The 52,183-nt window shown below is 39.3% G+C and carries 56 protein-coding genes (1 of these 56 running past the window's edge); 23 read left to right on the top strand and 33 right to left on the bottom strand.

The features are described 5' to 3' along the window. On the bottom strand, positions 1-1,423 hold a 1,423-nt coding region (locus BLQ18_RS16345), incomplete at its 3' end, for a hypothetical protein (RefSeq protein WP_139150417.1). A 213-nt stretch (positions 1,424-1,636) separates the two neighbouring features. Here BLQ18_RS16345 and BLQ18_RS16340 point away from each other — a divergent pair. From BLQ18_RS16340 to BLQ18_RS16315, 6 genes are all read left to right on the top strand, one after another. After that, a complete protein-coding gene (locus BLQ18_RS16340; protein WP_090299353.1) occupies positions 1,637-2,377 on the top strand; it encodes a carboxypeptidase-like regulatory domain-containing protein in 741 nt (246 codons plus the stop codon). After that, a complete protein-coding gene (locus BLQ18_RS16335) occupies positions 2,377-3,168 on the top strand; it encodes a hypothetical protein (RefSeq protein ID WP_090299348.1) in 792 nt (263 codons plus the stop codon). Before BLQ18_RS16340 ends, BLQ18_RS16335 begins: the two co-directional genes overlap by 1 nt. A 175-nt stretch (positions 3,169-3,343) precedes the next feature. Beyond that, a complete protein-coding gene (locus BLQ18_RS16330; protein ID WP_090299341.1) occupies positions 3,344-3,862 on the top strand; it encodes a DUF6702 family protein in 519 nt (172 codons plus the stop codon). 62 nt (positions 3,863-3,924) lie between these two features. After that, positions 3,925-6,237, top strand: a complete 2,313-nt coding sequence (locus BLQ18_RS16325) for a M1 family metallopeptidase (protein ID WP_090299336.1) — start codon at positions 3,925-3,927, stop codon at positions 6,235-6,237. Between the two features lie 81 nt (positions 6,238-6,318). Further along, positions 6,319-6,591 carry a Sec-independent protein translocase subunit TatA/TatB gene (locus tag BLQ18_RS16320; protein WP_090299333.1) on the top strand — a complete coding sequence of 91 codons (273 nt, stop codon included), beginning with the start codon at positions 6,319-6,321 and terminating at the stop codon, positions 6,589-6,591. Positions 6,592-6,596: 5 nt separating this feature from the next. Continuing rightward, complete coding sequence (locus BLQ18_RS16315; RefSeq protein WP_090299329.1) at positions 6,597-7,169, top strand: phosphatase PAP2 family protein; 573 nt, start codon at positions 6,597-6,599, stop codon at positions 7,167-7,169. On the opposite strand, the gene BLQ18_RS16310 is transcribed toward BLQ18_RS16315, so the two are convergent. Beyond that, the gene (locus BLQ18_RS16310) at positions 7,135-7,776 is read right to left on the bottom strand and encodes an O-methyltransferase (protein WP_090299326.1); all 642 of its coding nucleotides are present in this window, start codon (positions 7,774-7,776) and stop codon (positions 7,135-7,137) included. The genes BLQ18_RS16315 and BLQ18_RS16310 overlap by 35 nt on opposite strands. Positions 7,777-7,841: 65 nt before the next feature. Here BLQ18_RS16310 and BLQ18_RS16305 point away from each other — a divergent pair, with 65 nt between their 5' ends. Genes BLQ18_RS16305 through BLQ18_RS16295 form a run of 3 tightly spaced genes read left to right on the top strand, consistent with a single transcriptional unit; the run spans position 7,842 to position 10,796 of the window. Next, positions 7,842-8,306: a GNAT family N-acetyltransferase gene (locus BLQ18_RS16305; RefSeq protein WP_090299321.1), complete on the top strand. Its 465-nt coding sequence runs from the start codon at positions 7,842-7,844 to the stop codon at positions 8,304-8,306. 55 nt (positions 8,307-8,361) lie between these two features. Continuing rightward, the gene (gene kynU, locus BLQ18_RS16300; RefSeq protein ID WP_090299318.1) at positions 8,362-9,630 is read left to right on the top strand and encodes a kynureninase; all 1,269 of its coding nucleotides are present in this window, start codon (positions 8,362-8,364) and stop codon (positions 9,628-9,630) included. A 17-nt stretch (positions 9,631-9,647) separates the two neighbouring features. Next, on the top strand, positions 9,648-10,796 hold the full coding sequence (locus tag BLQ18_RS16295) for an MFS transporter (protein ID WP_090299314.1): 1,149 nt from the start codon (positions 9,648-9,650) through the stop codon (positions 10,794-10,796). Between the two features lies 1 nt (position 10,797). On the opposite strand, the gene BLQ18_RS16290 is transcribed toward BLQ18_RS16295, so the two are convergent. The 7 genes from BLQ18_RS16290 to BLQ18_RS16260 all read right to left on the bottom strand — a co-directional run bounded on the left by BLQ18_RS16290 (position 10,798) and on the right by BLQ18_RS16260 (position 16,070). Further along, on the bottom strand, positions 10,798-11,163 hold the full coding sequence (locus BLQ18_RS16290) for a DUF2200 domain-containing protein (RefSeq protein WP_090299311.1): 366 nt from the start codon (positions 11,161-11,163) through the stop codon (positions 10,798-10,800). A gap of 19 nt (positions 11,164-11,182) precedes the next feature. After that, complete coding sequence (locus BLQ18_RS16285) at positions 11,183-11,575, bottom strand: hypothetical protein (protein WP_090299307.1); 393 nt, start codon at positions 11,573-11,575, stop codon at positions 11,183-11,185. 12 nt (positions 11,576-11,587) lie between these two features. Beyond that, positions 11,588-12,433 carry an alpha/beta hydrolase gene (locus BLQ18_RS16280; RefSeq protein WP_090299304.1) on the bottom strand — a complete coding sequence of 282 codons (846 nt, stop codon included), beginning with the start codon at positions 12,431-12,433 and terminating at the stop codon, positions 11,588-11,590. Positions 12,434-12,515: 82 nt separating this feature from the next. Beyond that, a complete protein-coding gene (gene madM / locus BLQ18_RS16275; RefSeq protein WP_090299300.1) occupies positions 12,516-13,262 on the bottom strand; it encodes a malonate transporter subunit MadM in 747 nt (248 codons plus the stop codon). Between the two features lie 3 nt (positions 13,263-13,265). After that, positions 13,266-13,646, bottom strand: a complete 381-nt coding sequence (gene madL, locus BLQ18_RS16270) for a malonate transporter subunit MadL (RefSeq protein ID WP_090299297.1) — start codon at positions 13,644-13,646, stop codon at positions 13,266-13,268. Beyond that, entirely contained in the window at positions 13,646-15,139 is a 1,494-nt protein-coding gene (locus BLQ18_RS16265; protein WP_090299293.1) for an acyl-CoA synthetase, read from the bottom strand. Before BLQ18_RS16265 ends, madL begins: the two co-directional genes overlap by 1 nt. Positions 15,140-15,389: 250 nt before the next feature. Continuing rightward, positions 15,390-16,070: a hypothetical protein gene (locus BLQ18_RS16260; RefSeq protein ID WP_090299289.1), complete on the bottom strand. Its 681-nt coding sequence runs from the start codon at positions 16,068-16,070 to the stop codon at positions 15,390-15,392. Between the two features lie 142 nt (positions 16,071-16,212). Here BLQ18_RS16260 and BLQ18_RS16255 point away from each other — a divergent pair, with 142 nt between their 5' ends. The 4 genes from BLQ18_RS16255 (at position 16,213) to BLQ18_RS16240 (ending at position 18,460) form a co-directional block, all read left to right on the top strand. Further along, a complete protein-coding gene (locus BLQ18_RS16255; RefSeq protein WP_245668173.1) occupies positions 16,213-16,785 on the top strand; it encodes an RNA polymerase sigma factor in 573 nt (190 codons plus the stop codon). Beyond that, positions 16,786-16,974, top strand: coding sequence for a hypothetical protein (locus BLQ18_RS16250; protein ID WP_090299282.1), 189 nt, complete (start codon positions 16,786-16,788; stop codon positions 16,972-16,974). Between the two features lie 33 nt (positions 16,975-17,007). Beyond that, positions 17,008-17,844 carry a mechanosensitive ion channel family protein gene (locus BLQ18_RS16245; protein WP_090299279.1) on the top strand — a complete coding sequence of 279 codons (837 nt, stop codon included), beginning with the start codon at positions 17,008-17,010 and terminating at the stop codon, positions 17,842-17,844. Positions 17,845-17,911: 67 nt separating this feature from the next. Then, positions 17,912-18,460 carry a ClpP family protease gene (locus tag BLQ18_RS16240; RefSeq protein WP_090299276.1) on the top strand — a complete coding sequence of 183 codons (549 nt, stop codon included), beginning with the start codon at positions 17,912-17,914 and terminating at the stop codon, positions 18,458-18,460. 135 nt (positions 18,461-18,595) lie between these two features. Here BLQ18_RS16240 and BLQ18_RS16235 read toward each other — a convergent pair whose 3' ends face one another. Genes BLQ18_RS16235 through BLQ18_RS16225 form a run of 3 tightly spaced genes read right to left on the bottom strand, consistent with a single transcriptional unit; the run spans position 18,596 to position 21,570 of the window. Further along, positions 18,596-20,128 (bottom strand): cryptochrome/photolyase family protein, encoded by a 1,533-nt coding sequence (locus tag BLQ18_RS16235; protein ID WP_090299272.1) that lies wholly within the window; start codon positions 20,126-20,128, stop codon positions 18,596-18,598. A 4-nt stretch (positions 20,129-20,132) separates the two neighbouring features. Further along, positions 20,133-21,431 carry a DASH family cryptochrome gene (locus tag BLQ18_RS16230; RefSeq protein WP_090299268.1) on the bottom strand — a complete coding sequence of 433 codons (1,299 nt, stop codon included), beginning with the start codon at positions 21,429-21,431 and terminating at the stop codon, positions 20,133-20,135. A 4-nt stretch (positions 21,432-21,435) separates the two neighbouring features. Next, positions 21,436-21,570, bottom strand: a complete 135-nt coding sequence (locus BLQ18_RS16225) for a DUF2256 domain-containing protein (RefSeq protein ID WP_090299264.1) — start codon at positions 21,568-21,570, stop codon at positions 21,436-21,438. A gap of 125 nt (positions 21,571-21,695) precedes the next feature. On the opposite strand from BLQ18_RS16225, the gene BLQ18_RS16220 reads away from it, so the two are divergent. Beyond that, positions 21,696-23,045, top strand: coding sequence for an FAD-dependent oxidoreductase (locus tag BLQ18_RS16220; protein ID WP_090299259.1), 1,350 nt, complete (start codon positions 21,696-21,698; stop codon positions 23,043-23,045). Between the two features lie 284 nt (positions 23,046-23,329). On the opposite strand, the gene BLQ18_RS16215 is transcribed toward BLQ18_RS16220, so the two are convergent. After that, positions 23,330-24,109, bottom strand: a complete 780-nt coding sequence (locus BLQ18_RS16215) for a zinc ribbon domain-containing protein (protein WP_090299254.1) — start codon at positions 24,107-24,109, stop codon at positions 23,330-23,332. 5 nt (positions 24,110-24,114) lie between these two features. After that, positions 24,115-25,209: a Nif3-like dinuclear metal center hexameric protein gene (locus BLQ18_RS16210; protein ID WP_090299250.1), complete on the bottom strand. Its 1,095-nt coding sequence runs from the start codon at positions 25,207-25,209 to the stop codon at positions 24,115-24,117. A 48-nt stretch (positions 25,210-25,257) separates the two neighbouring features. Here BLQ18_RS16210 and lpxK point away from each other — a divergent pair, with 48 nt between their 5' ends. Then, complete coding sequence (gene lpxK, locus BLQ18_RS16205; protein WP_090299247.1) at positions 25,258-26,253, top strand: tetraacyldisaccharide 4'-kinase; 996 nt, start codon at positions 25,258-25,260, stop codon at positions 26,251-26,253. On the opposite strand, the gene BLQ18_RS16200 is transcribed toward lpxK, so the two are convergent. From BLQ18_RS16200 to BLQ18_RS16160, 9 genes are all read right to left on the bottom strand, one after another. Continuing rightward, positions 26,250-28,421, bottom strand: coding sequence for a tetratricopeptide repeat-containing hybrid sensor histidine kinase/response regulator (locus tag BLQ18_RS16200; RefSeq protein ID WP_245668172.1), 2,172 nt, complete (start codon positions 28,419-28,421; stop codon positions 26,250-26,252). The genes lpxK and BLQ18_RS16200 overlap by 4 nt on opposite strands. 47 nt (positions 28,422-28,468) lie before the next feature. Continuing rightward, on the bottom strand, positions 28,469-29,479 hold the full coding sequence (gap, locus tag BLQ18_RS16195) for a type I glyceraldehyde-3-phosphate dehydrogenase (RefSeq protein ID WP_090299243.1): 1,011 nt from the start codon (positions 29,477-29,479) through the stop codon (positions 28,469-28,471). A gap of 27 nt (positions 29,480-29,506) precedes the next feature. Beyond that, positions 29,507-30,382, bottom strand: a complete 876-nt coding sequence (gene lipA / locus BLQ18_RS16190) for a lipoyl synthase (protein WP_090299239.1) — start codon at positions 30,380-30,382, stop codon at positions 29,507-29,509. Between the two features lie 63 nt (positions 30,383-30,445). Next, on the bottom strand, positions 30,446-31,006 hold the full coding sequence (locus tag BLQ18_RS16185; RefSeq protein ID WP_090299234.1) for an RNA polymerase sigma factor: 561 nt from the start codon (positions 31,004-31,006) through the stop codon (positions 30,446-30,448). Between the two features lie 31 nt (positions 31,007-31,037). Then, entirely contained in the window at positions 31,038-31,241 is a 204-nt protein-coding gene (locus BLQ18_RS16180; protein WP_090299229.1) for a membrane or secreted protein, read from the bottom strand. Positions 31,242-31,315: 74 nt separating this feature from the next. Continuing rightward, a complete protein-coding gene (locus BLQ18_RS16175; protein WP_090299226.1) occupies positions 31,316-32,074 on the bottom strand; it encodes an anti-sigma factor in 759 nt (252 codons plus the stop codon). Beyond that, positions 32,071-32,637 carry an RNA polymerase sigma factor gene (locus BLQ18_RS16170; RefSeq protein ID WP_090299221.1) on the bottom strand — a complete coding sequence of 189 codons (567 nt, stop codon included), beginning with the start codon at positions 32,635-32,637 and terminating at the stop codon, positions 32,071-32,073. The genes BLQ18_RS16175 and BLQ18_RS16170 overlap by 4 nt, the downstream gene beginning before the upstream one ends. A 205-nt stretch (positions 32,638-32,842) precedes the next feature. Further along, positions 32,843-33,859, bottom strand: a complete 1,017-nt coding sequence (gene murB / locus BLQ18_RS16165) for a UDP-N-acetylmuramate dehydrogenase (protein WP_090299217.1) — start codon at positions 33,857-33,859, stop codon at positions 32,843-32,845. After that, positions 33,859-35,049: a pyridoxal phosphate-dependent aminotransferase gene (locus BLQ18_RS16160; RefSeq protein WP_090299367.1), complete on the bottom strand. Its 1,191-nt coding sequence runs from the start codon at positions 35,047-35,049 to the stop codon at positions 33,859-33,861. Before BLQ18_RS16160 ends, murB begins: the two co-directional genes overlap by 1 nt. Positions 35,050-35,234: 185 nt before the next feature. Between BLQ18_RS16160 and BLQ18_RS16155 the strand changes: the two genes are divergently transcribed. Beyond that, complete coding sequence (locus BLQ18_RS16155) at positions 35,235-36,536, top strand: aspartyl protease family protein (protein ID WP_245668171.1); 1,302 nt, start codon at positions 35,235-35,237, stop codon at positions 36,534-36,536. Between the two features lie 53 nt (positions 36,537-36,589). Here the strand turns inward: BLQ18_RS16155 and BLQ18_RS16150 are convergent, their stop codons facing one another. Continuing rightward, a complete protein-coding gene (locus BLQ18_RS16150) occupies positions 36,590-36,976 on the bottom strand; it encodes a DUF1573 domain-containing protein (RefSeq protein WP_090299365.1) in 387 nt (128 codons plus the stop codon). 199 nt (positions 36,977-37,175) lie between these two features. On the opposite strand from BLQ18_RS16150, the gene BLQ18_RS16145 reads away from it, so the two are divergent. The 5 genes from BLQ18_RS16145 to BLQ18_RS16125 are packed head-to-tail and all read left to right on the top strand — an operon-like array spanning position 37,176 to position 44,447. After that, complete coding sequence (locus BLQ18_RS16145; RefSeq protein WP_090299207.1) at positions 37,176-39,800, top strand: valine--tRNA ligase; 2,625 nt, start codon at positions 37,176-37,178, stop codon at positions 39,798-39,800. A 46-nt stretch (positions 39,801-39,846) separates the two neighbouring features. Then, positions 39,847-41,235, top strand: coding sequence for a Gfo/Idh/MocA family protein (locus tag BLQ18_RS16140; protein ID WP_090299203.1), 1,389 nt, complete (start codon positions 39,847-39,849; stop codon positions 41,233-41,235). Position 41,236: 1 nt separating this feature from the next. Continuing rightward, positions 41,237-42,289: a mevalonate kinase family protein gene (locus tag BLQ18_RS16135; protein WP_090299197.1), complete on the top strand. Its 1,053-nt coding sequence runs from the start codon at positions 41,237-41,239 to the stop codon at positions 42,287-42,289. Positions 42,290-42,292: 3 nt separating this feature from the next. Beyond that, positions 42,293-43,126 (top strand): sugar phosphate nucleotidyltransferase, encoded by an 834-nt coding sequence (locus tag BLQ18_RS16130; RefSeq protein WP_090299193.1) that lies wholly within the window; start codon positions 42,293-42,295, stop codon positions 43,124-43,126. 52 nt (positions 43,127-43,178) lie between these two features. After that, the gene (locus BLQ18_RS16125) at positions 43,179-44,447 is read left to right on the top strand and encodes a sterol desaturase family protein (RefSeq protein ID WP_090299190.1); all 1,269 of its coding nucleotides are present in this window, start codon (positions 43,179-43,181) and stop codon (positions 44,445-44,447) included. Here the strand turns inward: BLQ18_RS16125 and BLQ18_RS16120 are convergent. From BLQ18_RS16120 to rsfS, 6 genes are all read right to left on the bottom strand, one after another. Then, positions 44,444-44,707 (bottom strand): acyl-CoA-binding protein, encoded by a 264-nt coding sequence (locus BLQ18_RS16120; protein ID WP_090299187.1) that lies wholly within the window; start codon positions 44,705-44,707, stop codon positions 44,444-44,446. The two genes, BLQ18_RS16125 and BLQ18_RS16120, sit on opposite strands and share 4 nt — an antisense overlap. Next, complete coding sequence (locus BLQ18_RS16115; RefSeq protein ID WP_090299184.1) at positions 44,697-45,365, bottom strand: phosphatidylserine decarboxylase family protein; 669 nt, start codon at positions 45,363-45,365, stop codon at positions 44,697-44,699. The genes BLQ18_RS16120 and BLQ18_RS16115 overlap by 11 nt, the downstream gene beginning before the upstream one ends. Next, a complete protein-coding gene (locus BLQ18_RS16110) occupies positions 45,355-46,158 on the bottom strand; it encodes a phosphatidate cytidylyltransferase (RefSeq protein WP_090299181.1) in 804 nt (267 codons plus the stop codon). The genes BLQ18_RS16115 and BLQ18_RS16110 overlap by 11 nt, the downstream gene beginning before the upstream one ends. A 4-nt stretch (positions 46,159-46,162) precedes the next feature. Continuing rightward, positions 46,163-46,771 (bottom strand): LUD domain-containing protein, encoded by a 609-nt coding sequence (locus BLQ18_RS16105; protein WP_090299178.1) that lies wholly within the window; start codon positions 46,769-46,771, stop codon positions 46,163-46,165. Between the two features lie 64 nt (positions 46,772-46,835). Further along, positions 46,836-48,791 (bottom strand): ATP-dependent zinc metalloprotease FtsH, encoded by a 1,956-nt coding sequence (gene ftsH, locus BLQ18_RS16100; RefSeq protein ID WP_090299177.1) that lies wholly within the window; start codon positions 48,789-48,791, stop codon positions 46,836-46,838. Positions 48,792-48,797: 6 nt separating this feature from the next. Next, the gene (gene rsfS / locus BLQ18_RS16095; RefSeq protein WP_090299174.1) at positions 48,798-49,175 is read right to left on the bottom strand and encodes a ribosome silencing factor; all 378 of its coding nucleotides are present in this window, start codon (positions 49,173-49,175) and stop codon (positions 48,798-48,800) included. A gap of 82 nt (positions 49,176-49,257) precedes the next feature. Here rsfS and BLQ18_RS16090 point away from each other — a divergent pair, with 82 nt between their 5' ends. Then, positions 49,258-50,001: a biotin--[acetyl-CoA-carboxylase] ligase gene (locus BLQ18_RS16090; RefSeq protein ID WP_090299171.1), complete on the top strand. Its 744-nt coding sequence runs from the start codon at positions 49,258-49,260 to the stop codon at positions 49,999-50,001. On the opposite strand, the gene BLQ18_RS16085 is transcribed toward BLQ18_RS16090, so the two are convergent. After that, entirely contained in the window at positions 49,995-50,393 is a 399-nt protein-coding gene (locus BLQ18_RS16085; protein ID WP_090299168.1) for an SRPBCC family protein, read from the bottom strand. The two genes, BLQ18_RS16090 and BLQ18_RS16085, sit on opposite strands and share 7 nt — an antisense overlap. A gap of 10 nt (positions 50,394-50,403) precedes the next feature. Continuing rightward, the gene (gene pyrE, locus BLQ18_RS16080; RefSeq protein WP_090299165.1) at positions 50,404-51,045 is read right to left on the bottom strand and encodes an orotate phosphoribosyltransferase; all 642 of its coding nucleotides are present in this window, start codon (positions 51,043-51,045) and stop codon (positions 50,404-50,406) included. 7 nt (positions 51,046-51,052) lie between these two features. On the opposite strand from pyrE, the gene BLQ18_RS16075 reads away from it, so the two are divergent. Beyond that, positions 51,053-51,646: an NUDIX hydrolase gene (locus tag BLQ18_RS16075; RefSeq protein ID WP_090299162.1), complete on the top strand. Its 594-nt coding sequence runs from the start codon at positions 51,053-51,055 to the stop codon at positions 51,644-51,646. Here BLQ18_RS16075 and BLQ18_RS16070 read toward each other — a convergent pair. Next, positions 51,643-52,183, bottom strand: partial view of a M14 family metallopeptidase gene (locus BLQ18_RS16070; protein ID WP_090299363.1) — the 3' portion only. 1,235 nt of this gene lie beyond the right edge of the window; the window shows 541 of its 1,776 coding nt (coding positions 1,236-1,776); its start codon lies off the right edge, out of view; it ends in the stop codon at positions 51,643-51,645. The two genes, BLQ18_RS16075 and BLQ18_RS16070, sit on opposite strands and share 4 nt — an antisense overlap.

The raw sequence follows: 52,183 nt of genomic DNA, 5'->3' as shown, positions 1-52,183 counted from the left end.
CAATAGCTGTTGTATTTGATCCTATTGCGGTGGCATTTGCAGAAATGTTGTTGGTGTTTGCGGTGATGTCTGCGCTCTCTTCGAGGCTTGAAAGGTCAGCACTAAAATTGGTTGCTCCCTCCTCGACCGTGATTAGGTTGGTTCCCGTATTGAAGGTCACATTCGTAATGTCGTCATCGGCATTAGCGGCAACGAGGTTGTCCACATAGGATTTAACGGCATTTTGAGATGGGTATAGCACATCTGAAGTACCTAATGCTACATTTGTGGATTTGTTCGCGAGGTCTTCTTTAAGTGCAATGGCCGATGTGTTGTTCCCGATGGCTGTTGTATTTGATCCTATTGCGGTAGCATTTGCAGAAATGTTGTTGGTGTTGGCCGTGATGTTGTTCTGAAGAGTGGTGTCGTCATAAAGGGCTCCTCCGTCTAAACCTATTGAAATAGAATTTGGATTGTCACCACTAACTATCGTTTGATTAGAGGCAGCAATTGCAGCATTTAAAGTTTGTAAATTAACTGCATCTGTATCGATGGTTGGATCTTGAAGATTGTTAATCTGAAAATTACCCATTGAAACATTGGTCAAGGGGTCTCCAAACCCACTCAATGGAATATTGGTCTTGTCTAATTTGTTATTGGTAACTGCAGCATCAGCAATATCCTCCGCTAGTATGGTTCCATTTAAAATTTCAAAATCTGTGATACCCCCTTCAGGAACATCCAAAGTGTAAGGGTCCGCATCTGTTCCATTTCCGTTTAAAAGTAAAGTGGCATCCGTTGGCCCCACCACTTCATTTCCAATAATACTGTCTTTTTCTGTAATCCCAAGAGTAGATTCGTTTACCAAAGTCCATTGCGTGCCGTTCCATTGAAACATATCACCTGGATTACCTGATGTAGCATCGGCCAATTTGTTTATGGTTACAGAGCGTGGTGCCAAAACCCTTGTGGTCACCGATGAGGTTTGTAATTTGGAATCCCCATTAATGGATTGGTCAATAATATTGGCACCTGTAATTTGTCCTACCTCAAAGTTGTAATTTACGCTATCATCAAGATTTGTGCTGGATGTAATCACCACTGTACTATCCCTGGCATTTGGATTCAACGCGCCTAAAAAATCTGCCCGAGTACTTACGGTAAATGAATTATCGAGCTCTTCGCAGATATTTACCCAAGAAGTGCCGTTAAAATAATGGATACATTCTTCATCTGTATTAAAAACCAAAGCACCACGTAATGGATTTATGGAATTCATCTGGGCATTGGTCACCCTCGTGATTACCAAAACCCGATTCGTGCTTTCCAGCTCTAGGATTGAAGCTGGGTCCAAAAGTTGGGGGTTATTGCCAATTTTAACCTGAGCGCTAAGAACATTGATCATGAACAAGCCGATGATCGTTGTGATTATAGAGGTTTTCAAGATTTTTCGTATTTGAGGATTTTCAAACGTAATCAACAAAGCTAAACTTCTATTTTAATTTTTATCATAAATACCGTCAAAACACGAAATTCAAAGGTGAATGGAAATGGGATTCGGTATATTTGTAGAAGTATAATTAACAAAAGTTTACGGCACTGAACTTTTATAATTCGGAGCCATAGGTTTACTTTATCCCACACTAAACACTTTAAAATGAAAAATACATTCTTGATATTGTTTGCATTGTTGGTTTCAGGTTGGTCTTTGGCCCAAGACTCACGACGTATGCTTAGGGGTAAGGTGATGTACATGAGTTCCAATGTGCCCAATGAGAATGTTATCAACTCCACAAGTGGAGAGGCCACTATTACTGATGATAATGGAGAGTTTATTATTGCCGTACAAGAGGGTGATCAATTGGTTTTTACCGCGGTAAATTACCAACTGGAAATAGTGAAAATTACTCCTGAAATATTGACGAATAATCGTTTGGTGGTAGAAGTGAATGAGAAGGTTCGGGAGCTTGACGAGGTGGTGGTGACACCTGATAACCAAGAACGGTTTCTTCAGGTTCAGAATGAAGAGTTTAAAGAATTTACATACGATATTGATAGAGGTACCGAAGTTGAAAACGTGGCTGAATCCAGAACGGTAAGGGGCATGCAAGATGGACTGAATTTCGTGAACATCTTCAAGGCCTTGTTCCAATCCAATACAAAAGCTGATGGACAAGAAAGACCTCCTTTAAAGGTAAGTGAAGTGTTGCGCCATGTGTACGATGACGAATTTTTTGTTGCTGACCTTCGATTGCCACAAGATAAAATAGATGCATTTTTGTTGTACTGCGATGATAAAATCCCTTCACAGACTATTTTAAGAAAGGAAAATGAGTTTCAACTTATTGATTTTCTAGTGACGCAAAGCAAGGAGTATTTGGCAACCTTGGAGGAGTAATGAAAAAATTAATCCTTCCTTTTTTTCTTTTTTTGGCCCATTGTGCTTTGGCCCAAAATGGAGAAAAGTTACTGCAGGGAAGGGTAACAAGCATCGATAAGGATGTGGTCGGGGTAGTGGTACAAAACATCACTACAGAACAAGCTGTTATTACCGATTTGGATGGGAATTTTAATATTAATGTTCGAGTAAATGACACCTTGGTGTTTTCTGCAGTTCATTTCCTAAAAAAGGTACTCCCCGTTACTGAAGTTCTGTACAATACCAGTTTTGTTGAGGTTCCACTTCAAGAATTTGTAAACCAATTACAGGAGGTAGTGGTGAGGCCTTATAATTTATCGGGTGACTTATCACAAGATGTGAACCGTGTGGAATCTGGAGGAGTGGTTACCGCCGAATCGTTGGGCTTGCCCAATGCCAAACAACGAATCATAACCCAAAGTGAACGAAAATTGCAAACTGCAACAGGAGGGAAATTTAATGTAGGTATGATTTTAAGTCCACCTATTGATCCCATTATCAATGCCATAACTGGGCGAACCAAAATGCTCAAGAATAGGGTGAAGGTAGATAAAACCTATGCTGACACCCAAAGGGTGCAAGGTTATTATGCTGATTCACTTTTTGTGTCCACTTTGAAGATACCTGCCAATAAAATTGATGATTTTATGTATTTCTGTGAGGTAGATGAGGGTTTTCAGGCAGCCATAAGTTCCCAGGACAAATTGAGAATTTGGGGTGTTATGGTAGAGAAGAGTAGGGCCTATCGAGAAAATAATGGAATAGAGTAGTAGTTAGTAATCAGTAATCAGTAATCAGTAATCAGTATTGAGTATTGAGTAGTGAGAGGTCAGTTATCTAGTATCTCATATCTCAATACTAATATCTAAAAATAACTTTGGCAGGTAAATTGCAGAAACATGTTTAAAACAGTAACATTGTAGAACCTATAAAGTCTTATGGCATATGTTGAAAAGAAAAAATGCAAAATGGCTCTTGTTGCCTATGGCAATGCTATTATTTCTATCCTTTACCAATCTCCATAAATTTTATGTAAGTGTTACCAATATGGTATACTCCGAAAAGGACGAAGCCTTTCAAATCACCAGTCGTATTTTTATCGATGATTTAGATGATCTTTTGGAAGAACGATATGGCATAAAATCCAATTTGGCCACCGCAGATGAATCTAAGATTGCCGATGATTATATCAAAAAATATTTCAATACAAAATTTATCATCGAGATTAACGGTCAGCCAGTTGCGTACAATTTTTTGGGCAAAAAATATGATGCCGATGTAGTGATTTGCTATTTGGAAATCCCAAACATTAAACTACCCGAAGTCAAGACCTTAACAATTCAAAATGAAATTCTAACCGATATGTTCGATGAACAGAAGAATTTGGTGCACGTGAAATGGAATGGGAACAAAAAAAGCTTCGTATTGATCAAGAGCGACAATAAAGGAATGTTAAACTTATAACCCTCTTTTAACATTTAGTTTAAATATAGTATTTTACACCCTTATATAAATCAGATAAAAAAATGAACAAAGTCAAGTATTATGTTGCTTCCGTTTTGTTTCTTTTCGGTGCCATGCTTATGGCGCAAGAAGAGGGCGAAGTAAAGGAGCGGGAGCCGGGTCATTACAACCAAAGTAAGTTCAAACAATTGTACGAGGAATTCTCAACTCCAAATACCTATAGGTCAGCTTCTGGTGCTCCTGGACCAGATTATTACCAACAGCAGGCCGACTATGTAATGGATATTCAGTTGGATGATAAAAATGCCAAAATCAACGGTGAGGAAACCATCACCTATCACAATAATTCACCTGACGATTTAGAGTTTTTGTGGGTGCAGTTGGACCAAAACGTGCGTGCCAAGGATTCTAAATCTCCTTTGAGAAATGGAGACGGGGTGAACATGGCATATACTGCGGGAAATTTTGCAGAGACTTATATCAATGAGCCTTTCGATGGAGGTTTCAATATTGAAGCTGTGACCGATGCCAGTGGAAAGCCGTTGTCTTACACCATCAACCAAACAATGATGCGTGTAAACATTCCTGAGCCATTAAAAAGTGGGGAAAAACTATCTTTTTCAGTTAAGTGGTGGTACAATATTCCTGATCACACGGTAAATAGAGCGCGTTCAGGATATGAGTATTTCCCTGAGGACGGAAACCGTGCTTATGTAATTGCACAGTTTTTTCCAAGAATGGCAGTTTACAGCGATGTAGAAGGATGGCAAAACCACCAGTTCTGGGGTAGCGGTGAGTTCGCCCTTACCTTTGGTAACTATGATGTAAGCATTACAGTACCTGCCGATCACATTTTGGATGGTACAGGAGAATTGCAAAACCGCGATGAGGTTTTCTCCAAAGAAATGATGAAGCGTTACAAGGCTGCCAAAAAGTCGTATGACAAGCCAGTGATCATTGTATCACAAGAAGAAGCAGAAGCTGCTGAAAAAGGTTTCTCAACCGATACCAAGACTTGGAAGTTAAAAGCTACAAACGTTCGTGACTTTGCATTTGCATCTTCAAGAAAATTTATTTGGGACATGCAGGCCGTTAAACTCGGAAATAGAGATGTAATGGCGGTTTCCCTTTATCCAAAAGAAGGTAACCCACTTTGGGAAGAAATGTCTACCAAAGCAGTTGCCCAGACCTTGGTAACTTATTCAGAGCACACTTTTGATTACCCATACCACAAAGCGATTTCCGTTCATGCGAAAAACCAAGGGATGGAGTATCCAATGATCTGCTGGAACTATGGCCGTCCAAACGAGGATGGAACTTATTCCGATAGAGTAAAATATGGAATGATCAGTGTGATCATCCACGAAGTAGGGCACAACTTCTTCCCAATGATCGTAAACTCAGACGAGCGTCAGTGGGGATGGATGGATGAAGGTTTGGATACTTTTATGCAATATTTGGCAGAGCAGGCTTTCGGAGAGAACAATCCTTCAGTAATTGCTCCAAATGAAAAATATCCTTCAAGAAGGGGAGACCCAGCCAAGATCGTTCCTTATATGGCAGGTGATCAAAGTTATATTTCACCAATTATGTCCAACCCAGAAAACGTGTATCAATTGGGACCAAATGCATACGCTAAACCTGCAACTGCATTGAACATTTTGAGAGAAACTGTGATGGGCAAGGAATTGTTCGACCATGCATTTAAAACCTATGCGCAACGTTGGATGTTCAAGCACCCAACCCCAGAAGATTTCTTCCGTACCATGGAAGACGCTTCCGCTGTGGATTTGGATTGGTACTGGAGAGGATGGTTCTACACCACAGATTATGTTGATATAGGCGTTAAAGATGTTAAAAAATACTACGTAACCAATAAACCTACTGCCGAAATGAAAAAATACATGGCAGATAGAAACCTTACGGAAGCGGATCTTGTACCATTGGTATACTTGGCCGAAGAAGATAGTGAAGATTTTGAGCCTGAATTGAAAGGAAAGTCTCCATCAGAAACATCACAAAACTTGAAAGAGTTTATGATGGACAACATGACCGAAGCTGAAAGAGCTCAGGTTAAGGAGCCAAAATTCTTCTACGAAATCACTTTTGACAAACCAGGAGGAATTCCAATGCCATTGATTGTTGAATATACGTACGCCGATGGAACTACCCAGAGCATTACCTATCCACCAGAGATTTGGAGAAAGAATGACACCGAGGTTAAAAGAGTTATTTCTTCAGAAAAAGAATTGGTTGGAATCGTAGTGGATCCTAAGTTGGAAACAGCCGATATCGACACGACAAACAATTCTTGGCCTAAGAAAGAAGAGAAATCAGACTTTGATCAGTTTAAAGAAAACATCAAAGGAGAATAATAACAAAAACAGTGTTAAAGAGCCTCGTGATTTCACGGGGCTTTTTTTATTTTGCTACCAAGTTCTGATTATATTTGTTCTATGTATTTTCTATTCATTAGCGGAGCGGAGATTTTTTTCATCCTATTTATAGTGGTGATGGTGTTTGGTGCGGATAAGATTCCGGGAATAGCCAAAGGATTGGGTAAAGGTATGCGTCAACTTAAGGACGCAACGGACGATATTAAGCGCGAAATCCAAAATAGTGCTGATATCGATACTGATTTCACCAAAGATATCCGAAAGGAGATCAGTGACGTGAAAAAGAACATGGACGAAGTAACCGGCTCCATCAAGCGAGATCTTAATAAATAATTCCAATGTTGGAAAAATTGCTCAAATGGGATAGGGATACGTTTGTGTACCTAAACGGTTTGGGCATTGAAAAATACGACGGCTTTTGGGCTACCGTGACCAATATAACCACTTGGATTCCCCTTTTTATTCTTTTTCTGGTTCTATTTTATCTAAAATTTTCAAGAAAGGAAGCTTTATATAAATTTTTGATGGTTTTGGGTTTGATAGTATTTATTACAGCCATCACCCATTGGACCAAGGTTTCTGTGGCCCGATTACGCCCTAACAATACCGAAGAGATAAACACCCTGATCAGAATCTTAAAAAGCCCGACAGATTACAGCTTTTTCTCTGGACATGCTTCCAGCTCATTTTCTATTACGGTGATCGTTTTTCTTTTCCTTAAGGAAAAAGTAAAGTGGAGTATCCTGTTTTTTATTTGGCCCATACTATTTGCCATGAGCCGCATTTATGTGGGCGTACATTTTCCTATAGATATTATTGTGGGAGCTATCGTCGGAATTTTATCAGGATTGTTGTTCTATTGGCTTTATCGAAAGTTTATAGCACCCGACTTAGCGTTAAGCCATCCCTAATCGGAAGGAGCACCGTTTCTGCACGAGGGTCTCTACTTAATTTTTCATTGTAGGCGAGCAAAGCAGCTGTAGCTTTATCTGATTTGTCCAAAGGTTCTACCACTTTTCCAGACCAAAGCACATTATCGGAAAGAATTACACTGCCTGGTTTTGTTTTTTGGATCACCGCCTCAAAATAAGCATCGTAATTGACTTTTTGCGCATCAATAAAAACCAAGTCAAAAGTAAAATCCAAAGAAGGGATTACCTCCAAAGCATCACCTGTATGTTGCACGATTTGATTTCCGTAAGCACTTTTGTCAAAATATTTACGCTGCAATTGATGAAGTTCCTCGTTTACTTCAATGGTGTGTAGTTCTCCATCCTTCTGAAGCCCTTCTGCCAAACAAAGCGCAGAATAGCCAGTGTAGGTGCCTATTTCCAAAATATATTTGGGAGAAATCAGCTTGGAAAGCATGCTCAAAACCCGACCTTGAAAATGCCCTGTGATCATTCTGGGCTGTACCACCTTTAGGTGGGTTTCCCGTGTGAGTTCCGTGAGCAAAGTTGGCTCTGCTTGGGAATTATTGGCGATGTAATTTTCCAATAAGTTAGAAAGGAAATGCATGCGTAAATTTTCGCAAAAATATAGAAAAGAACTACATTGTCTTGCTCATTAACCAACTGAATCTTATGGAAACTCCCAAAATCCAAGTTCGAAGCGCCAATTTGAAAGACCTACCCATTCTATTGCAATACGAACAAGGTGTGGTCACTGCAGAACGCCCTTTTGATCCGACCATCCAAAAAGGACCTGTAAACTATTACGATCTGGAGGCCTTGATTCAAGATGAGGAATCTTGTGTGGCAGTTGCAGAAGTCGATGGCAAAGTGGTGGCTTCAGGTTTTGCCTTGGTAAAAAAGGCTCGTCATTATTTAGATCACGAAGATTATGCTTACTTCGGATTTATGTATACCGATGAAGCGTTTCGGGGTCAAGGCCTCAATGCCTTGATTATCGACTTTCTAAAAGATTGGGCATATGATAAAGGCCTTAAAGAAATCCGATTGACCGTGTATTGTGATAATATACCAGCCATTAAGGCCTACGAAAAAGTAGGTTTTAAAAAGCATATGGTCGAGATGCGATTGACATAATTTGGTACTTAGGATTACAGGTACAAGTTGTATTTTTGAAGATAAATAAAATTCTATGTCATTTAAAAATACGCTCGAGTTTGCAAAGCAACTAGATGCCCAAGATAAACTTTCCCAATACCGAAACGAATTTCACTTTCCGCAAGTCAATGGAAAAGATGTGATTTACTTTACGGGCAATTCACTCGGACTTCAACCCAAACGCTCCCAAAAATATGTGGATGAGGTAATGAAGGATTGGCGGGAACTGGCTGTAGAAGGACATTTTTATGCCGATAAACCTTGGTGGGATTACCATGAGCGATTGGCCGAAGGTCTCGGTAAGGTTGTAGGTGCAAAACCTGAAGAGGTTACAGTGATGAATACCTTAACGGTTAATCTTCATTTGTTGATGGTTTCCTTTTATCGCCCTTCCGAAAAACGATTCAAGATCATTTGTGAAGAAAAGGCTTTTCCTTCCGATCAATATATGTTGCAAAGTCAGGCCCGTTTTCATGGATTTGACCCATCCAAAGCCATTGTTGAGGTGAAAAAACGAGACGGTGAACATGCATGGTATACCGAAGACATTTTACAAACCATTGAAGAAGTTGGTGATGAATTGGCTTTGGTACTCATGGGAGGTGTAAACTATTACAATGGTCAAGTGTTGGATATGGAAGCAATCACCAAAGCAGGAAAAGCCCAAGGTGCTTTTGTGGGGTGGGATTTGGCTCATGGAGCAGGAAATATTGAATTAAAACTTCACGATTGGGATGCAGATTTTGGCGCATGGTGCAGCTATAAATATATGAACAGTGGCCCTGGAAACGCATCGGGTGTTTTTGTGCACGAAAGACATTTGGGAAAAGAGGATATTCCTCGTTTTGAAGGATGGTGGGGCACCAAGAAGGAAACCCGATTTTTAATGAAACCTGAGTTCGACCCGACCGAAACAGCAGATGCTTGGCAACTGAGCAATCCACCTATACTTTCGTTAGCGCCGTATTTGGCCTCATTGGAAATTTTTGATGAAGTGGGCATGGGGACCTTGATTGAAAAACGGGATAAAATTGTAGCTTATTTGGAATTTGTACTTCATGAAATTGACAAAGAGGTGGACAGTACCTTCGAAATTATAACTCCAGAAGCAAGAGGATGTCAACTTTCGGTGTTTTTACACGGGGAAGGGCGCTCTTTGTTCGATTATTTAATGAAGAACGGAGTGATTACCGATTGGAGGGAGCCCAACGTAATTCGTTTGGCACCAGCTCCACTGTATTGCTCATATGAGGATATGTATAACTTTGGACAAATTTTAAAACAGGGTATACTTACTAAATAACCTCACCTAAACTTTAAATGAAATCACTCCTGCTCATTCTGTCCAACCCGAGGTATTTTGCACCTTCTTGGATTTTTACCAGCGTAAATATTTGGTTTGGAACATGGGCCATTTATATTCCCACAGTTAAGGAAAAACTAGGGATAGATAAGGCAGATTTGGGCATTGCCCTATTTTGTCTGTCGTTGGGTGTTTTTACCATTTTTCCAATGGCTTCGAAGATCATCAACAAGATAGGTGTCGGAAGAGCATCGTGGATAAGTGTAATTGCGGTTTCATTCGCTGCTATGTTGCCATTGATGGCACCCAACTATTATATGTTGATGTTGGGTTTGTACCTCTTTGGTGCTGGAACAGGTTTTACGGATATTGCCATCAATACCTTGGTCACTGAAATTGAAAAGGAAGATAAGGTCAACTTTATGTCTGCAGCCCATGGCTTTTTTAGCTTAGGAGGTATTTTGGTAGGACTTGGAAGTTTTTTGATTCCTATTATTGGAAGCCCAGTATTACACATGGGTATTACGGTGGTTTTGGTGTTTTTGATCAACCTGTATTTTAGGAAACACTACATAAATGTAGTGGCTGCTCCTGTTGAAAAGGAACCTTTTAGTTTTAAATTATTCAAACCCTTGTTGTTATTGGGGATTATTGGTTTTGTTTCTTATGGCAGCGAAGGTGCAATCATTGACTGGAGTGCCCTTTATCTCAAAGAAATGACCATGGCTCCAGAAATGTTGATAGGAGCTGGTTTTTTGGCATTTTCAACCACTATGACTTTGGGAAGATTTTTAGGTGATGGCATAAGTGCCAAGATAGGTCCTATTAAAATTGTGGGATTGGGAGCACTTATAGCTACTGTGGGTTATGTTTTGGTACTGTCCCAGCACACTTTGGTAACCATTGCAGGATTTGCCTTGAATGGTCTTGGGTTTTCGGTAATCGTACCTGAATTGTTTCGCATTGGTGGCAATGTAAAGGGCGTTGATTCATCCCAAGGGGTAGCCTTTATTGCGGGATCAGGGTATATCGGCTTTTTAATGGGCCCCGTGATTCTTGGTTTTATTGCGGAAAGTGCTTCCTTGAATTATAGCTTTATTCTGTTGCTAATTTTGGCCCTATTAATATTTGGGATTACTTTTTTCTTGAATCGAAGGGGGAGGTAGATTATGCTGTTCTCAAAATCTTGTCCATCTTTCTGCCTTTGGCCAACTCGTCTACTAATTTATCTAAATAACGCACTTGTTGTGTTAATGGCGTTTCAATGTCTTCTATGCGATAACCGCAGATAACACCTTTTATAAGGTTTGCATTTGAGTTAAGGTCAGCTTGGGAAAAAAAATCTTTGAAAGTTACTTTTTGATTAATTAAATCCTGAAGTTTTTTCTCGTCAAACCCTGTTAACCATTCAATCACCTGAAGCAACTCTTCTTTGGTTCTACCTTTTTTCTCCACTTTAGTGATGTAATGCGGGTAGACAGAGGAAAAAGTCATTTCTGCAATTCTTTTATCGTGTTCAGGTGTTGTAGTCATTGTATTTTTAATAAACAGATTAATTAATCCATTCTACATTTAATTTTTCCAATGCTGTGTTTAAATCAACCAACGAATCTGGGTCGATTATTTGTGTGTTGATTGTCAATTCCTCCTTATCTGATTTTAGGATGTAATCACCTGCAAATTTTTTGATGCGTTTTATTTCGGTCAGACTCATTTTCTTTCCGAATGGACCATTAACCTTAATAATTCCATTTTCAATATTTATGTATTTATAGTTCTTTTGGTAGAAATAAAGTCCTAAATACATGAGAGAAATAAAAATCCAACCATAATCCATCCAACTGGGCTCCTCCTTGGTGAAGATGCCAATAAAGAACCAGATTAACCATACAAGACCTAGGATTAGGTTAACATTCAACTGTCTTTTTTTGTAAGCAATTTTCATGTAAACTTAGTTTTATTGGGTTTCAGCATTCAAGTATTTTAGCCCATCATAGATAGCCTTTAAAGGAACAGATCTGTGATTTTCGTTTTCATAATACTGTATGGAAACAGCAGTATCTCCTTCCATTCTTTCATTTAATAGCGAATAAAAGATGTCGTGTCGTTTTTTATTGCGCTCGTAATTTGCTTCACCTTGGTTGGCTGTGGCAATAAATAATTTTTTCTTTAATGATGTTACAGGAATCGAGTCCACTTTGTTTTTTATCATTCTCTCATCCCACCAAAGGCTTGGGTCTATTGCGATGTAGGCGTCAAAAATGCTGTTTTCATCTATGTAAGCGTTTAATGTCAACAGCCCTCCCAACGAGTGCCCTATGAGCGTTTTGGACTGGCTGATTCTATAATTTTCATTAAGATAAGGTAGTAATTCTTTTTGTATGAAATCTAAAAACTTTTTCCCTCCTCCCATAGTGTTTGGACGTTTGGTCTTCAGTTTGGTGACTGTAAAATCCCGTTCTCGGTCCACATTTTCAATGGCAACAATAATGCTTTTTGGCATTAAATAATTTCTATTCGTATTTGAACTCATAAATTGAACCACTCCAGTAGTTGTTTCAAAAAAGACATTGCCATCCAATACAATGATTAAGGGATAGTTTTCCTCTTTTTCGGACTCATCAAAGTATCCATCAGGCAGGCTGATTAGACAGGAACGGTTTTCACCCAAGATATCAGAAGCTATTATAAAGGTGTCTTTTTCCTCCTCTTTTTCTTCGGGGCTTTCAGGTTTAGATGGATTGCATGAAATGTACAGGCACCCTAAAAAAATAAAGAGTAAAGTGAAAAGTGATTTTTTCATTAAAGGGGTTCGATTGGAAATGAGAGGAGCTTTTATCTGTACTTTAAGTTCTATTCGTTTATTTCAACTTCAATTAATTGCATTACAGAAATATGGCCCTCAGAATAACATAAAATAGGGAAGGGCATAAAAGACATCCCAATCCTGTATAAAAGGTAGAGGTCAATGCGCCATAGGGCACTAATTCTTCATCAGTGGCGGCAAGTCCTGCTACAACACCACTAGTGGTTCCCAACAACCCGCCAAAAACGATGGCGGCATGCGGGTTGTCCAATTGAATTTTTTTGGCGACCAAGGGAGTGCAAATGGTTGTGAAAATGGTCTTGACTACTCCTGTTGCCACACTAATGGCAATTACATCGGAACTTGCTCCAAGGGCCGTACCCGTAACTGGTCCCACAATATAGGTGCAGGCTCCAGCACCTATGGTGGTAAGGCTTTCAATATTGGTATAGCCCATACTTAACCCAATTAAAACGCCAATGATGAATGAAATGGAAACCCCCATCACCAATGCGACCAATCCTGCCAAACCTGCCTGTCTTATTTTTGATAGATCGGCGCTCATCGCAGTGGCCACAACAGCAAAATCGCGTAGCATGGGTCCACCAAGTATTGCCATCCCAGCAAAAAGGGGAATGTTTGAAATTCCTTTTTCATCACCCAAAAATGCAAGGGAAAGTCCAATAATGATTGCAATGGCCACACCTGGAATCTTTTTATTGGTAACATATTTTGAAACCCAAGTGGAAAACAGCATGATAATCCCAACACAAAGGAAGGCAAATACCAATCCGTTTTTTCCAATAACCGTGTTAATGATTTCCATAGGCTATTTATTTTGGGAATCAATGCTTTTTTCTCTTCCAATCTTGGAAATTACAGGAACCATGAACATGCAAATAGCTGTGGCGGCTATACCCAGAACAACCGCCAAAACACCTCCAGAAAGCGCAGCCTTAACATTCAATGTGGAGGTCATTGCTACAATAATTGGAATGTACATTGCGCTCCAAAACCAAATCCCTTTTTCTGTTTCTAAAACCAGCCACTTCTTTTTTCGGAGATAAATGCTGGAGGTCATCAACAAAAACATGGCAAATCCGACTCCACCTATGTCACTGTTAATATTCAACAAGTGCCCCAAAAGGCGCCCCAAAAGTTTTCCCAGCAGAAAACATGCTGCCAAAAGTGCGACTCCGTAAATTTTCATTAGTTCTGTTGGTTGTTGGTAAATAACTCCTTGATATTGTTCTTGGTGACCTTGCCCATTACATTTCTGGGCAAATCGGACATGATCAAATATTTTCTTGGTGTTTTGTAACCAGGCAGTTTATCGTTCAACCACGATTTTAACTCCTCAACATCAAAGTCATCTGTTTCGGAAACTATGGCGGCACCAATTATTTCTCCCCATTCCAAATCAGGAATTCCGACAACTCCACAATCTTTAATATTGGAGTGTTTTCGAAGGACTTCTTCTATTTCCAAGGCAGAGATTTTATAACCTCCAGACTTTATAATGTCCACAGAATTTCTACCGAGAATTTTTATGCTGTCACCATCCCAAATGGCAATATCACCCGATTTAAACCACCCATCTGGAGTGAAGGCCTCCTCGGTTGCCTTGGGTTTGTTCCAATATTCTTTGAATACATTGGGACCCTTGATTAGGATTTCACCTGGTTCTCCATTTTGTACAGGTTGATGGTCTGAGTCACCCAAAAGTATTTCTACTCCTGGTAAAGGTTGTCCAATATGACCAGGCTTACGAGTGCCGTTGTATGGGTTGCTAATGGCCATGCCCATCTCGGTCATTCCATATCTTTCCAATAAAGTATGCCCACTTATTTCTTTCCATTGTTCCAAAACACTGATGGGAAGGGCGGCGGACCCAGATACCATAAGTCTAAACTTTTTAAGGTGTTTTGAAATCGATTCCTGCACGGCAGGAGCTAATTCATTATAGTAAGCTATCAATTTGAAATAAATGGTAGGTACTGCCATAAAAACGTTTACTTCACCTTTGGTGAACGCCTGATATACCTCTTCTGGATTGAATTTGGGAAGGAATTCGCAGCAGGCTCCACTCCAAAGTGCGCAACTCAGCATATTGATGATACCGTGTACATGGTGCAACGGGAGTACATTGAGTACATGGTCATCTTTGTTCCATTGCCAAGATTCCACCAATGTGGTGATTTGAGCTTCTATATTATCGTGGGTCGTCACCACTCCTTTTGGTGCTCCAGTTGTTCCACTGGTGTATAGGATCAGGGCACTACGGTCTGTTTGAACATCGGGCAATTCTCCTTTTTTGGCTGTTATTTCAGAAAACCGAATAAAACGAATTTCAGTTTTATCAAAAAGTGGCGCCAGCAAGGATTCAAATTCCTCTGATAAAATAAGGGTGGATGCTTGAGTATCGTTTAGGATATATTCTATGGAAGGCAAAGGGTGTTTTTCGCAAAGCGGAACTGCAATGCCCCCAGCTCTCCAAATGCCCCATTGGGTCGCAGCGTATGTAAAACTTGCGGGAACAAGAAAGGCTATTCGTGCCCCATTGAGGTCTATTTGTCCATCAAGTATACTAAGTGCTACGTCTTTGGATTTGTCCAAAAGTGTTTGGTAGGTGTAACTATGCCCTCCACTTTTGATTGCCGTACGTTTAGGGAAAGTAGCGGCTCTTTCAATTAATGTTATCATTGATTATTTGGTTGGTAAAATTCAATTGTGAAACTACGCAAGAAACAAGATGTATATTCCAACATCTGGTTATCTCACATTTCATTGCCTTGAAAATTCGAATGTTCAATATACAAGATATGAATGTTTTACAAGCTTTCAAATTGAACTTAAGCAAGCTATAAAAGTGAAACCCCTTTCTGCTTATATAGTCCAAGCAGAAAGGGGTTTGTATATTTTAATAGTTGGTTCTAAAATAAACCGTGATTTATTATTCCATGGTTACAGAAAGTCCTGTAAAGTATAAATTAGTGCCACCTTCAGGTCGGTTGTGTTGCTTGGCGATTTGCAAGCCGTCCATATCCTCATAGTCTTCCCAAGTGGAAACTAAGTTGGGTTCTTCTTGGTTTGATTTTCGGTAGGCCCACTCACGGATAATGTTATCATCTTTAAAGTAAAAATCGTAAGCATCACCAGGAGTATAACCGCCTTCATTGGCATATACAATGGTAAGTTTTTGCATAGATTCACCGCTTATGGGTGCTTGTACATCCACAGTATGCTCAAAACTATAGCTTTTGGAATCCCACATCAAATTAAAAGGGGCCATCAACCAATACCTGTCATTAATAAAGCCGCCATTGGTTTTTAGGGCTATGCTATCCATAGAATTTCTATTGTACACTAAAGTGTCAGGTCCTGAAATGGCAGTGACCACATTGGCTTTCGGTTCCCATTTCCAGCTGCGTTCAAAATGCATGGAATCTCTGTCCACGTTAAAGGTAAAGGTGATTTCCTTAACATTTTTCCAATTATCGAAGCCGTGTGCAGCTGCAATCTTTTCGGGAATAGTTTTTTCGGGGGTCACTGTTTTTTCCTCCTTTTTTGGTTCCGTTTTACAGGCTGAAAAAAATAAAAGGGCACAGATGGCGGTAAAATATAGGGTCTTCATGTCTGGTTTTTAACCAAATATACCATGAATTACATTACTTTTGCGCCCCATTTTGTGAAAAGCGAAATAAAAATAACCCAACCGAGTGACTTTTTTAAAACATCTGTTTCTAATACTTATAAGTAACCCCGACAAAAAGTTTTTGGAAACGGAAGATCTTTATGCCCATCTGTCCGATGAGGAATTAGTGAAACAGATTGTTGCGACCAACGATCCTTTGCTATTCGGTAAATTATACGATCGCTATGCCAAAATGGTATATAACAAGTGTTACGGGTTTGCAAAATCCGACGACGAAGCAGAAGATTTAACACAAGATGTATTCTTACAGCTCTTTATTAAACTTCGAACATTCAAGGGAAAGTCCAAGTTCTCTACTTGGCTATATTCCTTTACTTATAATTTCTGTGTTAACTATGTCAACCGCAATAAACAACGCAAAATGAACGATCAATCCGTTCAGGTTGATGATTCGGAACATAAACTGACCGAGGAAATTCCAGATCAAAGCTTGTATCAGATGAAAACAGACAAGCTTCAGAAATCTTTGGAACTGATATCGGCAGAGGACAAGTCCATTTTATTGCTGAAATACCAAGATGGGGCCAGCATTAAAGATTTGGTACACTTGATGGATATAGGCGAAAGTGCTGCAAAAATGAGGTTGAAACGCGCTAAGGAAAGATTAGTGGAAATCTATAACACCCTGGATTAGATGGCAGAGCAACACAAAAACCCGTTCAAAGAGTTGGAAGCCTCCCTGAAGGAAGTGCCTCCACACATGAAGAAAAAGGTGATGAACGACATTGCGGCCGCAAAGTTGATCATGGATATGGCTTCGTTGTTCTCCACCAATCTCGGTAGTGCCCTTCGTAAACTTTTCAGGACCATGGGCGACAACTAAAATCAAACAGAACACTATAAATAAACAACAACTATGGAAACAATCAACAATTGGAAAGATGTTACCCTCGAATCGCTTTCCAGCATGGGTAAGGAGATCGCAAAGGTTTTTCCGAAAATTCTAGGAGCCATTGTGGTACTCATTGTTGGATGGCTATTCATTAAACTGGTACTATTTTTATTGGGAAAGATTTTGAAATTGGCCAAAGTGGATATGCTCAACGACAAGATCAATGGCATGGAAATGGCAGGAAAAGGCGATTTTAGCATCGATGTCATTAAAATCATATTGGGCTTTGTAAAATGGCTTTTGGTACTGGCCTTTTTAATTGTGGCCGCCGATATTTTGAATTGGACCATAATTTCGGTGGAAATAGGTAACCTTTTACATTATTTGCCACGTTTCTTTAGCGCTTTGGTATTGTTAATGATTGGTTTTTACATTGGGAACTTTGTGAAGAGTACCGTAAAAAGGGTGTTCGATTCCTTTGAGTTCGGTGGCTCCAATATTGTGAGCAATCTGTTGTTCTATGTAATTGTCATTTTTATGTCCATTACGGCATTGAACCAAGCAGGTGTGGACACTACCATAATCACAAACAACATTACCATGGTGTTGGGCTCTTTCCTATTGGCCTTTTCATTGGGAATTGGTTTGGGAAGTAGAGATGTGGTATCCGATATATTAAAATCCTTTTATACCCGTAAGAACTATGCCGTGGGCGATAAAATTGTGATCGGGGAAAACGAAGGGGTCATTGAGGCCATTGAAAATAACAGTCTTACCCTTTTGACCGAAACGGGCAAATTTGTGATTCCAATCAAGGATGTGGTATCGCAAAAAGTGGAGATAAAATCGCAATCAAGGTAATGTGATGATCATGTGGTTAAATTTCCTTGGAATTTGATTATTTTTGAAGCTTACAACAAGTACGATAATGAGTTCAAAAAAAGGAAAAGTTCAGGAATTGATCCAAGAAAGGTTACTGGAAGAACGTAAAGTGTTTTTATGGGGGCAGGTAGATGACGATTCTGCCAAGCACGTTATAGATAGATTACTTTATCTAGATCTTCAGAACCACAAAGAAATTCAATTGATCATCAATAGCCCAGGGGGTTATGTAACCTCTGGCTTTGCGATTTACGATACCATCAAACAAATAAAAAGCCCTGTTTCTACCGTATGTTCTGGTTTGGCGGCCTCTATGGGTTCCATTCTTTTATCTGTGGGAGAAAAGGGGAGAAGGTTTATTCAACCCCATGCCCGAGTTATGATTCACCAACCGAGTGGTGGAGCAAGGGGACAAGCTTCGAATATTGAGATCCAGGCAAAGGAAATTATCAAGACCAAGGAATTGGGTGCCAAAATTTTGGCCGATAACTGTGGTCAATCCTTTGAAAAAATCATGAAAGATTTTGATCGTGATTATTGGATGGGAGCTGAGGAATCCTTGGAATACGGAATCGTGGACGGCATTTTGGAATAAACCAAATAACGATTAAAAAGTGAAAAGTCCTTCGCAACTTGTTGTGAAGGACTTTTTATATATAGGCGCCGAAGCGGAATATTTATATTATATACGACAACTTGGGTGCCATAAGATTTTAAGGAATTGTTAAAATTAAAAAGCGTCAGGATTTTTAATGATTTTCTCAGCTCTTTCGGAAAGGGCATTTAATTCTTCAGGGTCTTTTTTATCCAATAAACGAAGCATCATTCCCATCCTGGGGTTTTCTTCAAAGAAGGGACGTTTTTCATGCAAGAAATTCCAATACAGCGCATTCAACGGGCAGGCCTTTTTTCCTATTTTTTTGGAATGACTGTAATAACAATTTTTACAATAGTTCCCCATCTTATTAATATAGTTGGCACTGCTCACGTAGGGTTTGGTGGCCACAAGTCCACCATCCGCATATTGACTCATGCCTCTGGTATTGGTGATTTCCACCCATTCCAAGGCGTCGATATACACTCCTAAATACCATGCATCCACTTCGTCTGGATTGGTTTGGGTGAGGAGGGCAAAATTACCTATCACCATCAATCTTTGAATATGGTGTGCATAGGCATCGTCCAAGCTTTGTCCAATGGCTTTCTTAAGACAGTTCATTTTGGTATTGCCGTCCCAGAAGAATTTAGGAAGCGGGTTATGGTTTTCTAAATGGTTCAATTTGGAATAGTTGGGCATTTTTTTCCAATAAACACCTCGCATGTATTCCCGCCAACCTAATATTTGACGCACAAAGCCTTCAACTTGGGAGATGTTAATTTCACCTTTGTGCGCATAATAATGATCCAGAACAGTATCAATAACTTCTTTTGGAGAAAGTAATTTACTGTTCATGGCAAACGATAACCTCGAATGAAACAGGTATTTTTCCTCCGTATGCAAAGCATCTTGATAGTCGCCAAAATGTTTCACTAATTTTTCACAAAAGAAGCTGAGTAATTCTTGACATTCTTTCCGAGTAGTGGGCCAATTGAAATTTTTAGGGTCAATATTGCCAAAGGTGGTGACTTCTGCTTTTTCAATTTCAGTGATAAGCTCAGTAACATCTTTTTTAAAATTCAATTCCTTGGGAATTTTTGGTTCGCCATCCCATTTTTTTCGATTGCTTTGGTCAAAATTCCATTTGCCACCTTCAGGTTGGTCGCCAACCATCATGATGTTGTGTTTTTTCCGCATCATGCGATAAAAACTTTCCATTAATAGCTGTTTTTTGGCTTTAAAGAATTGGCCCAATTCGTCTCGAGAAGTATAAAAATGTTCCGAGTCATATGCCTCTGTTGGTATTGAAAGCTGTTGGGAGATAGATTTCAGTTGTTGATCCAAACGATATTCATCGGGAAGTTGATATTCAAATTTTTCAAGGTCATGCTTTTGGATGAGCTGCTGAATGATTTCTTGAAGGTTTTGAGGATTCTTACCATCAGAAATTTTAAAGTACTCGACCCTGTGTCCTTTTTTCTTCAAAGATTCCGAAAAGTTTCGCATCGCCAAGAAAAACCCGACCACTTTTTGAATGTGGTGTTTGACATTGTCTGTTTCTTGACGCATTTCAGCCATCACATAAATAACTTCCTCATCCACATTTTTGAACCAACTATGGTTGCTATTGAGCTGATCACCCAAAATCAATCTTAAAATTTTCATGTGATTAGAATAAAGTAGGTTGTAGCCAAATTTTCTGGAATCTCTTGTTTGGATCGTACATGTTGGCTTGTCTTTGAGTATTGAAGGTTCTGTTTCTGGGGTCGTTGCCAACACCACTGTTGTACATCCAGTTGCCCCAATTGCTGTGCACATCGTAATCCATTAGCATAGATTCAAAATAGGAGGCACCAATCCTCCAATCTTGCTGTAAATACTTACTCCAATAACTGGCCACATTTTGTCGCCCTCTATTGCTCATCCACCCTGTATGTTTTAGTTCGAGCATATTGGCGTTCACAAAGTCATCAGGAGTATTCCCATGGATCCATTCCAGAGTTTTAGCATTGTCGGTTTTCCATTTGTATTCGCGATTCAAAATACCGCCCAATTGAAAAATTTGGTTTCCAAATTTCAGAGAAACATATTTAAAATAATCTCGCCAGATCAGTTCAAAAATTAGCCAATAGGTATCTTGGTTTTTGGTGACTTCTTTCTCAAATTGTTTTACCTCCCAATAAATGGTGCGAGCAGAAATAGAACCGTTGGCCAACCATGCAGAAAGTTTGGAACTGTAATCTTTGCCCACCAATCCATTTCTGGTTCGTTTGTAAAAAACTAGTTGCTCGGTTTCCCAAAAGTATTCCTGAATCCGTTTTTCTGCTGCTGACTCCCCTCCATGAAAAGGAAAAGCAGATCTATAATCTGGAGAGAACTCTTTCAAACCTAAATCTTTCAAACTGGGAAGAGAGGTAGGGTCATCAACCAAATTCTGTTTTGCTTTAGGCGCTGGAATCGAAATTATAGGTCGAACTTGTACTTTCGCTTCACACTTTTTTCTAAATGTTGTGAATACATTCGGTATATCTGTAAATGAAGTGTAAGGAATATCTTCTGGATGAAATAAAAATTGGTCGAAAAAGGAAACAAAGGAACATGCTTTGGGAGCTCGAGCTTTTACCTCATTTATTACTGTCATTTCTTCCGAGGTCCATTCTTCTTGATAAAAGACACCGTCTATATGGAACGTTTCAATTAGTTCGGGGATTTTGTCCTCTGGTTTTGCAGTAAAGGTCAATAATGAGATGTTGAGGTTGGCCAAGTTCTCTTTTAAAGCCAACACACTTTCAATCAGAAATTTGGCTCTAAATCGCTCGGTTTTTTTAAATCCGAAGTCATTTTTTTCAAAATGTCTTGGGTCAAAAAAGTAAACGGCAATTACCCTTTCTGCTTTACATGCTTCTCGTAAAATTTGATTGTCTTTTACGCGTAAATTATTTCCAAACCAAACTAAATGGGTGGCCATAGTATTATTTGTTTCTTCTGCAGCGTTCACTACAGTATTTTACTTCATCCCAGTTTTTAGCCCATTTTTTACGCCAAACCATAGGTTTTTGGCAAACCAAACATGTTTTAATAGGGAGCATTTCCTTTTTATGGGGCATCTTAATGTTGTTTAATAAAAATACAAAATAATTAAACAAAATAATTCTAAGATGGTATTGGAATCAGATAGACAGTCAAAATCCGTATTTTTACATTCAATTAAAATAGGCCCGTAAGGGTGCATATGGCACAGACTTCAAAAAATATAGCCATCATCGGTTCTGGATTGGTGGGATCGCTTTTAGCAATTTATCTTCGTAAAAAAGGCCACAGCGTAACCGTTTTTGATAGGAGGCCTGATATTAGGACCATAAAGTTTTCTGGACGTTCCATCAATTTGGCGATGAGTAATAGGGGATGGACGGCTTTGCGCAAGGTGGGTTTAGAAGACCCTATCAAGCAAATAGCCATTCCGTTGGATAAACGTGCCATGCACGTGAATGATAAACCTGTTTACTATCAAAAATATGGAAAGGAAGGCGAGGCGATTTGGTCCATTTCTCGCGGAATCTTGAATAAAAGAATGATTGATTTGGCCGAAGAGGCTGGAACTGTTTTCAAATTCAATGAGAAGGTTTGGGATGTTGATTTACCTGGCGCCAAAATTTACACAGGTGAATCTGAAAAAGGAGAATGGCAAGAATATCAGTTCGATGTTATATTTGGATGTGACGGTGCTTTTTCTAGGGTTCGTCATAAAATGCAGCGCCGTAGTCGTTTTAATTATTCCCAGAATTTTATCGATGTAGGATATAAGGAGTTGACCATTCCTGCCAATGCTGACGGTACCCATAAATTGGATAAAAATTCATTTCATATTTGGCCCAGGGGTGAGTTTATGCTTATTGCCATGCCAAATATTGACGGGAGTTTTACATGTACACTCTTTTTACCTTTTGAAGGCAAAGTGTCTTTTGAGAGCATCAAGACAGAACAAGAGGCCAAGGACTTTTTTAAAGAGTATTTTCCCAACGTTCGAATGGAAATTGAAGATCTGACAAAAGATTTCTTCAACCACCCAACCAGTGCAATGGTAACTATGAAGTGTTACCCTTGGACGTATTGGAACAAAGTGGCATTGGTAGGCGATTCTGCCCATGCGATTGTACCTTTTTATGGCCAAGGTATGAATGCAGGGTTTGAAGATATTTTTGTGCTTGACCAGCTCATGGATAAATATGGAGACGATTGGGATGCCATTTTTGATACCTACCAAAAAGTAAGAAAACCCAATGCAGATGCGATTGCGGAATTGAGTTATCGAAACTTTGTAGAAATGAGCAGTAAAACAGCTGATCCAAAGTTTTTGCTCCAAAAGAAAATTGAAAAGCATTTTGCATCGACCCATCCAGAGAAATGGGTGCCCGTTTATAGTCGTGTTACTTTTTCTGATAAACCGTATGCAGATGCTTTGGCCATTGGTGACCAGCAGGAAGCTATCATGCAAAAAGTGATGCAAACACCAAACATTGAGGATAAGTGGGACTCCAAGGAAGTTGAGGAAATGATTCTTGGATTATTGGGCGATCAATAAATATGTCATGTCGATCAATCTCAACTATTGAGAAAGTGAGTCCTTAAATTGTTTGACACAAATTTTTACCAATTATCTCGAAATATAGAATTTTAAAAGGTCGCTGAGCGGAGTCGAAGCGACCTACCTTTTATGGGAATTATTTTCAATAACGTCACTTCGACTGCAATCAGTGACCAGTAATGTTTTTAGATTTCTCAATCGGTAGACTCCTTTCGAAATGACAAAGTATAAAAGCAAAAAAGCCACCTAAAAGGTGGCTTTTTTATATCTATCAAATGGAATTAAAGCTTAGAAAAAAGTTTTTCCATTTTATCTTGTTCTTCTTCGGCCAATAGTGGATCAACCAAGATTCGTCCACTGTGCTCATCGGTGATGATTTTTTTGCGGGAAGCAATCTCTACCTGAACCTGTGGTGGAATAGTAAAGAAAGAACCTCCAGAAGCACCACGCTCAACAGGAACAACAGCCAAACCGTTTTTCACATTGTGACGGATTCTTTTGTACGCCTTGATCAAGCGCTCTTCGATTTGATCTTCGTATTCCTCAGATTTTTTCAAAAGAGCTTTTTCTTCTTTTTCAGTTTCGGCCAAGATGGCATCCAATTCCCCTTTTTTGTGTTTAAGGTGACCTTCACGCTCAGACAATTTTTCTTTGGTCTGGGAGATCACTTCTTTTTTCTGCTCGATTTGAGCCTTAAACTCTTTAATGTTCTTTTCGGCCAACTGGATTTCCAATTCTTGGAACTCAACTTCCTTGGTCAATGAGTTGAATTCACGACTGTTCCTTACATTTTTTTGCTGCTCACTATATTTTTTAATGAGTGCTTTGGATTCGTCGATTAGGTTTTTCTTGGCAGAAATTTCGAAGTTGACAGTCTCAACATCTGTTTTTAATTTATCGATTCTAGTCTTAAGACCAAGAACCTCATCTTCCAAGTCCTGTACTTCCAAAGGCAATTCGCCTCTAACGTTGCGGATTTCATCTACCCTGGAATCGATTAGTTGTAGATCGTACAATGCTCTCAACTTTTCTTCTACAGTGCTTTCTTTCTTGTTCGCCATATATGTTATAAATACTTGATGGGATTCGTTATACTCTCCGATAAACGGACTGCAAAATTAGGAATTTTTTTCGTAAGATAATCAACCAATAAATCTTTTGTAAACTGCTCAGTTTCAAAGTGCCCAATATCGGCAATTACCATTTGGTTTTCGGCTTGGTAAAATTCGTGGTATTTAATGTCAGAAGTCACAAAAACATCTGCTCCAGCTTTCATGGCAGCGCCTATGGCAAAAGCGCCACTCCCGCCTAAAACAGCTACCTTTTTTACTTTTTTGCCCAATAATTTGGAATGTCGAACTACACTGGCATTCATCCGTTTTTTTACCAAAAGCAAAAAGTCAATTTCATCCATTTCGGAAGGTAAGTTCCCAATCATCCCCATACCAATATCTTGATTGGTGTTTTCGATAGTGAAAATCTCATAGGCTACTTCTTCGTAAGGATGTGCTTCCAAAAGGGCTTTCAACACTTGCTTTTCTTTTTCAAATGATAAAATCACATTGATTTGGGTCTCTTTTTCAAAATGAACTTCCCCAACATTTCCAACTGCTGGGTTGGCACCATTTTCAGGTTTAAAACTTCCAACACCCTCTAAACTATAGCTGCAATGGCTGTACTTTCCAATTTCTCCTGCTCCTGCATTAAAAAGAGCCTCTTTTATCTTGTCCACCTCAGCTAGTGGAGCATATGTGGTCAGTTTTTTTATGGTACTGGATTTTGGAATTAGGATTTGAGGGTTTTCCAGTCCTAAAACCTCACAAATTTTCGCATTTACCCCCATTTTACTGTTATCCAAGGCGGTATGCATGCTATAGATAGCAATGTTGTTTGCAATGGCCTTGATGACAACACGTTCCACATAATTGCTGCCCGTTAGTTTCTTTAAACCTTTAAAAATAATAGGATGAAAGCTGACTATGAGGTTGCAGTTTTTTTCAATGGCTTCGTCCACAACATTTTCCAACGTATCCAGAGTGACCAGAACACCGTTTACTTCCATATTTGGGTTGCCCACCAAGAGTCCTACATTGTCAAAATCTTCTGCATGGGCCAAAGGCGCCAATTCTTCCAGTACTTTTGTGATGTCGTTAACGGTCATTTTATTTTTGTTAAGTCCGCTAAAGATAAAATATTATATTTTCGTTCAATGCTTCAAGTGCTTCGCAAAATAGCCTTTCCGATTTCCTTGATTTATGCCTTGGTGGTGTATGTGAGGAATTTTTTGTTCGATATAGGTGTTTTCAAATCCAAATCATTTTCTACTCCAACCATTTGCGTGGGGAATATTAGTGTGGGGGGAACAGGTAAAACCCCGATGACCGAATTTCTACTGCGCATGTTGAAGGATAAAAAAGTTGCTGTTTTGAGTAGGGGATATAAACGACAATCCAAAGGATTTGTATTGGCCAATGAAGGTAGTTCGGTATTGGATTTGGGCGATGAACCCTTCCAAATTCATAAAAAGTTTCCTGATGTGGCCATCGCTGTTGATGGGGATAGACCAAATGGTATTGCTCAATTGGAAAATGGGGTAAAACCTGAAGTGATTGTTTTGGATGATGCCATGCAGCATCGATGGGTGAAGCCAACCAAGACGATTTTGCTCACAGCCTATTCCAAATTATATGTGAATGATTGGTATTTGCCCACTGGTGATTTGCGGGATGCGAAAGTGGCATCAAAACGAGCGGATGTAATTGTTGTGACCAAATGTCCAGCGTCTATATCTGAAGCGGAAAAAAAGAATATTGCCATCAAACTTAAGCCCGAATCAAATCAAAAAGTATTGTTTGCCAGTCTGGCCTATGCAGATTTTGTTTCTGATGGAAATCAGAACAAACCACTATCTGAATTAATAAACAAATCTTTTGCTTTGGTCACGGGAATTGCTTCTCCTGAACCTTTGGTTCAATATTTAAGTGCAATGGGATTGGAATTTGAACATTTTGAGTTTGGAGACCATCATCATTTTACAGATGAAGAAATAGGGACATTTAGTGGGTTTGATCAAATACTTACCACAGAAAAAGATTTTGTTCGTTTAGAGGGTAGGGTTGATGGGGTATTTTATTTGGAAGTGGCACATCAATTTAATGCTACCGATACTGCAGCTTTAGAAGAATCGCTTAAGCAGATTTTTTAGACTGAGCCTTGCATGCGGCTTCTGAAAATATTTTCTCCAATTTTTTGGTAAAATATCTCTGGTTTAAAGGGTTTGGTAACTACATCATTACAACCAGCTTCGTAGAAACTATCCAAACTGTCGTCCAAAGAAATAGCGGTCAACGCAATAATTGGAATTTCTAGGTTGAACTTTCTAATTTGGCGAGTAGCTTCTTCACCGCTGATGCCTGGCATGTGAATATCCATTAGAATGGCATCGTAGTGGTTTTCTTTGGCTAAATCAATGGCTTCGTTACCATTGTTGGCAATGTCGCAGGTAATTTCCTTTTTGGTCAACATTTTTTTGGTGATCACCTGATTGATTTTGTTGTCTTCTACAATCAGAATATGAAGTCCTTTAAACTGGAATTCGCCTTCGTCCAACTCAAAATTGATAGTTTCACTGATTTTGGTTTCATATTCCAAATCCAACTCAAAGAAGAATGAACTACCGTGTCCCAATTCACTTTCTAAATGAATGGTGCTACCAAACAATCCCAATAAGCTTTTTACAATGGTTAAACCAAGTCCAGTTCCTCCATATTCACGGTTGATTTGTACCGATCCTTGTTCAAAACTGTCGAAAATTGAAAGCTGTTGATCTTCGGAAATTCCGATACCATTATCTCTAACCTCAAAATACAATTTTACTTGATTGTCCTCTTTGGTCAACATTTTTGCAATGACCTCTACTTTACCATTTTTAGTGAACTTAAGGGCGTTGCCTACAAGGTTCATGAAAATCTGGGATAGTTTTATGGGGTCGCCCAATAATTGATTCGGGATTTTTGAATCGTAATCCAAAACAAGTTTGGTCTGTCTTTCGTGTGCGTTTTGTTGAAGCGATTCCACTACATCTTCAAGTACTTTGTGCAATTTGAACTCAATGTTCAATGGCTCCAGTTTATCTGCATCAATTTTATTGATTTGGAGAATGTCATTAATGAAGTTGAGCAAGTATTCTCCTGAAAATTTCAGCGATTTTAGGTGTTCCTTTTGGTGGTCGGCTGGATTTTCCTCCAAAAGTAAATGTGTTAATCCTGTAACGGCGTAAAGCGGCGTTCGCAGTTCGTGGGTTACAGTGGACAAAAAGTTGGTTTTGGCTTCCATGGCACTAACTGCCGCATCCCTTGCCAACTCCAATTCTTTGTTTTTGGTGTACAACAGATCATTGGTTTTTAGCTTGATTTGGTTGTTTCGAAATAAAGAAACTGCCAAAAGTGAAATGATAGTCAAGAATGCAGAGGTTAGAATTGCGGTAATCTCTGAACGGTTCTTCGATTCGCTCAATTCTTCATTTTGAGCTTGAAGTTTGTTCATTTCGGATTGAAGGTGCTCTAACTGCGTTTTGTCCGCAATATTTGACTCCAACATCAATTTCTCTAGATTGAAAATGGAATCCTTAATACTTCCCAGTTTTTGGGTATAGAACAAGGATTCACTGTAATTCTCTTGATCGGCATATATTTCGGACAATTGCTCATATGCGATTTTGGTTTCTTTGGCAAATCCATATTTTAATGCCAATTCCAAAGCGGCTTTGGAATGAATTATACCTTCTTCGTAATCATTTAAGGTTACACTTATGCGTGAAAGTTGCAAGTTTGCTTTGGTAGCCAAAAATGCTCGTTCTTTATCGTCTGCATTAACAATTAAGGCATGCAGATTTTTAATGGCATCGTCGTAATTGGTGATGTTAGTATAAATATAGGCCTCCAACAAAAGAATGTTGTTCCCTAAATTTCGGTTGTTGCTTATTTTCCTAGCCTCTTGAAGTGATTTTAACGCTTGGAAATTGTTCCCTTCTTGAAATCGAAATGCAGCATCCAAGTATAGTTGGAAAGCCTCTGCATAGGGATAGGACATTTCTTTTAGGTATTGACCAGATTGAGCATAATAACCAAGAGCGCCTTCTATATCACCTTCTTCAATAAATAATCTAGCTAATTGGTGGTAGGTATCCACCAATAATTTGGTGTCTTCATTTTTTTCAGCAATGTTGGTGGCCTCATCCATTGCCTCTATGGCTTTGTCTACCTTATTTTGATGTCTATATTGGGAAAAACGGTCAAAAATGGCCTTCACTTCGGAAGTGGAACTTTCATCACTTTGGGCAATAACTGCTTGGGTGCAACATAAAATGCACAAGAGGAATAAAACTTTCCTGAGGTATATGTTTAATGAAAAACCTGAGATCAAACGTACTTTTTCTTTATAAGCAATGCTATTAAATCCACTATCCTGGAACAATATCCAGTTTCATTATCGTACCACCCGATAATTTTCACCATTTTACCAATTACCGAGGTCATCAATGAATCAAACGTACAAGAATGATAACTATTGTTTATGTCGATAGAAACAATAGGATCCTCAGTATAATGTAAAATACCCTTTAAATCGCCTTCCGAATGTTTTTTAAAGGTACTATTTATTTCCTCAATCGATGTTTCGTTAACTACGTTGAAGGTAATATCTGTTAAGGAACCATTGGGGACAGGAACTCTAATTCCACATCCACCAATAACATCTGAAAGATCTGGAAATATACTTGTTAATGCTTTTGCAGCACCTGTGGTTGTAGGTATTATGGATTGCCCTGCGGCCCGAGACCTTCTTAAATCCCTATGAGGGGCATCGTGTAAATTTTGATCGGAGGTATAAGAATGTATTGTGGTAATATATGCCTGCTCAATACCACATAATTCTTTGACAATTTTGATCATGGGAGCGGCATTGTTCGTTGTGCATGAGGCATTGGAAATAATTTGGTCCTCCGCTTCAATTATATCTTCATTTACGCCTAAAACCACCATTTTAATGTTTTCATCTTCTGGTGGTACGGATAGAATCACTTTTTTTGCTCCGTTGGTAAGGTGGTACTTTAATTGTTCTTCTTTTTTGAATTTCCCTGTTGATTCAACTACAATATCTATCTGATGGGCGGCCCAATTTATATCCTTAGGATGGTTGTGGTTTAAAACAGGAATCTTTCTTCCATTAACCACAATATTTTCACCTTCAGAATATATCTCAGCTTGTATTCCACCATGAATGCTATCGTATTTTAGCAAATGCGCTAAAGTTTTGGCGTCTGCCAAATCGTTAATGGCAACCACTGTTATATTCGGGTGGTTCAACAGTAGCCTGAATAGGGTTCTCCCGATACGTCCAAAGCCATTTATTCCAAGGGTTATGTTTTTCATTGGAGGGGGAGGTGTTGGGGAGTCAGTTTACTGAATGTGCTTGTGTGCTTTGTAGGATGAACGTACCAATGCGCCACTTTCTACATGTCTGAAGCCCATTTCCAATCCAAGTTCCTCGTATTTTTTAAATTGCTCTGGCAAGATAAATTGCTTTACGGGCAAATGTTTTTTGGACGGCTGAAGATATTGACCAATAGTCACCACATCTACATTGGCTTTGCGAAGGTCTTCCATGGTTTCGATAACTTCACGTTCTTCTTCACCCAAACCAAGCATAATACCAGATTTGGTTCTGTTGGCACCATTTTTCTTTAAATAATCCAACACTTCCAAGCTTCTTTCGTATTTGGCTTGAATTCGCACTTCACGGGTCAACCTTTTTACAGTTTCCATGTTGTGTGAAATAACCTCTGGTGAAACCTCAATAAGTCTATCCAAGTGAGTGGAGATACCTTGAAAATCGGGAATCAAAGTTTCCATGGTGGTTTCGGGATTCATTCGGCGCACCGCTTTTACGGTTTCGGCCCAAATAATGGACCCCATATCTTTTAAATCATCCCTGTCTACAGAAGTAAGTACGGCATGTTTAATTTTCATGATTTTGATGGAGCGAGCCACTTTTTCAGGTTCAGCCCAATCCACACTTTCAGGTCTTCCCGTTTTTACACCGCAAAAACCGCAGGATCGTGTACAGATATTTCCCAAAATCATAAAGGTTGCAGTTCCCTCACCCCAGCATTCGCCCATATTGGGGCAACTGCCCGAAGTGCAAATGGTGTGTAGGTCGTACTTATCTACAAGCCCTCTAAGTTGGGTGTATTTTTTTCCTGTTGGAAGTTTTACACGTAACCATTTCGGTTTTCCTTTTGGGGGGAGAACATTTTCTGCCACACTTGTGCTCATACAAACAAATTTGGATGTACAAAGATACTAAACTGGAAACGAAAGTTAGTGCCTAGAACGGCATCACTTTTTCTTGATGATTTCTGCCAAAAGTTTTTTGGCACGAAGCAATTTTACCTTGACGTTATTCACGGGTTCGTTGAGTTCCTTGGCTATGTCGGCATAGCTCATTTCGTTAAAATAACGGAGGTTGATGACCTTTTGGTAATGTGGTTTCAATTTTTTGATGTCTTGCAACAAATTGGCAAGGTTTTGTTCGATGATCAATTGATCTTCTACGGACGGAGTTTCGTCCAAGACCCGTTTTACTTCATCGCCACGCGCTTCCATTTCATCCAAAAAACTTTTTTTTCGCTTTCGGAGTAAATCCACATGTAAATTTTTGGAAATAGTGATGAGCCAAGTCTTGAACTCATAGGCTTCATCATAGGTCTCTATTCGGTCGAAAGCTCTGGAAAATGTTCGGATGGTGATATCCTCAGCATCGTTTTCATTCTTGGTGCGAAGCATCTGAAAACCGTAAACATCGTTCCAAAAAGTGTCCAAAAGTGTGCTAAAGGCAATCTGATTTCCCTTTTTTGCCTTTTGAATAATGTCTTTAATGGAATCTTCGGTTTTCTCCAAAAATGGGTTTTAGCCTAAATATAAAGATTTATTACTGGGTAACTGAGTCTTTTTTGCAATCTTGCTCACTTGGTAGTTTCCCACAGAATCCACAGGCTTCTCCTTCTTTATTTAAAAATGGGCTTTGACTTGCGCAGGTTCCTGCGAATTCTCCATCTTTTTTACCCCAAATTTTAATTGCAATTCCTGCGAATGCGAGTAACAAAAGGCCTATGGTCAATAATGCTAACTTCATAATCCAACTTTTGCACAAAGGTACAAAATACCCAGTGAAAGGCTATGCAACTTTAAGGTTTCTTTGGTAGTTGCTTAATAGGCGATATTGGCCACAATATTGTCAACCGAAGGAGATGTGTTTCCGCCTTCTGGCTCAATGGTAATGTATCCAACAGCTTTATCGGAATAAGGAAGTGCAAGCAGTTTATCTTTTTCATCAAACTGTTTGATAACACCCAAATTCACCAATTCCCCATTTACTTCGGCCCACATTTGGAAACATTTATTCTCTGGAAGATCAGGAACATTGCTCACATTGATGTAGGAAAGTTTTTTAACAGGGTTGATATATGCAACAGCTTTCAACTCTTTGGCCTCGCGCTTTCCGTTAACTTGAAGCTTTTTGGTATCTGGGTTGTTCAAAACGATGAATTGGTTTCTCATATCGGCCAATTGATCCTTCATATTGTTTTCCAAATACTTGATTTTGTTGTTGACCAAGTTGTTTTCTTCCTGTAGACTTTGGTTCTGGTTCCAAAAGAATAGGGAAGAACCTGCAAAAATCATAATGGCCACACTTGCCGCAACCGCATATCGAAGTACTCTTCGGGTTACCATGGTCTCCTTCTTGGCACTTGCTATAATTATTTCCTTAAGGCCTTCTGGAGTTTTTCTGGCGTAGATATTGGCGAAAGTCTCCAAATTCTTTTGAAGCTCATCGTAGGTCTCTCTTACTTCGGGATACATGGCAATGTATCTTTCAGCTTGTTGGGATTCTTCCTTAGTGGTATCTCCAACGAGATATTTTTCAAGGATATCCGACTCTAAAAATATTTTAACTTTTTCTTTCATGGCAGTATGTTTAATAAGAGGAGCAAAGTCATGGTTGTGCCGTAAATCTTTCCAAGTTCTCGGAGTCCGATTTTTAATCTGGATTTTATAGTTCCCAAGGGAATGTCCAGTTCCTCACTTGCCTCCTGCTGTGTCATTCCTTCAAAAAATAAGGCTTCTAGAACAATTCTATACTTGTCTTCTATTTTATCCAGGTTTTCTTGGATGTCTAGATGTTCTGGGTTTAACCCCTTCACTCCAACATTATATACGTCTGAAACATCGATTTGGATTTCCTTGTCCGCTTTATTTTTAACACTTCTTAACTTATCTATGGCAGTATTTCGTGTAATTCGGAACAACCAAGTAAAAAGTTTGGCCTTGGAAGCATCATAGGAATCTGCTTTTTTCCAAATTTTAATAAAACTTTCCTGTAAAACATCTTGTGCCAATTCTTCATCTTTTACTACTTTATAGGCTACACCAAAAAGTGTATCTCCGTAGTTTTCATAGAGTAAGGATATAGCCTTATCATCTCGATCGGCAAGAAGCGACACAATATGTCTTTCAATTAAAGTGCTCATTAATGTTTTTTTGGTAAAATTTTCATGGGGCCAAAATCTAAAATAGGATTTATATCGTATATAAGACAAAGCTACGGCAGAAAAAGCATTTCGAGTCGAGCTCTATGAAAAAGAAAAAAGGGTTAAGGAAACCCAAAAGCATACATAAATTTGGTTAGTTTGGTTTGGTATAACCCCCGCAGTTGACTTTAACGTGGGGGTTATCTTATTTTATAAGGTTTACTTCGGGCTGAATTTTTATTCCAAACTTTTTCTTTACCTCTTCTTGAATGTTCTTGGCGAGATATAAAATTTCCTTTCCAGTAGCATTGCCATGGTTTACCAAAACAAGGGCTTGTTTTTCGTGAACCCCAGCATCTGCAAATCTTTTTCCTTTGAATCCACATTGTTCTATAAGCCAACCAGCAGGAATTTTGTATTCATTTTCATCCACCTCATAAAAAGGAGCCTCTGGATTTGCTTTCCTGAATTTGTCAAATTTCTTTTTGGAAACTATTGGATTTTTGAAAAAACTGCCACTGTTCCCGATTTTTTTTGGGTCTGGCAACTTACTTTGGCGAATGGCAATTACAGCATTCGAAATATCTTGAATGGTAGGATAAACTATGTTGTTTTCCTTTAATTGAGCTTCAATGGCACCATAACCTGTTTGCAGATTATGGTTTTTCTTGGTGAGACGTAGATTAACCGAAGTAATAATGTATTTGCCTTTGGCATCATTTTTAAAAATGGAGTCACGGTATCCGAATTGACAATCTTCTTTTTCAAATCCGACCAATTCGCCCGTTTTCATATCCATGGCGGCACAACTCACAAACACATCTTTCAATTCAACACCATAGGCGCCAATATTTTGAATCGGAGCCGTGCCCACATTACCAGGAATTAGAGAAAGGTTTTCAAGCCCGCCAAAGTCATGTTCTAGAGTCCAAAGTACGAGTTGATGCCAGTTTTCACCAGCCATTACTTTTATTTCAACTGTTTCATCATTCTCTTCAACAATGCTGATGCCTTTCAACTTTAAATTCATAACAAGGGCATCGATATCTTTGGTGAGCAAAATGTTACTCCCACCGCTAAGGATAAATTTTTCGGGATATGCTTTTAGTTCCAACACTTTTTGAAGTTGTGCCAAGCCAGTTATTTCGACAAAAAATCGGGCTTTTGCATCAATACCAAAGGTATTGTACTCCTTTAAAGATATGTTCTCCTGAATGTTCACTAAGCGTTGTACTGCTTTAAAGCTGCGCCCAATATTTGAACGGCCTTTACAAGTTGCTCTTTTTCGAGCACATAGGCAATTCTAATTTGGTTTTTTCCCAATCCTGGGGTAGCGTAGAAACCAGCGGCAGGAGCCACCATAACGGTGCTTCCTTCCATTTCGAAGTTTTCCAGTAGCCATTGGGCAAAATCATCGGCATCGGCAATGGGTAATTCCACTACACAATAAAATGCACCTTGCGGAACGGCAACCTTTACACCTTCCAGTTTTTTTAGTTCGGAAACCAAAGTATTTCTTCGTGCCACATATTCATGGATCACATCATCAAAATATTCTTGAGGCGTTTCCAAAGCAGCTTCACTCGCGATTTGAGCAAAAGTTGGTGGGGACAAACGGGCTTGGGCAAATTTCAACGCCGTTTGAATTGCCTCTTTGTTTTTGGAGACCAAACACCCAATTCGAGCACCACACATGCTATATCTTTTGGAAACCGAATCAACCACAATGGCATAATCATCCAATCCGCCCAACTGTAAAATCGAAAAATGCTCGCGTCCGTCATAGGTGAATTCGCGATATACTTCGTCAGCAATCAAAAACAGATTATGCTTTTTTACCAAAGCTGCCAATTGTTCAATTTCTTCTTTACTATAAAGGTAACCTGTTGGATTCCCAGGGTTACATATTAAAATAGCTTTTGTTTTTGGACTGATTAATCTCTCAAAATCGGAAATAGGGGGCAAAGCAAAGTTTTCATCAATGCTTGAGGCAATCGGAACCACATTCACACCCATAGCCGTGGCAAACCCATTGTAATTGGCATAAAATGGTTCAGGTATAATAATTTCATCTCCAGCATCCATAATGGTGCCCATGGCAAATGATAACGCCTCTGAACCTCCTGTTGTAACTATGATCTCTTGAGCAGAAACATGAATATCCTTTTTAGCGTAGTAAGCTGCGATTTTTTGGCGGTACTCCTCCGAACCCTCTGTCATACTGTAAGATAGTACCTCGATGTTATGGTTTCTGACCGCGTCCAACGCCACCTTTGGTGTCTTTATATCTGGCTGGCCTATGTTGAGGTGGATAACGTTTACACCTCTCTTTTTAGCGGCCTCCGCATAAGGAACCAATTTACGAATGGGCGAAGCGGGCATTTGTTGCCCTTTGTTTGAGATACTTGGCATGACGAAATTTTTGGCAAAAATGATGAAAACAGCTGTTGAAAACAACAACTTTCAGGAATAATTATGCGGTTAGCGAAATGTTAAATTAAAGGAGTTGAATAGCTTTATTTTATATATTTAGTAACAATGTATGGTTGAAATTAGGCATGATGAGTAAAAAATTAACATTTTTTGCGCTTTTAATAATGATTCCCCTCTTTATGTTGGGGCAGGGATATCATTTGCCCAAAGACCAGAAAGTTCAAAAAATCAAGTTCGAACTCATCAACAACTTGATTATTATTCCAGTTGAAATCAATGGAACCGAACTTACCTTTATTTTGGATTCTGGGGTAAGTAAACCTATTCTCTTCAATTTATCCGAATCCGATTCTGTGGCCATCAATAATGTTTCCGAAGTTACCATACGTGGGCTTGGTGATGGCGAACCTATGAAAGCTTTGAGTTCTAGGGTGAATGCCTTTTCACTGGGTAAGGCTAAGAATTTTGCACAAGATTTATATGTGGTATTGGATCGAGATATCAATTTTTCCACATCCCTGGGTATTCCCGTACATGGAATAATGGGTTATGATTTGTTTCGCGATTTTATTGTTGAGGTAAATTATTCGGCCAAAACATTAAAGTTGCATAATCCTACCCATTATAAATACAAGGAGAAAAAGAATGCTCAAACCATCCCTTTGGTGGTATCAAACAGAAAAGCTTATGTAGCAGGAACTGTTTTGATGCGGGATACGACAAATGTTCCAGTAAAATTATTGGTGGATACGGGCAGTAGTGATGCACTTTGGTTGTTTCATTCCCCAGAAAAGGGATTGGAAATACCTGAAAAAAATTATGAGGACCACCTTGGAAGAGGATTGAGCGGTGATATTTTTGGAAAGCGTAGCAAGGTCAACGGTATAAGAATCGGTGGTTTTGAGCTGAAAGAAGCCAAAGTGGCCTTTCCCTATCGTGAATCGTTCCAAGGAATGGATAGTTTGGGTGATAGAAATGGAAGTGTTGGAGGAGAGGTACTGAAACGTTTCAATATGATTTTTGACTATTCCCGTGGATTGGTCACCCTTAAAAAGAACGGAAACTTTAAAGATCCGTTTCAATATAATTTAGCGGGTATTGAATTACAGCACAACGGACTAAGATACATTGCAGAAAGTATAGCTGATGCCAATGGCGTAGTATCTGATGATGGCAGTGATACCTTTGGTAACGTTCAAATTTTATTGGAAAACAAAACAAGGTTAAGTTTGGTACCTGAAATTGTGGTGTCAGGTATTCGTGCAGGAAGTCCAGCTGAAGAGGCAGGCCTAAGGGAAGGTGATGTGATTTTGGCTGTGAACGGAAAACGAATCCATCGCTATAAACTTCAAGAAATATTGAAAATGCTCAATGAGCGTGAAGGCAAACGCATCAAGGTTTTGATTGAAAGATACAATAGAGATCTATTGTTCACCTTCGTTCTTAAAAAAGTATTCGACGACTAATAAAAAAGCCCCCGATTCAATCGAGGGCTTTCTTTATATAATTTCCCTTTTCCTTATTTGGCTCCAGGACTTTTCACCGTTCCTTTTATTTTAAGGATTGTGGTAGGTGTGTCCGCATTGGAGGTTACCGTAATGGCTTTTCTGATAGGGCCAACTCTATTGGTGTCATATTTTACCTCGATCACACCAGTTTTACCTGGTAAAATTGGCTCTTCAGGTTTTTTAGGAATTGTACATCCGCAACTAGATCTTACTCCTGTAATCACCAATGGAGCATCTCCAGTGTTGGTAAATTCAAATGCACGTACACCATCGCTACCTCTTTCAATTTCACCATAATCAATGGTATCACTCTTAAATTCGATTTTAGCTGTAGCCTGGGCAAAAGCTCCTACAGATAGAAGCCCAATAAACAGCATGAGTACAGTTTTTTTCATCATTTTTGGTTTTTGGGTGAACTTCAAAATTAGATGTTTTAACACCTGCATCCAAAATTCTTTTGTTATAGAATAACGTTACTTATTTTTGTTTCGTATTTCTGGATTGGGATCTATTCGAAGAATAGCGTAAAATTAACATTGAGCTTCCCTTCAAAAAAAATCAATCCAATATCCTTTTAAACAAAAACTGTACCGAAAAATGGAAATTCCATCAAAATATGAGCCCAAAAGGGTAGAAGAGCACTGGTATTCGTACTGGACACAGCACGATTATTTCAGTAGCAAGCCAGATGAAAGAGAGCCCTATACCATTGTAATTCCGCCACCAAACGTAACAGGGGTGCTGCACATGGGCCATATGCTCAACAATACCATTCAAGATGTTTTGATTCGAAGAGCACGTCTTTTGGGTAAAAATGCCTGTTGGGTACCTGGTATGGACCACGCTTCCATTGCTACCGAAGCCAAAGTAGTGGCCAGACTAAAGGAACAAGGAATCAACAAAGCAGATTTGTCTCGTGAGGATTTCTTGAAACATGCTTGGGACTGGACTAACGAATATGGAGGAGTTATTCTTCAACAGTTAAAGAAATTGGGTTGTTCTTGTGATTGGGACCGCACCAAGTTCACCATGGACGACGATATGTCAGCTTCAGTGATAAAGGTTTTTGTTGACCTTTATAATAAAGGTTTGATTTACCGTGGATTTCGCATGGTTAATTGGGATCCAGAAGCCAAGACCACTTTATCTGATGAAGAAGTAATTTACGAAGAAAGACAAGGGAATTTGTATTATCTGTCTTATGCCATTGAGGGTTCCGATGAAAAAGTAACCATTGCAACCACACGTCCTGAAACTATCTTGGGTGATACCGCAATTTGTATCAACCCAAATGATGAGCGTTATCACCATTTGCGTGGCAAAAAAGCCATAGTTCCCATTTGCGGAAGGGTTATTCCGATTATCGAGGATGAATATGTGGATGTAGAATTTGGTACAGGTTGCTTAAAAGTAACCCCTGCCCACGATGAAAACGATAAAAACCTTGGGGAAAAACACAATCTTGAGGTTATCGATATATTTAACGAGGACGCTACCCTAAATTCCTTTGGAATGCACTACGAGGGCAAAGACCGCTTCGTAGTTCGAAAGGAAATCTCCAAAGAATTGGAAGAAAAGGGCTTTTTGGTAAAAACCGAACAGCACACCAATAAAGTGGGAACTTCCGAAAGAACCAAAGCCGTAATAGAACCTCGTTTATCAGACCAATGGTTCCTGAAAATGGAGGATTTGTCCAAGCCCGCTTTGGAAAGTGTTTTAAAAACCAAAGATGTAAAACTATACCCATCCAAGTTTGATAATACCTATCGCCATTGGATGGAAAATATTCGCGATTGGAACATTTCCCGTCAGTTGTGGTGGGGGCAGCAGATACCAGCCTATTATTATGGTGATGGCAAAGAAGATTTCGTGGTGGCAGAAACTCCAGAAGAAGCCTTAAAATTGGCGCAAGCTAAAAATCCAAATATCCAAGCATCCGACCTACGTCAAGATGCAGACGTTTTGGATACCTGGTTTTCCTCTTGGTTGTGGCCAATCAGTGTATTCGGTGGAATTTTGGAACCCGAAAATGATGAGGTAAACTACTATTACCCGACCAGTGATTTGGTAACAGGTCCAGATATTTTGTTTTTCTGGGTGGCCCGTATGATCATTGCTGGGTACGAATATCGAGGCAAAAGACCATTCGAAAATGTATACTTGACTGGTTTGGTACGCGATAAACAACGTAGAAAAATGTCCAAATCGTTGGGCAACTCTCCAGATGCCTTAAAATTGATTGAGGATTTTGGAGCTGATGGTGTTCGTGTAGGTTTATTGTTGAGTTCCGCGGCAGGAAACGATTTGTTGTTCGATGAAGCCCTATGTCAGCAAGGTTCCAACTTCGCCAATAAAATTTGGAATGCTTTCCGATTGGTAAAAGGTTGGGAAGTAGCAGATTTGCCTCAACCCGAAGCTGCAAATGTTGGAATTGAATGGTACAAAGCCAAATTCAACCAAACGTTGGTGGAAATTGAAGACCATTTTTCAAAATATAGAATTTCGGATGCGTTGATGGCCATTTATAAATTGGTGTGGGATGATTTCTGTTCATGGTTGTTGGAGATTGTAAAACCTGACTATCAAAAACCAATTGATCAGACTACATATAATGAGGTATTGCGACTTTTTGAAGAGAACTTGAAGTTGTTGCACCCTTTCATGCCATTTTTAACCGAAGAGGTTTGGCAACATATTGCTGAAAGAACCCCTGAAGAAGCTTTGATTATTTCCCAGTGGCCGAAAGAAGAAAAGGTAGATGCCGAATTGATTGCCAATTTTGAGTTTGCATCTGAAGTGATATCAGGAATAAGAACCATCAGAAAAGAAAAGAATATCCCACAAAAGGATAGTCTTGAACTTTTTATGATGAATGCTGAAGGTGTGAACTCTCAAATGGATGCTGTCATTCAAAAATTGGGGAACCTTTCCAAATTGGAAACGGTGGATGCCAGTTTGGATGGTGCATTGACCTTTAGGGTAAAGAGTAACGAATACTTTATTCCGATCAGTGGAGCCATTGATGTGGAAGCAGAAATTGCAAAGATTACCGAAGAGTTGAACTACACCAAAGGATTTTTAAAATCTGTGGAAAAGAAGTTGAGCAACGAACGCTTTGTGAACAATGCTCCTGAACAGGTGGTTGCCATTGAACGTAAAAAAGCAGCCGATGCGGAAGCTAAAATTGAAACATTGGAAAAGAGTTTGGCCAGTTTGAAGTAGGCTGTAACTTTTTGTACTTTGAAACCCAAAACAGAAACAACCACACATGAAAAACCTTGACAGACGGAACTTCCTTAAGAAGACATCCTTGGGTGCGGCCGCCGTATCCATTGCTCCCAATTATTTAAGTGCTGCCCCCGAAAGACCATTTGCATCTACCTATATGGGTGGGTTTTCAGCACCGAAACTTGAAACCGTACGAGCTGCGTTTATTGGAGTCGGGGCAAGAGGAGGAACACATGCCAAGTTTTTTGCCGCTTTGGAAGGAACCGAAGTGGTTGCCATTTGTGATCTGTACGAAGATTTGGTCAAGGAAAAAGTACAATGGGTCAAAGATGCAGCTGGGAAAAATAGACATAAAAATATAGCTGAATATTGGGGCGATGAAAACCAATGGCGGACCATGTTGAAAGAAGTTCGTCCAGATGTGGTTTTTATTGCGACCAATTGGGTTAATCACGCTCCAATGGCAATAGGTGCTATGGAAAGTGGTGCCCATGCTTTTGTAGAAGTTCCCATCGCAACAACCATTCAGGATATGTGGGATATTGTGGACGCCAGTGAACGTACCCAAAAGCACTGCATGATGCTGGAAAATGTGAACTACAGCCGAGATGAGCTGATGTTCCTCAACATGTGCAGACAAGGGGTAATTGGTGAAATTTTACATGGCGAAGCTGCCTACATTCACGAATTGCGTTGGCAAATGGAAGAGCAGGAGCGCGGAACAGGCTCTTGGAGAACTCATCACTACGCTAACCGAAACGGAAATCTATATCCAACCCACGGTTTGGGTCCTGTGGCCCAATATATGAATTTAGGCAGGGGAGAGGATACCTTCGGAAGTTTGGTGTCATTCTCAACTCCATCCCGAGGACGTGAATTGTATGCAGAAAAAAATTATCCATCCGACCATAAGTGGAATCAACTGGATTTTAAAGGAGGAGATTTAAATACATCTATCATAAAAACCACCATGGGCAAAACCATTATGGTGCAATGGGATGAAACCAGTCCAAGACCCTATTCAAGACATAATTTGATACAGGGTACGAAAGGAACCATGGCTGGATTTCCTACCCGTGTAGCATTAGAGGGTGGTGTTGAAGGCATTACCAAAGACCACCATTCTTGGGTGCAAGGCGAAAAATTGGAAATGCTCTACGAAAAATACGACCACCCCTTATACAAACGATTGAACGAAGCTGCCAAAGGCAGTGGTCACGGTGGTATGGATGGCATCATGGTGTATCGTATTGTGGAATGTCTGCAAAAAGGCCTGCCTTTGGACCAAAATGTTTATGAAGGTTGTTTGTGGAGTGCGGTTGGACCATTGAGTGAACGCTCGGTGGCTAGTGGAGGAGCACCACAGCCTTTTCCAGATTTCACCAGAGGCAATTACAAGGAAACTGCACCTTTGGCCATAATTTCTTAGCATGATTCAAATTAAAGTTCCCGCCCGTATCTGTTTTTACGGGGATCATCAGGACTATTTAGGTCTTCCTGTGATTGCTGGTGCAATTGATAGATACATCAATCTAACCGCCAAACCAATTGTTGAGGATGCGTTTGTACTGCATTTAAAGGACTTGGAGGAAGTGGTCGCTATTTCCATAAATGATGACTTGGAAGAGGTGGGAATGGATGACTATTTCAGGTCGTGCATGGCTGTCTTGAAACAAAATGACTTCCAGTTTTATCAAGGGTATTCCATTGAAATCTCAGGAAATATTCCAGTGAATGCAGGGTTGTCAAGTTCGTCAGCTTTGACTGTTGCATGGTTGCGATTCTTGATCGAATCCCAAGAAGAGCCTGTTTTGGTGAGCGATCATCAAATCGGTCGATGGGCCTATGAGGCAGAGGTTTTGTTTTTTGACCAACCAGGAGGTCTAATGGATCAATATACCATTGCGCAACGCGGATTGATTTACATCGATACTAAATCTGGAGAAAGCACACGATTAAGTGCTGATATGGGAACATTGTTGGTGGCAGAATCTGGCTTGGCAAAGAAAACCTTGGAAGTGTTAAAAAATGCAAGGGTCTATGCACAAAATGCAGTCGAAGCTGTTCAAGAGGTACATCCAGAGTTTGAATTGGAAAATGCTCAATTGACCGACTATGAAAAATATGTGGATTTGGTACCCGAAGATTTGAAAGGGTATTGGTATGCGGCCATTCATAATTATCATATCACCTTGTCAGCTAAAGAAGAGCTTTTAAAGAATTCGCCGAATCTAAAAGTTTTGGGCGATTTAATGAACCAACACCAAACCATACTTCAACATCAAATCAAAAATACTCCAAAAGAAATGGTGCAAATGATGGATGCGGCTGAGAAAGCAGGAGCCATTGGAGCAAAAACCATTGGTTCTGGAGGTGGTGGTTGTATGGTGGCCATGGTAGAAAATGAAAATAAGGATGAGGTAAAACAGGCTTTTCTAAATGCTGGTGCAAAAGCCGTTTATGAAGTGGAAATCACAACATAGTTTATGGAAAACAAGAGTTTGGTAATTATGGTGGGAGGAGCTTCTTCCCGTATGAAACGGAGTTTGCAAACCTCTTCATCCCATAAAGGGATTATGGATAATATTCCCCATAAAAGCTTGATTCCAGTGGGTGAAAACGGGAAACCTTTCCTCTATTATTTGACAAAAAATGCGGTGGAAGCAGGCTACAAAAATTTGTATTTAATCACTAGTCCAGAAAATGGAGCTTTTCAAGATTTAATGGAATCTGGAGGTTTGGCAGAACAATTAAATGTTTTCATTGCAAAGCAATATGTGCCCGAAGGAAGGGAAAAGCCTTTGGGTACTGCGGATGCGCTTCAACAATGTTTAGACCAATTCCCAGAATTAAAGCAATCAACATTTACGGTCTGCAATGGTGATAATTTATATTCAGTCGGAGCATTGAAAGACCTTCGGAGTGAACGTAAAGCTGCCAATGCTTTAATAAGCTATGCCAGTTCGGGCTTCGATTTTACCGAAGATCGTATTGCCAAATTTGCATTGATGGATATTTCGGAGGATGGTTTTTTACAACAGATCGTAGAAAAACCCGAAATGAATGAAATTCCAAATTACAAAGATGCCCAAGGAGAATTAAGGGTGAGCATGAACATTTTCAGTTTCTATGGTGAAGAAATTTACCCTTACTTGGAAAATTGCCCAATCGACCCTGTTCGAAACGAGAAGGAGCTACCAAAAGCAGTTGGAGTTTTGGTAATTGAGAAGCCCAAAAGTGTGCTTTGTATTCCTAGGTCGGAACACATTCCAGATTTAACCGATGCAAATGATATTCAGTTATTTAAAAATTTAGAGTAAATTCATAGGGCATAATCCAATGCTTGCACAGAATTAACTTTAAACTTTTACAATGGAATCATATGCAACAGCCTTGTTATATGCTACTCCATTTTTTATTGGTTTGGTTTTGGTCGAAATTCTCTATGGACGATTTGTGAAAAACCAAAAGCACAATGTAATGGATACGGTGAGTAGCCTAAGCTCTGGACTCACCAATGTGGTCAAGGATTCTTTGGGGCTCGTATTAATTCTCGTGAGTTATCCCTTTTTATTGGAGCATTTAGCCTTATTGGAAATCAAATCGACTTGGTTGGTTTGGGTAGTGGCTTTTATTGCTTTGGATTTTGCAGGATATTGGAACCATCGTTTGAGTCATCACATTAACTTTTTCTGGAACCAACATGTAATTCATCATAGCAGTGAGGAATTTAATTTGGCCTGCGCGCTTCGTCAACCCATTTCAAATTTATTGGGGTATTATGCCTTATTGTTGATTCCTGCTGCGGTTTTGGGAGTGCCCGAAAAAGTGATTGCTATTTTGGCACCCATACATTTGTTTGCCCAGTTTTGGTACCATACTCAACATATTGGTAAAATGGGGTGGTTGGAATATGTCATCGTAACACCTTCGCAACATCGGGTCCATCATGCCATCAACAAAGAATATATTGATAAAAATTTAGGTCAGATATTTTGTGTTTGGGATCGTATGTTCGGCACTTTTCAAGAGGAATTGGATGAGGTGCCACCACAATATGGAGTATTAAAACCAGCTGAGACTTGGAATCCCATTATCATCAACTTTCAACATTTATGGCGATTGATGCAGGATGCTTGGCGAACAAGAAATTATTTGGACAAAATGCGAATTTGGTTTATGCCGACAGGCTGGAGACCAAAAGATGTCAAAATAAAATATCCTGTAAAGATTATAGAGAATGTATATAATTTTAAAAAGTACCAGCCCGAAACATCAACAGTATTTAAAGGCTACGCGCTCTTTCAGTTGATTATGACAACTATGCTCATGTTGTTTATGTTCTACAATTACTCCGAAATTGGGTTTGATGGATTGTTGCTTTTTGGAGCTTATATTTTTGTTGGAATCTATGGTTATACCACTTTAATGGATCGAAAATCGTATGCGGTTTGGATTGAGGTGATTAGGGGAGTGGCAGGTTTGGCCTTAATTTATTTGACTAGCGATTGGTTTGGTCTGGATGGTTTTTTACCCCTTGGGAGTTACTGGGTGGCCGTGTATTTTCTGATAACCATTTTCGGAGGGATTTACTTTACTTTCTTTGAAAAGTCTCTTATTTCTCCTGATTTGGTTTCTTAAAGTTTTTTCAACTCTTTATTTACTAGGGCGGTATATTTTTCCATGGCTTCCTTGATTCCAATGTTTTTGGCCTGAAATAATGCATTGGCTTTAAAAGCATTGATCAAAGGAGTTCTACTGCCAGGGTTGTCAGAATTCTTTTTAGCGATTTTATAGTAGGCATATAGTTTTAAAAGTAAATCAGCAGGAATGGGATCCGTGTAACTGTTTACAAAGTCTACAGCATCGTTAAATCGATTATGTAAGTCTTTACTGATCATCTTCTGGCCTAAAAGAAGCAATACAGGTTTTTGCTCCAACAACTTTCTGATTAAGTTTTACGGTAATGTTGCAGTTTAATGGCAACAACAAATCCACTCTTGATCCAAATTTAATGAACCCAGCATCTTCCCCTTGGGCTACTTGTTCCCCTTCTTCGGCATAATTTACGATGCGTCTTGCCATGGCTCCAGCAATTTGGCGATAACCTATTTCACCAAATTTTGGGGTATGCAGAATCACTGTGGTTCTTTCGTTTTCAGTGCTTGATTTAGGGTGCCAAGCTACCAAATATTTTCCTGGGTGGTATTTTGAATAGGTTATGGTTCCGCTTGCGGGATATCTTGTTACGTGCACGTTTACGGGCGACATAAATATGGAAACCTGTCTGCGCTTTTCCTTAAAATATTCAGGTTCGTACACTTCTTCAATAACCACTACTTTACCATCAACGGGGGCCAAAATGTCATCAAAATTAGGAGTGACAAGCCTTTTTGGGTTTCTAAAGAATTGAAGGATGGCAATCAATATAAACAATGCCGCCAATTGAACGGTGTATCGGGCCCATTCCAAATCAATATAATATTGTGCCGCAAGAACTGCTGCAACCACTAAGAAAAAAGTGAAAATGATTATTTTTTGACCCTCTTTATGAAACATAGGGGAAAATAGTTAAAATCAAATACGCAAAAGGTGCGGCAAACACCAAACTGTCTAATCGGTCCCAAATACCGCCGTGGCCTGGTAAAATAGCTCCACTATCCTTAACCCCTGCCATACGTTTGAATTTGGATTCCAAAAGATCGCCCAAACTTCCAGCTACAACTATTGCCCCTGCCATGATCATCCATTCCATAATGGAAAGTCTAGTTTCGTACCAAGACAAAAAGTATGCTGCAACCAATGCAAAAATAAGTCCTCCTACAGAACCTTCAATGGTTTTTTTAGGGGAAACTGAAGGAAATAATTTTGTACGCCCAAATAATCGTCCAACCAAGTAGGCAAAAGTGTCATTTACCCATATCAAAATAAAGATACCCATGATCAAAAATTGGGCAAATTGATCTGATTTATAAGGAATCATGGTCAAGAAAATGCATCCGCCACCAACATAAAACAATCCAATCACAAATTTTTGGACATCGGTAAATGTTCTTGGTTTTTTGGAAAACAAAAACATGAGCAAGGCAACATCCACCGTAATGGTCAACAACATTAAAATGGTAATTGCGGTTGAATCATTGGTCAAATAGATGAAAACCCACCAAAGGGCCAAATAGGCTGCAAAAAGATAATAACCTTTAAGGTGAACAATGCGCTTGTATTCATAAAGACAGGCCAAACCGAATGCCATAAACAAAAAGTCGAAGGCATCCGAACTTAAAAATACGGTGCCCAATAGCAATACTACATAAATTACCCCTGTAATGGAGCGGCGCAAGAGTTCTCTCATGTATTTAGAAATCTTCTAATAGTAAAAGATATACATTTTTTGATGCGCTGCCATAAGAAAGAAAATCGTCTTTGTTTTCTGGCGTAGGTTGAAAGTGCTTCAACGTGGTAATATTGTTGGGAATATTTTTCTGATAGCGTTCTTTGATGGTTTTTAATGCTTCGCTAATGGAGTCGACCAATTGACTGGTTGTAGCAAAAACAATGAGGTTGGAGGGGAGTTCGTTCAATTTCTTTTCCTTGATCTGATTGGAACAAACCAAAATGGAACCATTGTGCGCCACTAAATGCTCACAAGTGGTAAAAAAGATATTGCTTTCACCCCGATTATCCGTGAATTTTAGGTTTTCCGATGCAAAACGTGTCTCTAACCGAGGATCTAAAGAATAGAGCAGTTGGTTTTGCCAGTCGTTTTCTGAAATAATACTTTTCAGTGCTTCGGAAACTTCTGAGAAGTCTTCGCAGTAAATAAACTTTCCACCATTTTTCTTGAAATAAATAGTAAACTTTTCATCTACGGGGATTTTTAGGTCGGGCATATGGTCGCCACGGGTTTCCGCGGTTTCCTTGGAAACCTTTTTTCCTCCTCCAAAAAGTTTTTTAAAAACTCCCATTTATGGTGTCTGTTCTATTTTTTACTCAATAAAATTACGAATTGATTTTGGTTCGACTTTACAATTACTTAGCTGGTTCTGGTTCCAGCTCCTCTTCCTCTTTTTCAAAAGGTCTTCTTCCAAAAATCTTTTCCAAATCGTCTTTAAAGATAACTTCTTTATCCAAAAGTCTTTCAGCTAATTCTGTGAGCTTGTCTCTGTTCTCATCCAACAATTTAATGGCTCGCTGATATTGCTTTTCAATTATTTTGGATATTTCTTGGTCAATCTTTTGTGCCGTTTCCTCACTATATGGTTTGGTAAACCCGTATTCATTCTGGCCAGAGGAGTCGTAGTAGGTGATGTTGCCCAACTCATCGTTAAGACCATAAATGGTAACCATGGCTCTAGCTTGTTTGGTCACTTTTTCCAAATCGCTTAAAGCACCAGTGGATATTTTATTGAAAATTACTTTTTCCGCGGCTCTACCTCCCATGGTGGCACACATTTCGTCCATCATTTGCTCAGGACGAACAATCAAGCGTTCTTCAGGTAAGTACCATGCTGCACCCAAAGATTGTCCACGGGGAACAATAGTAACTTTTACTAGTGGAGCAGCGTGTTCCAACATCCAGCTTACCGTGGCATGACCAGCTTCGTGGAAAGCAATGGTTTTCTTTTCTTCTGGAGTGATGATTTTGTTTTTCTTTTCAAGACCACCAACAATTCTATCTACCGCATCCAAGAAATCTTGCTTTGTCACCGCTTTCTTCTCTTTACGAGCAGCGATAAGGGCAGCTTCGTTACACACATTGGCGATATCTGCACCAGAGAAACCTGGCGTTTGCTTGGCCAAAAAGTCCAAATCCAAAGTTTCTGCGGTTTTGATCGGACGAAGGTGAACTTCAAAGATTTCCTTTCTTTCATTTAAGTCAGGAAGATCTACATAAATCTGCCTGTCAAAACGACCTGCACGCATTAAGGCCTTGTCCAATACATCGGCACGGTTGGTGGCGGCCAATACAATAACGTTGGTATTGGTTCCAAAACCATCCATTTCGGTCAACAATTGATTCAATGTGTTCTCGCGTTCATCATTGGAACCTGTAAAGTTATTTTTGCCCCTAGCTCTACCAATGGCATCAATTTCATCGATAAAAATGATGGCTGGGGATTTATCTTTTGCTTGTTTGAACAAATCACGTACCCTAGATGCACCTACACCCACGAACATTTCCACAAAATCGGAACCTGAAAGTGAAAAGAAAGGCACTTTAGCTTCGCCTGCAACGGCTTTTGCCAAAAGGGTTTTACCTGTACCTGGAGGGCCAACCAAAAGGGCTCCTTTTGGAATTTTACCACCAAGAGAGGTGTATTTATCGGGGTTCTTTAAGAACTCCACAATTTCTTGAACTTCTTCTTTGGCACCTTCCAATCCAGCAACATCCTTGAAAGAGGTTCTTGTATCTGTTTTTTCATCGAACAATTTAGCCTTGGACTTTCCAATATTGAAAATTTGTCCACCAGCACCACCGCCTGCACCACCTGACATTCTTCGCATCAAGTAGATCCAAATACCTATAATAAGGGCAAAAGGTAGTAGGGTTAGGAAGATTTCGCCTATTACATTGGATTCGGTGTCGAATTCTACAATGGTATCTAGGTTATTTTCCTTTTTTATTTCGGTGATTTCGTTCTGAAAAATCTGTAAATCCCCGTAATCCAACACATATTGAGGCACTAAACTGGTAGATGGCAGCAATGGTTTTTGAGCCACTCCTTTGTGCACATCCTTGTTTAAGGCTTCTTCTGTAAGATAAACTTTTGCCTGTCGTGTATTTGTGATGATAACAATTTTGGATATATCTCCATTGCGCAAAAATTCTTGCAATTCGGATGTAGTCGTCTTTTCAGTGCTTGAAAAACTGCTTCCACCAAAAAATTGGAAACCAATGATTAAAGCGATAACCACACCATATATCCACCACGAGCTAAAACGTGGTTTTTTAGGGGTATTATTTGTATTGTTCTCTTTTGCCATTATTTTTTATGAATTGTAGCTGCTTTCCACCATGGTTACTTTGGCATCTCCCCAAAGACCTTCGATGTCGTAGAATTCCCTAACATGTTTTTGAAATACATGGACCACAACATTTACATAATCCATTAAAACCCATTCAGCATTCTCTGAACCTTCTATATGCCAAGGTTTATCGTGAATTGCTTTACTAACGGTTTTTTGGATGGAGGATACAATTGCGTTTACATGCGTATTGGAAGTACCGTTGCAGATAATAAAGTAGTCGCACACAGTATTTTCGATTTCCCTAAGGTCCAATAGATTTATATCAACTCCTTTAACTTCCTCTATCCCTTCTAAAATCAAGGCAATCAATTCATCTGCGCTAGCTTTCGTTTTCTGCATTCAAAAATTTTAGTTTCTACAAAGTTATATTTTTTTTGTTTTCTTAGCCTTAGTTTTTAACAAATCAATAAGGCTTACCACTTTGGGCGAACTATCTCGAATAATCAAACTTGATGCCACGGACTCTACAAATCTGTATTTGCGGGCTTTAAATAAGTCGGAAAACCTGCCTGATTATTCCGTTGTTGTGGCAAAAAAACAACTGAAGGGTAGGGGGCAAATAGGAACGGTTTGGCTATCTGAAGGCGGTAAAAATCTAACATTCAGTATTTTAAAAAAGTTTGATGCATTTAGGGCCGACCAACAATTTATATTGAATATTAGCGTATCCATGGCACTTTATGATGTGCTGACAAGCTTAAATATTCCAAATGTAAAGGTGAAATGGCCCAACGACATTATGTCAGGTGTCACCAAAATATGTGGCATTTTGATTGAAAATATGTTAAAAGGGAATCAAGTGGATCAATCCATTATCGGAATTGGATTGAATGTGAACCAAACCCAATTTGAAAATTTGGACAAAGCATCATCGCTTTCATCCATTACGGGTCAAATATATGATTTGGATGAGCTTTTGAATATGATTATCGGGCGGATAAAGTTTTACACGGAAAATATGGAAGGTAAAACCGTGAAGCAGTTGTTGCCAGCCTACGAGAACATATTGTTCCGAAAAGACAAGCCTTCAACATTTAAGGATGAAAACGGAGAAATGTTTCCAGGATTTATCCGAAAAGTGACTTCAACAGGAAAGTTGGTACTCGAATTAGAGGACCATATTTTAAAAGAATTCGATCTAAAGGAAGTTACCTTGCTCTACTGACCTATTTTGTCCATGTTAGTGGACAAAGTTTCCATAAAATTGGTAATCGGAGATTTGATCATCATGGCCATCATGGCATTGAATTGCCCTTCAAAACTCAATGCTACTTCACTTTCATTTTCACCCAATGAAGTAATGTTTGCGGTTAGTGTAAAAGGTAGTTTATCACTGGCTGCACCCAAAACTACTTTGTCGTTCGGATTTTGCTCTTTTAAACGCAACACAATTTCTGGCATTCCCTTTAGGGCAAACTTAAAAGTGTTCTCATCCAGCACTTCAAATTTGTCAATGTTATCGGGCATTAAGGTTTCAAAGTTTTTGATGTCGGTCAAAAATTCAAAAACTTCTTTATCGCTTTTGGCGACTTGTTTTTTAGTTGCTTCTATGTGCATGATGCGTTTGTTATTTTTTCCATTCTTGTGGATTGGAGCGCCATTCCAACAAGGTTTTTAATTGGGATTCTTTAATGTAATGGGTTTCGGAAGCTTGCTCAATCAAATGTTCGTAATCTGAAAGGGTATGTAGTTCAATGTCCTCAGCTTCAAAATTGGTTGTGGAAACAGGAAAGCCGTAAGTGAAAATAGCAAGCATTCCTTTTATATTGGCTTGCTGATCTTTTAAAGCTCTAACGGCATTAAGGCTACTTTTTCCTGTGCTGATCAAATCTTCAATCACCACCACACTTTGTCCAGGTTCAAAATACCCTTCAATCTGATTTTGTCTACCGTGCGATTTAGGTTCAGGTCTCACATATACAAAAGGAAGACCTAATGCTTCAGCTACCAATATACCAATACCAATGGCACCAGTGGCCACACCCGCAATCACATCGGGCTTGCCATAAAGGCTTTCGACTTGTTTGGCCATCTCTTCCCGAACAAAATTTCGAATTTCTGGGTAAGACAGCATAATTCTGTTGTCACAATAGATTGGAGATTTCCATCCCGAAGCCCATGTAAAAGGATTTTCGGGTTCCAACTTTATTGCATTAATTTGTAAAAGCAGCTCAGCTGTTTTTTTGGCAATTTCTTTATCTAAAACCATTGCGCAAATGTATGAAGTTTTTGTGAATGAGTCTCCAATGATTTTGACGAACAAACGTCCAAAGGATGCTAATGGAAACTTGTTTTCTTTGGAAGGTGACAGCATAATGGAAGCTATCTCCCTTTTGTCCAAGAAGAAAATAAAGGAGGCTTATTTTTATCATCCCGACGAAGATAAAACCTTGAGTCTTTTCAAGCATAAGATTCCTGTGGTTGTAGCTGGCGGTGGCTTTGTTATAAATAAAAAGGGCAAAGTGCTTTTTATCTATCGTAACAATAAATGGGATTTGCCCAAAGGTAAAGTGGATAAAGGCGAGTCCATTGAAAATGCCGCTATTCGTGAGGTGGAAGAAGAAACAGGGGTTAAAAACCTGAAAATTGAACGTTTTTTAAAAACCACTTATCATATTTTTAAAAGAAACGGAGAGTTTCGATTAAAAGAGACCCATTGGTTTGTAATGACCACGGAATATACGGGAAAGTTGATTGCTGAAAAATCTGAAGGAATTAAAAAAGTAAAGTGGAAAGGACGTAGAAAAACCAAAAAGGCACTTAAAAAGTCATACCACAACATTAAAATTCTATTCGAAGATTGGCCTTAGCGATTAAGAATTCCTGAAGCGTCGCTATCCTTAGAGATTCTATAAATAGGGTAGGATAGGTAAGCTTCTTCCAAATGCTCCGAGCGCTCAAAAATCCAATTCAATTGCGCATACCAGTTATTGGCAAAATTGAGGTCCAGTTCCTTTTGGGCTTCAAAATTTTGTAGTAAAGTTGAATCTTTTTGCAACATATCCAGTGCGATGTCTTCAAAAACATAGGGTGAAAAACCTTCCTTGCGCTGCAGCATGGTATCAAAAAAGTTCCAGTTGAAAAAGGAATCCACACCTTGAGGTTCCAAAGTCTCCAAAAGGTATCGAATACCTGGTTGTTTTGTTGGAATTACAATGTCTCCAGCCCTAAAATGGATTTGCTTGTTGCTTTTTGAAACCTTTGTGTCGGAATGCAAATAGTGTCCTTCGTACGGATTGTTCCTCGTATCGTAATCCACAATACTATAGGCTTCCACGGTTAATGTGGTATCCTTTTCCAATTTAAAAAATTGGATTTTATTGGTCGTTAAGCGGTCAATTACGCGT

Source organism: Flagellimonas zhangzhouensis (genome assembly GCF_900102925.1).
In the GTDB taxonomy this organism is placed as follows: Bacteria; Bacteroidota; Bacteroidia; order Flavobacteriales; family Flavobacteriaceae; genus Flagellimonas; species Flagellimonas zhangzhouensis.
Note: the sequence above shows the minus strand (reverse complement) of the source record. Positions and strands in the feature narration are given on the sequence as shown.

Bases quoted from the DNA above. Each gene is read 5' to 3' on its own strand.
- BLQ18_RS16180 (WP_090299229.1), bottom strand. From the start codon at position 31,241: ATGAAGTTAGCATTATTGACCATAGGCCTTTTGTTACTCGCATTCGCA.
- kynU (WP_090299318.1), top strand. From the start codon at position 8,362: ATGTCATTTAAAAATACGCTCGAGTTTGCAAAGCAACTAGATGCCCAA.
- BLQ18_RS16310 (WP_090299326.1), bottom strand. From the start codon at position 7,776: ATGCATTTCCTTTCTAACTTATTGGAAAATTACATCGCCAATAATTCC.
- BLQ18_RS16265 (WP_090299293.1), bottom strand. From the start codon at position 15,139: ATGATAACATTAATTGAAAGAGCCGCTACTTTCCCTAAACGTACGGCA.
- BLQ18_RS16145 (WP_090299207.1), top strand. From the start codon at position 37,176: ATGGAAATTCCATCAAAATATGAGCCCAAAAGGGTAGAAGAGCACTGG.
- BLQ18_RS16140 (WP_090299203.1), top strand. From the start codon at position 39,847: ATGAAAAACCTTGACAGACGGAACTTCCTTAAGAAGACATCCTTGGGT.
- rsfS (WP_090299174.1), bottom strand. From the start codon at position 49,175: ATGCAGAAAACGAAAGCTAGCGCAGATGAATTGATTGCCTTGATTTTA.
- BLQ18_RS16240 (WP_090299276.1), top strand. From the start codon at position 17,912: ATGAGTTCAAAAAAAGGAAAAGTTCAGGAATTGATCCAAGAAAGGTTA.
- BLQ18_RS16230 (WP_090299268.1), bottom strand. From the start codon at position 21,431: ATGGCCACCCATTTAGTTTGGTTTGGAAATAATTTACGCGTAAAAGAC.
- BLQ18_RS16250 (WP_090299282.1), top strand. From the start codon at position 16,786: ATGGCAGAGCAACACAAAAACCCGTTCAAAGAGTTGGAAGCCTCCCTG.
- BLQ18_RS16105 (WP_090299178.1), bottom strand. From the start codon at position 46,771: ATGGGAGTTTTTAAAAAACTTTTTGGAGGAGGAAAAAAGGTTTCCAAG.
- lipA (WP_090299239.1), bottom strand. From the start codon at position 30,382: ATGAGCACAAGTGTGGCAGAAAATGTTCTCCCCCCAAAAGGAAAACCG.
- BLQ18_RS16340 (WP_090299353.1), top strand. From the start codon at position 1,637: ATGAAAAATACATTCTTGATATTGTTTGCATTGTTGGTTTCAGGTTGG.
- madL (WP_090299297.1), bottom strand. From the start codon at position 13,646: ATGAAAATTTACGGAGTCGCACTTTTGGCAGCATGTTTTCTGCTGGGA.
- lpxK (WP_090299247.1), top strand. From the start codon at position 25,258: ATGCTTCAAGTGCTTCGCAAAATAGCCTTTCCGATTTCCTTGATTTAT.
- BLQ18_RS16075 (WP_090299162.1), top strand. From the start codon at position 51,053: ATGTATGAAGTTTTTGTGAATGAGTCTCCAATGATTTTGACGAACAAA.
- BLQ18_RS16305 (WP_090299321.1), top strand. From the start codon at position 7,842: ATGGAAACTCCCAAAATCCAAGTTCGAAGCGCCAATTTGAAAGACCTA.
- BLQ18_RS16160 (WP_090299367.1), bottom strand. From the start codon at position 35,049: ATGCCAAGTATCTCAAACAAAGGGCAACAAATGCCCGCTTCGCCCATT.
- BLQ18_RS16210 (WP_090299250.1), bottom strand. From the start codon at position 25,209: ATGACCGTTAACGACATCACAAAAGTACTGGAAGAATTGGCGCCTTTG.
- BLQ18_RS16125 (WP_090299190.1), top strand. From the start codon at position 43,179: ATGGAATCATATGCAACAGCCTTGTTATATGCTACTCCATTTTTTATT.
- BLQ18_RS16110 (WP_090299181.1), bottom strand. From the start codon at position 46,158: ATGAGAGAACTCTTGCGCCGCTCCATTACAGGGGTAATTTATGTAGTA.
- BLQ18_RS16155 (WP_245668171.1), top strand. From the start codon at position 35,235: ATGATTCCCCTCTTTATGTTGGGGCAGGGATATCATTTGCCCAAAGAC.
- madM (WP_090299300.1), bottom strand. From the start codon at position 13,262: ATGGAAATCATTAACACGGTTATTGGAAAAAACGGATTGGTATTTGCC.
- BLQ18_RS16330 (WP_090299341.1), top strand. From the start codon at position 3,344: ATGTTGAAAAGAAAAAATGCAAAATGGCTCTTGTTGCCTATGGCAATG.
- BLQ18_RS16245 (WP_090299279.1), top strand. From the start codon at position 17,008: ATGGAAACAATCAACAATTGGAAAGATGTTACCCTCGAATCGCTTTCC.
- ftsH (WP_090299177.1), bottom strand. From the start codon at position 48,791: ATGGCAAAAGAGAACAATACAAATAATACCCCTAAAAAACCACGTTTT.
- gap (WP_090299243.1), bottom strand. From the start codon at position 29,479: ATGAAAAACATAACCCTTGGAATAAATGGCTTTGGACGTATCGGGAGA.
- BLQ18_RS16235 (WP_090299272.1), bottom strand. From the start codon at position 20,128: ATGAAAATTTTAAGATTGATTTTGGGTGATCAGCTCAATAGCAACCAT.
- BLQ18_RS16280 (WP_090299304.1), bottom strand. From the start codon at position 12,433: ATGAAAAAATCACTTTTCACTTTACTCTTTATTTTTTTAGGGTGCCTG.
- BLQ18_RS16120 (WP_090299187.1), bottom strand. From the start codon at position 44,707: ATGATCAGTAAAGACTTACATAATCGATTTAACGATGCTGTAGACTTT.
- BLQ18_RS16150 (WP_090299365.1), bottom strand. From the start codon at position 36,976: ATGATGAAAAAAACTGTACTCATGCTGTTTATTGGGCTTCTATCTGTA.
- BLQ18_RS16260 (WP_090299289.1), bottom strand. From the start codon at position 16,070: ATGAAGACCCTATATTTTACCGCCATCTGTGCCCTTTTATTTTTTTCA.
- BLQ18_RS16085 (WP_090299168.1), bottom strand. From the start codon at position 50,393: ATGCACATAGAAGCAACTAAAAAACAAGTCGCCAAAAGCGATAAAGAA.
- BLQ18_RS16295 (WP_090299314.1), top strand. From the start codon at position 9,648: ATGAAATCACTCCTGCTCATTCTGTCCAACCCGAGGTATTTTGCACCT.
- BLQ18_RS16115 (WP_090299184.1), bottom strand. From the start codon at position 45,365: ATGTTTCATAAAGAGGGTCAAAAAATAATCATTTTCACTTTTTTCTTA.
- BLQ18_RS16170 (WP_090299221.1), bottom strand. From the start codon at position 32,637: ATGAGCACTTTAATTGAAAGACATATTGTGTCGCTTCTTGCCGATCGA.
- BLQ18_RS16175 (WP_090299226.1), bottom strand. From the start codon at position 32,074: ATGAAAGAAAAAGTTAAAATATTTTTAGAGTCGGATATCCTTGAAAAA.
- BLQ18_RS16135 (WP_090299197.1), top strand. From the start codon at position 41,237: ATGATTCAAATTAAAGTTCCCGCCCGTATCTGTTTTTACGGGGATCAT.
- BLQ18_RS16325 (WP_090299336.1), top strand. From the start codon at position 3,925: ATGAACAAAGTCAAGTATTATGTTGCTTCCGTTTTGTTTCTTTTCGGT.
- BLQ18_RS16320 (WP_090299333.1), top strand. From the start codon at position 6,319: ATGTATTTTCTATTCATTAGCGGAGCGGAGATTTTTTTCATCCTATTT.
- BLQ18_RS16290 (WP_090299311.1), bottom strand. From the start codon at position 11,163: ATGACTACAACACCTGAACACGATAAAAGAATTGCAGAAATGACTTTT.
- BLQ18_RS16285 (WP_090299307.1), bottom strand. From the start codon at position 11,575: ATGAAAATTGCTTACAAAAAAAGACAGTTGAATGTTAACCTAATCCTA.
- BLQ18_RS16335 (WP_090299348.1), top strand. From the start codon at position 2,377: ATGAAAAAATTAATCCTTCCTTTTTTTCTTTTTTTGGCCCATTGTGCT.
- BLQ18_RS16315 (WP_090299329.1), top strand. From the start codon at position 6,597: ATGTTGGAAAAATTGCTCAAATGGGATAGGGATACGTTTGTGTACCTA.
- BLQ18_RS16225 (WP_090299264.1), bottom strand. From the start codon at position 21,570: ATGCCCCATAAAAAGGAAATGCTCCCTATTAAAACATGTTTGGTTTGC.
- BLQ18_RS16220 (WP_090299259.1), top strand. From the start codon at position 21,696: ATGGCACAGACTTCAAAAAATATAGCCATCATCGGTTCTGGATTGGTG.
- pyrE (WP_090299165.1), bottom strand. From the start codon at position 51,045: ATGGTTTTAGATAAAGAAATTGCCAAAAAAACAGCTGAGCTGCTTTTA.
- BLQ18_RS16215 (WP_090299254.1), bottom strand. From the start codon at position 24,109: ATGGCGAACAAGAAAGAAAGCACTGTAGAAGAAAAGTTGAGAGCATTG.
- BLQ18_RS16130 (WP_090299193.1), top strand. From the start codon at position 42,293: ATGGAAAACAAGAGTTTGGTAATTATGGTGGGAGGAGCTTCTTCCCGT.